The 57,210-nt window shown below is 63.5% G+C and carries 50 protein-coding genes, 2 tRNA genes, 2 pseudogenes and 1 riboswitch (2 of these 55 only partly in view); of the genes and pseudogenes, 18 read left to right on the plus strand and 36 right to left on the minus strand.

The window, feature by feature from the left end:
• Positions 1–703, plus strand: partial view of a ligase-associated DNA damage response endonuclease PdeM gene (pdeM, locus tag JOH52_RS03560; RefSeq protein WP_003530129.1) — the 3' portion only. Its footprint begins 26 nt before the window's first position; 703 of the gene's 729 nt are visible here — the last part of the coding sequence; its start codon lies off the left edge, out of view; its stop codon occupies positions 701–703.
• A 119-nt stretch (positions 704–822) separates the two neighbouring features.
• On the opposite strand, the gene JOH52_RS03565 is transcribed toward pdeM, so the two are convergent.
• From JOH52_RS03565 to JOH52_RS03580, 4 genes are all read right to left on the minus strand, one after another.
• Positions 823–1,059 (minus strand): Lrp/AsnC ligand binding domain-containing protein, encoded by a 237-nt coding sequence (locus JOH52_RS03565; protein WP_003530131.1) that lies wholly within the window; start codon positions 1,057–1,059, stop codon positions 823–825.
• A 98-nt stretch (positions 1,060–1,157) separates the two neighbouring features.
• Positions 1,158–1,961 carry a TIGR02186 family protein gene (locus tag JOH52_RS03570; RefSeq protein WP_010968644.1) on the minus strand — a complete coding sequence of 268 codons (804 nt, stop codon included), beginning with the start codon at positions 1,959–1,961 and terminating at the stop codon, positions 1,158–1,160.
• A complete protein-coding gene (locus JOH52_RS03575) occupies positions 1,961–2,887 on the minus strand; it encodes a sulfite exporter TauE/SafE family protein (RefSeq protein WP_107010431.1) in 927 nt (308 codons plus the stop codon). Before JOH52_RS03575 ends, JOH52_RS03570 begins: the two co-directional genes overlap by 1 nt.
• A 337-nt stretch (positions 2,888–3,224) precedes the next feature.
• Positions 3,225–6,887, minus strand: coding sequence for a peptidoglycan-binding protein (locus JOH52_RS03580; protein WP_014528926.1), 3,663 nt, complete (start codon positions 6,885–6,887; stop codon positions 3,225–3,227).
• Between the two features lie 449 nt (positions 6,888–7,336).
• Here JOH52_RS03580 and JOH52_RS03585 point away from each other — a divergent pair, with 449 nt between their 5' ends.
• From JOH52_RS03585 to JOH52_RS03595, 3 genes are all read left to right on the plus strand, one after another.
• Positions 7,337–9,133: an acyl-CoA dehydrogenase C-terminal domain-containing protein gene (locus JOH52_RS03585; RefSeq protein ID WP_010968641.1), complete on the plus strand. Its 1,797-nt coding sequence runs from the start codon at positions 7,337–7,339 to the stop codon at positions 9,131–9,133.
• Positions 9,134–9,238: 105 nt separating this feature from the next.
• A complete protein-coding gene (locus JOH52_RS03590) occupies positions 9,239–10,447 on the plus strand; it encodes an acetyl-CoA C-acetyltransferase (RefSeq protein WP_003530141.1) in 1,209 nt (402 codons plus the stop codon).
• A gap of 21 nt (positions 10,448–10,468) precedes the next feature.
• Complete coding sequence (locus JOH52_RS03595) at positions 10,469–12,682, plus strand: 3-hydroxyacyl-CoA dehydrogenase NAD-binding domain-containing protein (RefSeq protein WP_014528925.1); 2,214 nt, start codon at positions 10,469–10,471, stop codon at positions 12,680–12,682.
• 90 nt (positions 12,683–12,772) lie between these two features.
• Here JOH52_RS03595 and JOH52_RS03600 read toward each other — a convergent pair whose 3' ends face one another.
• On the minus strand, positions 12,773–13,246 hold the full coding sequence (locus JOH52_RS03600; protein WP_010968639.1) for an SRPBCC family protein: 474 nt from the start codon (positions 13,244–13,246) through the stop codon (positions 12,773–12,775).
• Between the two features lie 124 nt (positions 13,247–13,370).
• Between JOH52_RS03600 and JOH52_RS03605 the strand changes: the two genes are divergently transcribed.
• On the plus strand, positions 13,371–13,898 hold the full coding sequence (locus JOH52_RS03605) for a winged helix-turn-helix transcriptional regulator (RefSeq protein WP_010968638.1): 528 nt from the start codon (positions 13,371–13,373) through the stop codon (positions 13,896–13,898).
• Between the two features lie 101 nt (positions 13,899–13,999).
• Here JOH52_RS03605 and JOH52_RS03610 read toward each other — a convergent pair whose 3' ends face one another.
• Entirely contained in the window at positions 14,000–15,085 is a 1,086-nt protein-coding gene (locus JOH52_RS03610; RefSeq protein ID WP_003530148.1) for a calcium:cation antiporter, read from the minus strand.
• Between the two features lie 225 nt (positions 15,086–15,310).
• Between JOH52_RS03610 and JOH52_RS03615 the strand changes: the two genes are divergently transcribed.
• From JOH52_RS03615 to JOH52_RS03630, 4 genes are all read left to right on the plus strand, one after another.
• Positions 15,311–15,967, plus strand: a complete 657-nt coding sequence (locus JOH52_RS03615) for a S24 family peptidase (protein ID WP_003530150.1) — start codon at positions 15,311–15,313, stop codon at positions 15,965–15,967.
• Between the two features lie 9 nt (positions 15,968–15,976).
• A complete protein-coding gene (locus JOH52_RS03620) occupies positions 15,977–16,783 on the plus strand; it encodes a thermonuclease family protein (protein ID WP_003530152.1) in 807 nt (268 codons plus the stop codon).
• A gap of 112 nt (positions 16,784–16,895) precedes the next feature.
• A complete protein-coding gene (locus tag JOH52_RS03625; RefSeq protein ID WP_003530154.1) occupies positions 16,896–17,306 on the plus strand; it encodes a tellurite resistance TerB family protein in 411 nt (136 codons plus the stop codon).
• Between the two features lie 78 nt (positions 17,307–17,384).
• A complete protein-coding gene (locus tag JOH52_RS03630; RefSeq protein ID WP_003530156.1) occupies positions 17,385–18,197 on the plus strand; it encodes a sterol desaturase family protein in 813 nt (270 codons plus the stop codon).
• 35 nt (positions 18,198–18,232) lie between these two features.
• Here JOH52_RS03630 and JOH52_RS03635 read toward each other — a convergent pair whose 3' ends face one another.
• The 3 genes from JOH52_RS03635 to JOH52_RS03645 all read right to left on the minus strand — a co-directional run bounded on the left by JOH52_RS03635 (position 18,233) and on the right by JOH52_RS03645 (position 20,317).
• On the minus strand, positions 18,233–19,066 hold the full coding sequence (locus JOH52_RS03635; RefSeq protein WP_014528923.1) for a transporter substrate-binding domain-containing protein: 834 nt from the start codon (positions 19,064–19,066) through the stop codon (positions 18,233–18,235).
• 29 nt (positions 19,067–19,095) lie between these two features.
• Positions 19,096–19,170 (minus strand) — tRNA-Gly (locus JOH52_RS03640).
• 49 nt (positions 19,171–19,219) lie between these two features.
• Positions 19,220–20,317, minus strand: coding sequence for a 2'-deoxycytidine 5'-triphosphate deaminase (locus tag JOH52_RS03645; RefSeq protein WP_014528922.1), 1,098 nt, complete (start codon positions 20,315–20,317; stop codon positions 19,220–19,222).
• Between the two features lie 75 nt (positions 20,318–20,392).
• Positions 20,393–20,471: riboswitch (SAM riboswitch) on the plus strand.
• Between the two features lie 43 nt (positions 20,472–20,514).
• Here JOH52_RS03645 and JOH52_RS03650 point away from each other — a divergent pair.
• Positions 20,515–21,699, plus strand: a complete 1,185-nt coding sequence (locus JOH52_RS03650) for an O-succinylhomoserine sulfhydrylase (protein WP_003530162.1) — start codon at positions 20,515–20,517, stop codon at positions 21,697–21,699.
• A 35-nt stretch (positions 21,700–21,734) separates the two neighbouring features.
• Here JOH52_RS03650 and JOH52_RS03655 read toward each other — a convergent pair whose 3' ends face one another.
• The gene (locus JOH52_RS03655) at positions 21,735–22,346 is read right to left on the minus strand and encodes a CDP-alcohol phosphatidyltransferase family protein (protein WP_003530164.1); all 612 of its coding nucleotides are present in this window, start codon (positions 22,344–22,346) and stop codon (positions 21,735–21,737) included.
• Between the two features lie 189 nt (positions 22,347–22,535).
• On the opposite strand from JOH52_RS03655, the gene apaG reads away from it, so the two are divergent.
• Positions 22,536–22,928 carry a Co2+/Mg2+ efflux protein ApaG gene (apaG, locus tag JOH52_RS03660; RefSeq protein ID WP_003530166.1) on the plus strand — a complete coding sequence of 131 codons (393 nt, stop codon included), beginning with the start codon at positions 22,536–22,538 and terminating at the stop codon, positions 22,926–22,928.
• Between the two features lie 16 nt (positions 22,929–22,944).
• On the opposite strand, the gene JOH52_RS03665 is transcribed toward apaG, so the two are convergent.
• The 4 genes from JOH52_RS03665 to JOH52_RS03680 form a co-directional block, all read right to left on the minus strand.
• Positions 22,945–23,937, minus strand: a complete 993-nt coding sequence (locus tag JOH52_RS03665) for an Hsp33 family molecular chaperone (RefSeq protein ID WP_003530168.1) — start codon at positions 23,935–23,937, stop codon at positions 22,945–22,947.
• 366 nt (positions 23,938–24,303) lie between these two features.
• A complete protein-coding gene (gene argF / locus JOH52_RS03670; RefSeq protein WP_010968637.1) occupies positions 24,304–25,215 on the minus strand; it encodes an ornithine carbamoyltransferase in 912 nt (303 codons plus the stop codon).
• A 74-nt stretch (positions 25,216–25,289) separates the two neighbouring features.
• Positions 25,290–26,489 carry an aspartate aminotransferase family protein gene (locus JOH52_RS03675; protein ID WP_010968636.1) on the minus strand — a complete coding sequence of 400 codons (1,200 nt, stop codon included), beginning with the start codon at positions 26,487–26,489 and terminating at the stop codon, positions 25,290–25,292.
• A gap of 13 nt (positions 26,490–26,502) precedes the next feature.
• Positions 26,503–26,748 (minus strand): hypothetical protein, encoded by a 246-nt coding sequence (locus JOH52_RS03680; protein ID WP_127509046.1) that lies wholly within the window; start codon positions 26,746–26,748, stop codon positions 26,503–26,505.
• Positions 26,749–26,899: 151 nt separating this feature from the next.
• Between JOH52_RS03680 and JOH52_RS03685 the strand changes: the two genes are divergently transcribed.
• A complete protein-coding gene (locus JOH52_RS03685) occupies positions 26,900–27,421 on the plus strand; it encodes a GcrA family cell cycle regulator (RefSeq protein ID WP_003530176.1) in 522 nt (173 codons plus the stop codon).
• 95 nt (positions 27,422–27,516) lie between these two features.
• Here JOH52_RS03685 and phoB read toward each other — a convergent pair whose 3' ends face one another.
• The 7 genes from phoB to phoR all read right to left on the minus strand — a co-directional run bounded on the left by phoB (position 27,517) and on the right by phoR (position 35,326).
• The gene (phoB, locus tag JOH52_RS03690) at positions 27,517–28,200 is read right to left on the minus strand and encodes a phosphate regulon transcriptional regulator PhoB (protein WP_003530178.1); all 684 of its coding nucleotides are present in this window, start codon (positions 28,198–28,200) and stop codon (positions 27,517–27,519) included.
• 110 nt (positions 28,201–28,310) lie between these two features.
• A complete protein-coding gene (gene phoU, locus JOH52_RS03695) occupies positions 28,311–29,024 on the minus strand; it encodes a phosphate signaling complex protein PhoU (RefSeq protein WP_003530180.1) in 714 nt (237 codons plus the stop codon).
• 86 nt (positions 29,025–29,110) lie between these two features.
• Positions 29,111–29,926 (minus strand): phosphate ABC transporter ATP-binding protein PstB, encoded by an 816-nt coding sequence (gene pstB, locus JOH52_RS03700; protein ID WP_003530182.1) that lies wholly within the window; start codon positions 29,924–29,926, stop codon positions 29,111–29,113.
• Between the two features lie 13 nt (positions 29,927–29,939).
• Positions 29,940–31,262, minus strand: coding sequence for a phosphate ABC transporter permease PstA (gene pstA, locus JOH52_RS03705; RefSeq protein ID WP_003530184.1), 1,323 nt, complete (start codon positions 31,260–31,262; stop codon positions 29,940–29,942).
• Positions 31,259–32,743 carry a phosphate ABC transporter permease subunit PstC gene (gene pstC / locus JOH52_RS03710; RefSeq protein ID WP_014526588.1) on the minus strand — a complete coding sequence of 495 codons (1,485 nt, stop codon included), beginning with the start codon at positions 32,741–32,743 and terminating at the stop codon, positions 31,259–31,261. The genes pstA and pstC overlap by 4 nt, the downstream gene beginning before the upstream one ends.
• 91 nt (positions 32,744–32,834) lie before the next feature.
• Positions 32,835–33,869, minus strand: coding sequence for a substrate-binding domain-containing protein (locus JOH52_RS03715; RefSeq protein WP_010968633.1), 1,035 nt, complete (start codon positions 33,867–33,869; stop codon positions 32,835–32,837).
• 194 nt (positions 33,870–34,063) lie between these two features.
• Positions 34,064–35,326, minus strand: a complete 1,263-nt coding sequence (gene phoR, locus JOH52_RS03720; RefSeq protein ID WP_010968632.1) for a phosphate regulon sensor histidine kinase PhoR — start codon at positions 35,324–35,326, stop codon at positions 34,064–34,066.
• 213 nt (positions 35,327–35,539) lie between these two features.
• On the opposite strand from phoR, the gene ppk2 reads away from it, so the two are divergent.
• Positions 35,540–36,442: a polyphosphate kinase 2 gene (gene ppk2 / locus JOH52_RS03725; protein ID WP_010968631.1), complete on the plus strand. Its 903-nt coding sequence runs from the start codon at positions 35,540–35,542 to the stop codon at positions 36,440–36,442.
• Between the two features lie 17 nt (positions 36,443–36,459).
• Here the strand turns inward: ppk2 and JOH52_RS03730 are convergent, their stop codons facing one another.
• On the minus strand, positions 36,460–37,620 hold the full coding sequence (locus tag JOH52_RS03730; protein WP_017267156.1) for a hypothetical protein: 1,161 nt from the start codon (positions 37,618–37,620) through the stop codon (positions 36,460–36,462).
• Positions 37,621–38,012: 392 nt separating this feature from the next.
• On the opposite strand from JOH52_RS03730, the gene JOH52_RS03735 reads away from it, so the two are divergent.
• Positions 38,013–39,023 (plus strand): NAD(P)H-dependent flavin oxidoreductase, encoded by a 1,011-nt coding sequence (locus JOH52_RS03735; RefSeq protein WP_010968629.1) that lies wholly within the window; start codon positions 38,013–38,015, stop codon positions 39,021–39,023.
• Between the two features lie 76 nt (positions 39,024–39,099).
• Positions 39,100–39,175 (plus strand) — tRNA-Thr (locus tag JOH52_RS03740).
• A 150-nt stretch (positions 39,176–39,325) separates the two neighbouring features.
• On the opposite strand, the gene JOH52_RS03745 is transcribed toward JOH52_RS03740, so the two are convergent.
• From JOH52_RS03745 to JOH52_RS03770, 6 genes are all read right to left on the minus strand, one after another.
• Positions 39,326–40,123, minus strand: coding sequence for a substrate-binding domain-containing protein (locus tag JOH52_RS03745; RefSeq protein ID WP_010968614.1), 798 nt, complete (start codon positions 40,121–40,123; stop codon positions 39,326–39,328).
• Between the two features lie 150 nt (positions 40,124–40,273).
• Positions 40,274–41,215: a phosphatidate cytidylyltransferase gene (locus tag JOH52_RS03750; RefSeq protein WP_010968613.1), complete on the minus strand. Its 942-nt coding sequence runs from the start codon at positions 41,213–41,215 to the stop codon at positions 40,274–40,276.
• A 7-nt stretch (positions 41,216–41,222) separates the two neighbouring features.
• Positions 41,223–41,834, minus strand: coding sequence for a lysophospholipid acyltransferase family protein (locus JOH52_RS03755; protein ID WP_010968612.1), 612 nt, complete (start codon positions 41,832–41,834; stop codon positions 41,223–41,225).
• A complete protein-coding gene (locus JOH52_RS03760) occupies positions 41,831–42,496 on the minus strand; it encodes a CDP-alcohol phosphatidyltransferase family protein (protein ID WP_010968611.1) in 666 nt (221 codons plus the stop codon). Before JOH52_RS03760 ends, JOH52_RS03755 begins: the two co-directional genes overlap by 4 nt.
• 95 nt (positions 42,497–42,591) lie before the next feature.
• Entirely contained in the window at positions 42,592–43,767 is a 1,176-nt protein-coding gene (locus tag JOH52_RS03765) for an AI-2E family transporter (RefSeq protein ID WP_013843893.1), read from the minus strand.
• A gap of 194 nt (positions 43,768–43,961) precedes the next feature.
• Entirely contained in the window at positions 43,962–45,197 is a 1,236-nt protein-coding gene (locus tag JOH52_RS03770) for an MFS transporter (RefSeq protein WP_010968609.1), read from the minus strand.
• 337 nt (positions 45,198–45,534) lie between these two features.
• On the opposite strand from JOH52_RS03770, the gene JOH52_RS03775 reads away from it, so the two are divergent.
• Both JOH52_RS03775 and pgi read left to right on the plus strand, forming a co-directional pair.
• On the plus strand, positions 45,535–47,235 hold the full coding sequence (locus JOH52_RS03775; RefSeq protein WP_010968608.1) for a long-chain fatty acid--CoA ligase: 1,701 nt from the start codon (positions 45,535–45,537) through the stop codon (positions 47,233–47,235).
• 315 nt (positions 47,236–47,550) lie between these two features.
• Positions 47,551–49,176 carry a glucose-6-phosphate isomerase gene (gene pgi / locus JOH52_RS03780; RefSeq protein ID WP_010968607.1) on the plus strand — a complete coding sequence of 542 codons (1,626 nt, stop codon included), beginning with the start codon at positions 47,551–47,553 and terminating at the stop codon, positions 49,174–49,176.
• A 132-nt stretch (positions 49,177–49,308) separates the two neighbouring features.
• Here pgi and JOH52_RS03785 read toward each other — a convergent pair whose 3' ends face one another.
• The 6 genes and pseudogenes from JOH52_RS03785 to JOH52_RS03810 all read right to left on the minus strand — a co-directional run.
• On the minus strand, positions 49,309–50,235 hold the full coding sequence (locus tag JOH52_RS03785) for a carbohydrate kinase family protein (RefSeq protein WP_107010430.1): 927 nt from the start codon (positions 50,233–50,235) through the stop codon (positions 49,309–49,311).
• Positions 50,236–50,291: 56 nt separating this feature from the next.
• The gene (locus tag JOH52_RS03790; protein ID WP_010968605.1) at positions 50,292–50,990 is read right to left on the minus strand and encodes an orotate phosphoribosyltransferase; all 699 of its coding nucleotides are present in this window, start codon (positions 50,988–50,990) and stop codon (positions 50,292–50,294) included.
• A gap of 17 nt (positions 50,991–51,007) precedes the next feature.
• The gene (pyrC, locus tag JOH52_RS03795) at positions 51,008–52,051 is read right to left on the minus strand and encodes a dihydroorotase (protein WP_014528915.1); all 1,044 of its coding nucleotides are present in this window, start codon (positions 52,049–52,051) and stop codon (positions 51,008–51,010) included.
• Positions 52,052–52,240: 189 nt separating this feature from the next.
• A complete protein-coding gene (locus tag JOH52_RS03800; RefSeq protein WP_010968604.1) occupies positions 52,241–52,861 on the minus strand; it encodes a nucleoside triphosphate hydrolase in 621 nt (206 codons plus the stop codon).
• Positions 52,858–53,640, minus strand: coding sequence for an ATP-binding cassette domain-containing protein (locus JOH52_RS03805; protein WP_003531508.1), 783 nt, complete (start codon positions 53,638–53,640; stop codon positions 52,858–52,860). The genes JOH52_RS03800 and JOH52_RS03805 overlap by 4 nt, the downstream gene beginning before the upstream one ends.
• Positions 53,640–53,879 (minus strand): annotated as a pseudogene (locus JOH52_RS03810) (ABC transporter permease subunit); the annotation flags it as partial. The gene JOH52_RS03805 and the pseudogene JOH52_RS03810, both read right to left, overlap by 1 nt.
• A gap of 115 nt (positions 53,880–53,994) precedes the next feature.
• Here JOH52_RS03810 and JOH52_RS03815 point away from each other — a divergent pair.
• Positions 53,995–55,158, plus strand: coding sequence for an IS4-like element ISRm16 family transposase (locus JOH52_RS03815; RefSeq protein ID WP_014529144.1), 1,164 nt, complete (start codon positions 53,995–53,997; stop codon positions 55,156–55,158).
• A gap of 20 nt (positions 55,159–55,178) precedes the next feature.
• Here JOH52_RS03815 and JOH52_RS03820 read toward each other — a convergent pair.
• Both JOH52_RS03820 and JOH52_RS03825 read right to left on the minus strand, forming a co-directional pair.
• Positions 55,179–56,030: pseudogene (locus tag JOH52_RS03820) on the minus strand (ABC transporter permease); the annotation flags it as partial.
• A 281-nt stretch (positions 56,031–56,311) separates the two neighbouring features.
• Positions 56,312–57,210, minus strand: the 3' portion of a protein-coding gene (locus JOH52_RS03825) for a sugar ABC transporter substrate-binding protein (protein ID WP_003531511.1). Its footprint extends 127 nt past the window's final position; the window shows 899 of its 1,026 coding nt (coding positions 128–1,026); the start codon falls outside the window, past its right edge; it ends in the stop codon at positions 56,312–56,314.

Consider the following 57,210-nt stretch of genomic DNA (forward strand, 5'->3'; position numbering starts at 1 on the left):
GACATCACCTGCCGTCAACCCATCCCTGCACGCGCGCACGTCCATCAATGGAGTCGCCGCGATCTGCGATCCGCTCGGCGGTCTCTACTTTCCCGAAAGCCGGACGCTCGTCGTATCCGACCTCCATCTCGAAAAAGGCTCCGCCTTTGCCCGGCGCGGCATGATGCTGCCTCCCTACGATACGCTTGCGACGCTCCGGATATTGGATGCGGTCATCGCCCGCCACGACCCCGCGACGGTCATCAGCCTCGGCGACAATTTCCACGACCGGAAGGGATCGGCTGCAATGCCGGAAACCTTCCGCCAGATGATCGCGGCCATGGCCTGTGGCCGCGAATGGATATGGATCAACGGCAATCATGATCCGGACGGCGCACAGGGGCTGCCCGGCGCCTCCATGGACGAGCTCCGCCACGCGGGCCTGGTCTTCCGGCACGAACCTTCGAGACGCGACGGGATCGGCGAGATCGCCGGCCACCTGCATCCCTCGGCGACGGTGAGGCGGCGGGAAAGATCGGTGAGGCGCGCCTGCTTCGCGACCGACGGCAAGCGCCTCGTCATGCCTGCTTTCGGGGTCACGACGGGAGGTCTCGACCTCAGGCACCGTGAGATGAGCGGCCTCTTCGACCGGCAGCAGCTCGTCGCCCACATGCTCGGCCGCGACCGGATCTATTCGGTGCGCTTCGCCAACCTTCTCGGGTGAGGTTGGAGCACTTCCAGGAAAAGTGTGTAACGGTTTTCCGTCCGGAAGTGCGTAGTTTCGAAAAGGGTTGGAGCGGGGTGCGGGCGGAAAACCGCCCACACTTTTCCTCACCCCGCTCTCTAGAACGCGTTGAAAGTCAGCGTCGTCAGCGAGCGAGAGATGCCGGGAACCGTGGCGATATTGTCGTTGATGAACTTTCCGATGTCCTGGCCTTCCTCGACGTAGACCTTCAGAAGCAGATCATAGTCACCGCTGGTCGAATACATCTCCGAGACGATCTCCTTGCGGTAAATCTCGTCGGCCACCTCATAGGTCTTGCCGGGGGCGCATTGCAGTTGCACGAAAATCGGTTTCATGGGGTTTCCTCAAGTTTCGCATCGTTCGCCGCCGATGCCCGTGCTTCCTTAAACCGCCATAACGCAAAATGGAACGCCAACTCCATTTGCCGGCTCCCTCACTCCTTGCGGAAGAGCAGGCTGGCACCCCAGCCGGTGACGACGGCGAGGGTTACGGCCAGGAGGCCGTAGATCACCGGCTGGTCGTGGGCGGCGCGGGTAATCGCCTGTTCGAGGCCGGTCTTCACCACCCTGAGCGGAAGAGCCTTGGCGGCGACGAAGACGCCATCGCGGAAGAGATAGGCGCGTACGACATGGATGCCGTTCGGGACGTTGGCCGGCAGCCGCACCGAGGCCTTGAACAGGCTCGAACTGATGAACTGCACCCCGCCCGGATCCCGCTGATAGACGCCGCTCGTCTCGCGAATCCTCCGGAAGGCGTTGCGGAACTCGCCGAGCGTGCTGCCGTCGCCGACGAAGCCGAGCGGCACCAGGCGCATGTGGTCGACGCCGATGCCCATATTGGCGATGTCGCGCCGCGGCGCGATCGTCTCGATGGCGCGGGTACTCGAAAGCGAGTAGGCCTCCGGCACGAGCTCGAAGGTCATCGACTGGGTATTGACCCAGATACCGAATACCCGCTCCTTCTTTCGCACCGTCGCATTGTCCTTCGGCCCTTCCAGCGCGACGATGATATTGTATTTGCCCTGCGCCAGGAGGCTGGGGTCGAAACCATCGATGGCGCCGAAGATCGTCAGGTCGGCGCCGCGGAAATCGGAGGTGATGGCAATCTCTTCCGTCGAGATGCCGATCTCGAGCTTCTCGGTGAAGTCGGTGACCTGGCGCTCCAGAACCTGCGCTGCGGCCGGGGTGGCGACGGCGAGAACCAGGGCGACGAGCGAGTGAAGGAGAAGCGAGCGCATCAGAAGCCTGCCGCCGCGGATACGACCGAGTAAATGTCCTTCGGCGGTATGACGAGCTCGACCGCCAGGCGGATGCCGACGGCGAGAACGAGCAGCGCCAGCAGTGCCCTGAGCTGCTCGCCGCGCAGCCGCTGGCCGACGCGCACGCCAAATTGCGCACCGATGACGCCGGCGATCATCAGCACGAAGGCCAGCACGATGTCGACGGTGTAGTTGGTCGAGGCCTGGACGATCACCGTATAGGCGGAGACGAAGACGATCTGGAAGAGCGAGGTGCCCACGACGACGCTGGTCGGGATGCGCAACAGATAGATCATGGCCGGCACCATGATGAAGCCGCCGCCGACGCCCATCACCGAGGTCAGCACGCCGATGGAAAAGCCGAGCGTCGCCACGGGGATGACACTCAGATAGATCTTCGACTTCTTGAAGCGCATCTTCAGCGGCAGGCCGTGGATCCAATTGTGCTGCCCGGGCCGCCTGAGCTGCGCCGGCTGGTTCTTCGCCGCCTTGCGCATGGCGCCGATGCTCTCCCACAGCATCAGCGCGCCGACCGAGCCGAGAAGTACCACGTAAAGCAGCGAGATCACCAGATCGAGCTGGCCGATGCTCCTGAGCAGCGAGAACAGCCAGACGCCGACGGTCGCGCCCACAAGGCCGCCGCACAGGAGCACCGTGCCGAGCTTGATATCGATGGTGCCGCGGCGGAAATGGGCGATCGCCCCTGATATCGACGAGGCGACCACCTGGTTGGCGCCGGTCGCCACCGCCACGACGGGCGGAATATTGTAGAAGATCAGGAGCGGCGTGATCAGAAACCCGCCGCCGACGCCGAACATGCCGGACAGAAAACCGACGGCCGCGCCCATGCCGAGAATGATGAAGATGTTCACCGACAACTCAGCAATGGGCAGATAGACCGTCACGGCCGCACCTCGATATGCCAGCGGCCCGCAGTGCGGGCGGAAATTGCTCCTCCACAATTCCTAACCGCAAACAATTGAGGAATTGTGCAATGTTTCACTATTCTCAAGCTTCACGCGCCCGAAGAGGCGCACGGCGCTATCCTTCGAAGTGGTACATGATCAACCACGGACGGGGATGTATTGGTGGACCGTTCGCGCCCCTGAGGGAGAAACGGGCGACACTTTCTCTCATGCGCTCCCGGGCCAGAGCTGTCAACCTTTTCAGGGACATGCGCGGCCCCGCAGGCACGCCTGCGGCCTTATGGCACCACGACATGCGCGGAACCGCTGAAACGGTTCAGCTGTTCCGCTTCAAAAGCTCCCGGACCAGCCCATCGGTGATCTCACCGGTCGGCTCCTGGCCGACCGATTTCTGAAAGGCCTTGATGGCGGCAGTCGTCTTCTGGCCTACCTGGCCGTCCGGCTTGCCGGCATCGAAGCCGTTATTGTTGAGGATTGCCTGGATGTTGCGAACGGCTCTGGTCATATCGACGGTGGCCGTCTTGGTCGGTGGACCGACCCAGGCATCCGGAACCTCCACCGTGTTCGCCTCGGCGTCGAGAGGCTGAGCCTTCCAGGCGTCGACTTTTGCCTTGGCACTCGAAAGCTCCTCGGGCTTCAGCGCCTTGGCGATCTCGTCGCGCTTTTCTGCCGCATCCTTGTCACCGTCGCGGGCCGCAATAGCGAACCATTTGTAGGAATCTTCCAGATTTCGGGCCAGACCGTCGCCCCGCGCATAGAGGACGGCGAGGTTGAACTGGCTGTCGCGAACGCCGAGATTGGCGGCTTTCTCGAACCATTTGGCCGCTTCGGCGAGATCCGGCGCGCCGTCCCGGCCGCCGGCGAGCATGACGGCGAGATTGTGGATCGCACTGGCGTTGCCGGCCGCAGCCGCCTTGAGATAGAGCGCCTTGGCCTTTGCTGCGTCGCGCTGAACGCCCGCGCCCTTCTCATAAAGGTTGGCGAGCCGGTACTCGGCCGGTACCACGCCGGCGTCGGCGGCGCGCTGATACCATTTGACGGCTTCCGCCCGATCTTCCCCGACACCCCGCCCTTCCGTGAAGCGGGCGCCTATTTCGTAGAAGGCGAGAGGGTCGCCGCCCTTGGCCGCGGTTACGAGCGCGGGCGGTCCGAAGCCCTCCGGCAGAACGATCTCGCTCATCTTGGCCGGCTCAGCGGCTGAACTTTCTGAAGACGGCTGCAAGGTCGAGATGGGTCCAGGCGCTTGCGCCTCCGCCGGCCGCATCAAGGCCGCCTGGCCGTCGCCAGCGCCACCAATGGCCTCGTCAACCTTGCCGGCTTCGGCAGCGGCTGGCTGCGTTGGCGGTTGTTTTGCCGCTATCGCCGGCGCATCCGTCTTCTCCGCACCGGCAGGAGCCCTAGGCTCTTCCCCAATCTTCGCGGTAGCTGCCGTTTGGACGACGCGGTCGACGGCGGCCTTCGGCTCCGCAACCTCTGCCCTGCGCTCGATCGCTGCAACCGGCGGAGCGCTCGGGGCCTCCTTGCCTTTCAGCACCGTGCTGACGAGCGGATAGGACATGATCGCGAGCAGCACGGCGCCGACCGCAATCAGGATCGGACGACGGTGGCGGGCGAGCGCGCCGCCGACGGCGGATGGCGCCTTGCTTTCCTTGACGCGGTTGAGCGTGTCGGATTCCTCGACGGCCAGCTGCGCCGCGCGCCGCGCGGCAGCGATGAAGTCCGCCTTTTCGCCCTCGTTCGCCTCCTGCGCGCCGCGGGCAATCTGACCGGCACGGACGCGCTCGAGGATCTTCTTGACGTCCGGCACGCCGGAGCCCGGCTCGAGGAGCTGATTGGCGTCCTCGGGAGCGAGCATTTCGGAGGGGTCGATCGAGGGGGCGGGCTCGACCATCTGCCGCGCCTGGATCGGCATTCCCTCGTTCTGCTTCGGCGCGAAGCGCCGGGTCAGACCGGCAAGCAGGCCCGTCTTCGCCGCACGGGCCTCCACCTTGATCTCGCCGTCTTCGACCATTGCGACTTCGGCGGCATCATTCGCCTCAGCCGCGGCCGCCACCGGTGCGTGGATGGAGGTTTCGCTTTCGGCCGCGAGCGCGTGTGCCGCGCGTTCCACGTCCTCGTCGCGTTCCGCCTTCGTCAAAGTGCCCGCAGCTTCGAGGGGCGCAGCCTTGGGCATCGGTGCATGAGAAGCCGGGGGCTCCCGCTCTTCCAGCCGCTCCAGTTTCTCGGCGATATGGACGAGCGTTTCATGCAGCGCCTCGAAGGTGCGCGCGGTCCGTTCGTCGCTCGAACGGCTGAGTTCCTCCAATGTGCGCAGATCCTCCGCGAGCGCCGAGATGGCCGCCATGTCGGTACTCGCCGCCATCTGTGGTGCGGTGTTTCTGGAATATGCCTCCATCACCGCTTCCGCGGCCTGCCGGGCGGCCTCGATAATATATTCGTCGCTGGTCGCGAGATAGTCTTCCAGCGTATTCATGCGGCTCTCGAATTCCGCGGGCACGCCTGCCGTCTCACCGTGGGACTGGCTGATCAGCGTCGAGAGATTTCCGATCTGAGCTTCGAGATTGCGCAGCGCCTGCCGGTCGTCGAAGGGCGCGGCATGCGTCTCCTCCAGGCGCTGGGCGATACCTGCCAAGCGATCCTCGAGGCGATCGAAGCGCGTGTCCGCCGAGGGCTCGACATTGCCCGCAAGCCCATCGATACGGCGGGCGAGATCGTCGAGGCGCTCAGCCAATGCATCGGTGATGCTGTCGCCCGAGAGGGCTTCGATCTTCCGGGAAATGTCGGCAAGACGATCTGTAAGATCCGGCTCCGCGCCTGGCCGGTTGTGCTCCAGCACCGCGGAAAGCTGGTCCAGGCGCTCTTCCAATCGGGCCGCCGCCTTCTCGCCGGCAAGGTCCTCTACGCGAGCTGCCAGCGCCTCGATCCGCGCGCCGAGGCCGGAATCGACAGGATTGGAGAGGGTGTCGATCTGCCGGGACAGATCGCCGAGCCTGTTCTCCAGACGATCAACGAATGAACCGTCGGTGCCGGCCACATTGCGGCTGCCGGCGGCGATCGCCCGGCTGATCTCATCGAGCCGCTTGTCGAGATCGGCGAATTGCGGGGCCAGGCGCCTCTCGTCCGGCTGGATCTGGCGTCCGAGCATCTCGATCGCCTGGGCGACCGCGACCAGCTTGCTCTCGAGGACCTCGACTCCGGCGCCCCTGTCCAGGGAATTGATCTGCGCCTTGATCTCGTCGAGCCGGTAGGCGAGCGCGACCAGCTCATCGTCGCGGTTCTGGTCGAAGGCGTTCAGCCGGTCCTCGACGCCGGTCCAGCGGTTTTCCATGCGGCGCATGCTGTCTTCGCGAGCGAGGCCTTCGAGCATTGACCTCAGGTCATCGAATTCGATCCTGAGCGCATCGGCCTCGGCGGGCGAAGCCTGCCGGCCAAGTTCCTTGATGCCGGCTGAAAGCCGCTCGATATCGTGCCGCACGTCCTCGGCGAAACGGCGATCCTGGGCGGCTTCGGCCTTTATGCCCCGGATTTCCGACCTCAGCGCGTGCATCTCGCGGGACAGGCCGTCATCGAGATCGCGCTTCAGCTCATGCCTCAGACCGACCAGCGCCTCGGCGATATCCGCTGCAGCCGAAGAGCGTCCCGATGGCGCGGCTGCTGCCTGAGGAGGCTGGTAGCGTGCCTCTGCCGCGAGGCGGGTCGGAGCGAGGCGATCGGATTCGCTCGGCGCAGCGCGTTCGCGCAGCGGCGACCGCTCGCGCGCCGCATTGAGCGCCCGCTGGCGGTCGATGATCTCGGAGACCGCTTCGCTTGGGGCCGGACGCGGCCGCTCCGGCTGCCGCGTCTCGCGGCTGACGCTGCTCATGAGCCCCTCGATGCGCGCTTCGAGCCCTTCGATGGTGCGGTTCAGGGCATCGAGCGACGGCCGGTCGCCATAGGACGGGCTGCCCATGCGCTGAGAAGTGGATCGCGATCCGTTCATTGCCTCTTCGCCCCTGTGTCGCTTTGGCCCTATAAATTCGACCGTCACCGAAGCCGCCGAAGGAGCCCGGGCTTCCCCGGCTATCGCCCCAACTTCGGCGGCACCGCCGATGTGGGCAAAGCCGCAACAATGCAAAGACGGGACCGGTTGCAGCTTTGACCATCTCAAAGCGCACAATTCATTAAACGTGGTAAATAAGCCGTTAACCGATCCGATTTTTAACGATTTATTGTCGCCCGGTCCGCCGCCATCTCCTGCCCGATGGTCACTTGGGGCGGCGGGAGGCAGGAGCGAAACTTTCGCTTCGCGAGAAGTTTGACGTTTACGCAAACGTCAAAGTTCGGTAGCATCCGTCCAAGTCGCACACCGCCACCGGTGCGCGCTCGACACAGTGGGAAGCGGGTCTGCCGTGCGGCGCGGCCCGAAAGGACATCAAGGCGAGGAAAAGCATGCCCATCTACAAGGCTCCGGTCGACGACACCCTGTTCATCCTCAACGACGTGCTCGGCATCGAGCGCTACCACAATCTCCCCGGCTTCGCGGATGTGACGCCGGACATGACGGCCGCGATCCTCGGCGAGGCCGCAAAGCTCGCAGAAGAGGTCCTCTTCCCGATCAATCTTTCCGGCGACCAGGAGGGCTGCAAGCGTCACGAGGACGGCTCCGTCACCGTACCCAAGGGCTTCAAGGAAGCCTACGACCTTTATCGCGAAGGCGGCTGGCTTGGCCTTGCCGCCCCGGAAGAATTCGGCGGCCAGGGCCTGCCCTACACGCTCCACACCGCCGTCGGCGAATTCATGTCCGCGGCCAACATGTCGCTTATGATGTATCCGGGCCTGACGCAGGGGGCGATCGCGGCGATCCTGGTGCATGGTTCCGAGGAACAGAAGCGGGCCTATCTGCCCAAAATGGTCGACGGCACCTGGACCGGCACGATGAACCTCACGGAGCCCCATTGCGGCACCGACCTGGGCCTGCTGCGCACCAAGGCCGTGCCGAACGGCGACGGCTCCTACAGGATCTCCGGCCAGAAGATCTTCATCTCCGCCGGCGAGCACGACATGGCGGAGAATGTCGTCCACCTGGTGCTGGCGCGCATCGAGGGCGCGCCTGACGGTGTAAAGGGCATCTCGCTCTTCATCGTGCCGAAATTCAAGCTCGACGCGAGCGGCGAGCCGGGCGAACGCAACGGCGTTTCCTGCGGCGCGATCGAACACAAGATGGGCATCCACGGCAACGCGACCTGCGTCATGAATTATGACGAGGCGACCGGCTACCTGATCGGCACGGAGAACAAGGGCCTCAGCGCCATGTTCGTGATGATGAACGAGGCCAGGCTTGCCGTCGGCATGCAGGGGCTTTCGATCGCCGAAGTCGCCTATCAGAATGCTGCGAGCTACGCGCGCGAACGCATCCAGGGCCGCTCCCTCTCCGGCCCCAAGGCGCCGGACAAGAAGGCCGATCCGATCATCGTCCATCCGGACATCCGCCGCACGCTGATGACGATCAGGGCCTTCAACGAAGGCGGCCGCGCCTTCACGCTCTGGACGGCGCTGAAGTCGGACATCGCCCATCGTTCAGACAGCGAAGAGGAGCGCCAGACGGCGGACGACATCCTCAGTCTGATGACGCCGATCCTCAAGGGCGTGCTGACGGACAAGGGCTTCGATCATGCGGTTATGGCCCAGCAGGTCTTCGGCGGCCACGGCTATATCGAAGAGCACGGCATGAGCCAGTATGTGCGCGACGCCCGCATCGCCATGATCTACGAGGGTGCCAACGGCATCCAGGCGCTCGACCTGGTTGGCCGCAAGCTCGCGATGAACGGCGGCCGCGCCGTCATGGCGCTGTTCAAGGAGATCGGCGACTTCTGCGAGGAGAACCGCGGCGACGAAAAGCTCTCGGGCTACACCAAGGCCTTGAAGAAAGGGCTGAACGACCTGCAGGCCGCGACGATGTGGTTCATGCAGAACGCCATGGCCAAGCCCGACAATGCCGGAGCCGGCTCTACCGACTATATGCATCTCTTCGGCCTCGTCGTCCTCGGCTATATGTGGGCGCGGATGGCGAAGACGGCGGAGGAGAAGCTTGCCGCTGGCGAAACGCAACGCGCGGACTATCTCAAGAACAAGCTGATCACGGCGAGGTTCTTCATGGAGCGCATCCTGCCTGAAACGGAGTTGCGCAAGATCCGTATCGAAACCGGCGCCGACACGATGATGGCGCTGGACGCGGCCGCGTTCTGATTTCAGACTGGAGCCGGATCGAAAGCGAGAGCGGCTTCCGCCCGAATCCCGCTCCGATTGATAATGCGCGGCCCGAGGAAACGCCGCCGAAAGGGAGATCAAGAGATGACGAAAGTCTTCGTTTACGACCACGTGCGCACGCCGCGAGGCCGTGGCAAGAAGGACGGCGCGCTGCACGAGGTGCCCTCCGTGCGGCTCGCGGCCAAGGTGCTCGAGGCCGTGCGCGATCGCAACGGGCTCGACACTTCGACGGTCGACGACGTCATCATGGGTTGCGTCGACCCGGTCATGGATGCGGGTGCGGTCATCCCGAAAGCTGCAGCCTTCGAGGCCGGCTATTCGACGCGTGCGCCCGGCATGCAGATCTCCCGCTTCTGCGCCTCCGGCCTCGACGCGGTCAATTTCGGCGCTGCGAAGATCGCACAAGGAGCGGACGACATCGTGATCGCCGGCGGCGTCGAGTCGATGTCCCGCGTCGGCCTGGGCATGTCGGGCGGCGCCTGGTTCATGGACCCCTCGGTCAACCTGCCCGCCTATTTCATGCCGCAGGGCGTTTCGGCCGACCTGATCGCCACGAAATACGGTTTCTCGCGCGACGACGTCGACGCCTATGCGGTGGAAAGCCAGAAGCGCGCCGCCAATGCCTGGGAGAAGGGTTATTTCAAGAACTCGGTCGTCCCGGTCAAGGACCAGAACGGCCTGGTCATTCTCGACCGCGACGAGCATATGCGCCCCGGCACCGACATGCAGGCGCTGGCCTCGCTCAACCCTTCCTTCCAGATGCCCGGCGAGATGGGCGGCTTCGAGGCCGTCGGCATCCAGGCGCATCCGGAGATCGAGCGCATCAACTATGTCCACCACGCCGGCAATTCCTCCGGCATCGTCGATGGCGCCGCGGCCGTGCTCATCGGCTCCAAGGCCGGCGGCGAAGCCATGGGGCTCAAACCCCGCGCCCGCATCCGCGCCTTCGCCAATATCGGCTCCGACCCGGCCCTGATGCTGACCGGGCCGGTCGACGTCACCGAGAAGCTCCTGAAGCGGGCCGACATGAAGCTCTCCGACATCGACCTGTTCGAGCTCAATGAGGCCTTCGCGGCCGTCGTGCTGCGCTACTGCCAGGCTTTCGACATCCCGCACGATAAGATCAACGTCAATGGCGGCGCGATCGCCATGGGCCATCCGCTCGGCGCGACCGGGGCGATGATCCTCGGCACCGTGCTCGACGAGCTGGAGCGCCGCGACCTCAACACGGCGCTGGTGACGCTCTGCATCGGCGCCGGCATGGGCACCGCCACGATCATCGAACGCGTCTGATCCGATCCCGGGAGAGAGAATATGTCTTACACGAACTTCAAGATCGAAACCGACGCCGACGGCATTGCGCTGGTCACCTGGGACATGCCCGACAAGTCGATGAACGTCTTCACCGAAGAGGTGATGAAGGAACTCGACGCCATTATCGATCAGACGACCGCAGATCCTGCCGTCAAGGGCGTGGTCATCACCTCCGGCAAATCCTCCTTCTCCGGGGGTGCCGACCTTTCGATGATCAAGTCGATGTTCACCTTCCAGGCCGAGGAAAGGAAGAAGGACCCGGACAACGCGGCCCGGAAACTCTTCGACCTCGTGGGCCGGATGACGGGTCTCTTCCGCAAGCTCGAAACCTCGGGCAAGCCCTGGGTGTCGGCCATCAACGGCACCTGCATGGGCGGCGCCTTCGAGATGTCGCTCGCCTGCCACGGCCGTGTCGCCTCCAATGCGAAATCGGTGAAGATCGCGCTTCCCGAGGTCAAGGTCGGCATTTTCCCGGGCGCCGGCGGCACCCAGCGCGTTCCGCGGCTGACCAATACGCAGGACGCGCTGCAGATGATGACGACCGGCTCCTCGCTCACGCCGGCGCGGGCAAAGGCCATGGGGCTCGTCCACGAGGTGGTCGATCCGGACAAGCTGATCGAGGCTGCCAAGGCGATGATCAAGAACGGCCTGAAGCCGGTTCAGCCCTGGGACGAGAAGGGCTTCAAGCTGCCGGGCGGCGGCATCTGGACGCCCGCCTCCGCGCAGCTCTGGCCGGCCGCCTCCGGCATCCTGCGCCGCGAGACCTACGGCAATTACCCCGGCGCGATCGCGATCCTGAAATGCGTCTATGAGGGGCTGCAGGTTCCCTTCGATACGGCTTTGAAGATCGAGCAGCGCTATTTCACCGAAATCCTGCAGACGACCGAAGCCTTCTCGATGATCCGGTCGCTGTTCGTCTCGATGCAGGAACTCGGTAAGGGCGCGCGCCGGCCGGCCGGTGTACCGAAGACCGAGCTCAAGAAAGTCGGCGTCGTCGGCGCCGGTTTCATGGGCGCCTCGATCGCCTATGTAACCGCGGCGGGCGGCATCCCCGTCACCCTCATCGACCGCGACATGGAAGCTGCCGAAAAGGGCAAGACGCATTCGGAAGGCCTGGTCAAGGACGCGATCGGTAAGGGACGCTTGACCAAGGAGGAAGGCGAAGCGCTGCTTTCGCGCATCACACCTTCGGCGGACTATGGCGATCTCAGGGATGCCGGCCTCGTCATCGAGGCGGTCTTCGAGGACCGGCAGGTCAAGAAGGACGTGATCGAGAAGGTCGAAGCGGTGATCGCCGAGGACGCGATCTTCGCCTCCAACACCTCGACGCTGCCGATCACCGGCCTCGCCAGGAATTCCAAACGCCCGGACCGGTTCATCGGCATTCATTTCTTCTCGCCGGTCGAGAAAATGATGCTGACCGAGGTGATCCTCGGCAAGGAGACCGGAGACCGTGCGCTCGCGGCCGCGCTCGACTATGTCGCGGCGATCAGGAAGACGCCGATCGTCGTCAACGACACGCGCGGCTTCTACGTCAATCGCTGCGTCTTCCGCTATATCCACGAAGCCTATGACATGCTGATCGAGGGCGTACCGCCGGCGATGATCGAGAACGCCGCCAAGATGGCCGGCATGCCGGTCGGACCGCTGTCGCTCAACGACGAGGTGGCGATCGACCTCAGCCAGAAGATCCTGAAGGCGGCCGTTGCCGATCTCGGCGACAAGGCCGTCGATCCCAGGCACATGGCGCTGATCGACAAGATGGTCGACGAGCTCGACCGGCGCGGCCGCAAGAACGGCAAGGGTTTCTACGAGTATCCGGCAAAGCCGGCCAGGAAATATCTCTGGCCGGGCCTGAAGGAGCTCTACCCGCAGAAGGATGCCGGCGAGATCGAGGTCGGTGTGCTCAAGCAGCGCCTGCTCGTGACGATCGCACTCGAAGCCGCGCGTACGATCGAGGAGGGCATCGTCACCGACCCGCGCGAAGCCGATGTCGGCTCGATCCTCGGCTTCGGCTTTGCGCCCTACACCGGCGGCACGCTCTCCTACATCGACGGCATGGGTGCGAAAGCCTTCGTCGAGCTTTGCGAAAAGCTCGCCGCGGACCATGGCGACCACTTCCGGCCGACGCCGCTTTTGAAGGAGATGGCGGAAAAGGGCGAAACCTTCTACGGGCGCTTCGACCCGTATGGCGCGGGGCAGAAGGCGGCATAAGCCGCCAGGCCAGCCGCACGCCGCAAACATTGCCTCTTCCGGTCATTCTCGGCAGCCGCGAATGACCGGAAGAGGAACCTGTTCAAGGTTTCAGGCCGGTTCAGCCTTCTCACCGAGCTCGGCCGCCAGAAATCCGATCAGTTGCTCCCATCCCTCGCGGCGATATTCCACCTTGTCGAGCCCATCCAGGAATGCCCCCTGCTCCGTGAAGACGACGCGTGTGCCGGTGCCCTCCGGTATGAGGTCGACGGTCGCGATCGACGCGGAAAGCCGCTGCTCGTCCTTCGCCATGGTATAGGCCGACACGATCCGTTTGTTCTCGACGATGTCGAGATAGACCGTTTCGTTGAAATAGAAAGTCTTCCCGTCCTGGCTGAACCGGCCGCTTTCCCGGCCGCCGATGCGGAAGTCGTGGCTATATTCGGCGACGGGCCAGTTGTCGGCCTTGACGAACCAGCGGTCATGCGCGGCAGGGTCGGCAAAGGCCTCGAAGACCTGTTCCGGGGGTGAACTGAAAACGCGTTCAATGGTGAAGTCCGCATGTTCGACAGAAGCTTTGGTCATGATCTTCTCCTCCTTGTCAGTGCAACTGGTTGCTAAATGAAAGCAGTTGCAGATTAGCTCCACCGATGCAATAATGCAAGCAGTTTTAGAGCGGATGCTCCGCTCCCGTATTTCAGAGACCAGAATGACCGATGACCATCGCTCGGGTTGCCCGATCAATCTCTCGCTCGAAGTGTTCGGCGACAAATGGAGCCTCCTGATCATTCGCGACATGATTTTCGGCGGCAAACGCCACTTCCGCGAGCTCTTGCGCTCGCAGGAAGGGATTTCCACCAACATCCTTGCAGACCGGCTGAAAACGCTTGTCGAGATCGGCATGCTGACGAAAGCGGACGATCCGAGCCACAAGCAGAAGGCGATCTATAGCCTGACGGAAATGGCGATCGCGCTGGTGCCGATCATGGCCCATCTCGGCGCCTGGGGCCGGCGCTACCTGCCGGTCACCGAGGAACTCAGCATTCGCGCGCAACTGATGGAGGAGGGCGGCCCCGAGCTCTGGGAGCGTTTCATGCGCGAATTGCGCGCCGAACACCTCGGCGATCCCATGCCGGAAGGCCCGTCCGTGCGGCAAACGCTGCAAGCCGCCTATGACCGCGTGGTGGCGCGCAAGGCGATGGAAGAGCAGCCGGCCCGAGCATTAGAGCGGGAATGAGGAAAAGTGTGCGCGGTTTTCCGCCCGCATCCCGCGTCTCAACGTCTTGGAATCGATCACGGTCATGTTTTTAGGTCGACCAGACCTAAAAACATCGTGATCTAAAGCCCGAGGGCGGACAGCATGATGAAGGTCGCGAAGAGCACGAAATGCGTCATGCCTTCGATGGCATTGGTCTGGCCGTCATTGAGGTTGATCGCGGCGGCGATGAGCGTCACCGCAACCATCACCGTCTGCACGGGCGACATGGCCATGATGAAGGGCTGGCCCGTATAAAGGGCAATCGCCTCCATGACGGGTACGGTCAGGATCACGGTCGAAAGCGAAGCGCCGAGCGCGATGTTCACCACTGCCTGCATGCGGTTGGCGAGCGCGGCGCGCATTGCCGTCATGACCTCGGGCGAAGCGGAGATCGCCGCGACGACGATCGCGGCCAGGGCCGGCGGCGCCGCCGTACCCTTGATCCCGGCCGACAGCAGCCCGGACATGATTTCGGCTAGAAAGCCGATCACCACCACGCCCAGGATGAGCACGACGACGGAAGGAAGCACCGGCTCGCCTTCCAGCCGGCTTGCCGCGGTTCCCGCTTTGGCGCGCGGATAGCTGTAACTGAAGAAGTAGCTGTGCACGCCAACCTGCATGCGCAGGAACAACGTATAGAGCACGATCATCGCGCCGATGGTGAAGGCGGAATAATAATGCCATTTCGACTGCGGCACGAATTCGGGAACGAGCATGGAAATGCCCATGGCCGTGAGGATCATGACGCTGTAAGTGCGGGCGGAATCGTCGTTATAGGGCTGCTCGCCATGTTTGAGGCCGCCGAGCAGCGCCGCAAGTCCCAGAATCCCGTTGATATCAAGCATCACTGCCGAATAGATCGTATCGCGCACCAGCGTCGGCGAAGTCTCGCCGGTCATCATGATGGCGAGGATGACGACCTCGACCAGCACCGCCGAAAGCGTCAGAATCATCGTGCCGTAGGGATCGCCCACCTTTGCGGCAAGCACCTCGGCATGATGGGCGACCCGCATGGAAGCAAGCACGATCGCCGCCACCATCAGGGCGGCACCGATGAGCGATGCGGCGCGACCGGCCTCGAGCAGATGATGCTCGACCGCGACGCCGGCAAGAGCAGCGAGAAAAGCGGCAACGAGATGCCGTTCCGATCTCAGTTTTGCAAGCAAGCACGCCTCTTGGCCCGGAGTGAAGCTGTTTTATTTAGCACAGCTGCGCAGGAGTTCACCCCTGAAGACCGCTGCGTCTGCCGTATGCCGTACTTTGACCGGATAGGAAGGACTATTTTCCTCGCTGTGCTTTACGGTCGCAAGGCGCTTGGCTAATGTATTCGCAGACGCGGAGCGGCTGGCTGTGCAGCCCGCATTCGCTTCTCCTTCCGAAGATGGGTCGACATGCTCTCACATGACAGCATCTGGCGCGCGATCGACGCATTGGCAGAGCGCCACCGGCTTTCGCCGTCGGGCCTTGCGCGGCGGGCCGGCCTGGACCCCACCTCCTTCAACAAGTCGAAGCGCCAGTCCACCGACGGGCGCGACCGGTGGCCCTCCACTGAGTCGATCGCGAAGATATTGCATGCGACGGGAGCGAGCGTCGATCAGTTCCTGGCGCTGATGGAGCCCAATGCCGCCGGCAGCGAAAGGGAAGATGCATCGGCAGCGCCGGGCATTCCGCTGATCGGTTTCGCGCAGGCCGGCGCCGGTGGTTTTTTCGACGACGGCGGCTTTCCGGTCGGCCAGGGCTGGGACACGATCGAATTCCCCACGCCCGAGCGGCGGCAGGGCGGTACCTACGCTCTGGAGGTTCAGGGCGACAGCATGCTGCCGCTTTATCGCGACGGCGATGTCCTGATCGTCGACCCGAGCGCGCAGGTGCGCCGCAACGACCGCGTCGTGGTCAAGACGCGCGGGGGCGAGGTGATGGCGAAGGTGCTGGCCCGGCAGACGCCCCGCGGCATCGAGCTCGTTTCGCTCAACCCCGACCATCCCAACCGCAATTTCGAGATGAACGACGTGGAATGGATCGCCCGCATCATCTGGGCCAGCCAATAGGATCCTTCGATGCGGCCGAGGCTCTTCACCATCGCCGGCGGGCTTGCCGCCCTCGCCCTCTATGCCGGCATTCTGATGACCGGGGCCGCGGTCATCCGCAACCGCGACAGCGCCGCAGCGCCTGAGTTCGTGCTCGAAACGCCGGAAGCAGCGATCGACGAGCCGGTTTCGGAGGAGCCTCCCGCCGAGACCGAAGCCGCTCCCCCTGCCCCCGAACCGGATACCATGCCGGGCAAAGGCTCGCGCGTGGCGGTCAGGCCCGTCGAGCCGGGCCTCTTTGCCCAGCCGGAGGACGGCATCGCCAAACCGCTGGAACGGATCGCACCGAGGCCGCCGCTTTCGAAGACCGGGGAAAAGGAAAAACCCGCTTCCGCCGTCTTCCCGCGCCCGGTTGCGCTTGCCGCCGGGCTTGTCCGGTCCGGCGAGACGACCCTGCAGCTCAAGGATATCGAACCCGAAAAGGCGGAGAAGGTCTGCGAAGCGAACGGCAAGAGCTGGCCTTGCGGCATGGTCGCGCGTACGGCGTTCCGCAACTTCCTGCGGGGGCGCGCGCTCGTCTGCGACGGGGCGGATGGCTCCTCGCAAACCTTGAACGCGCGGTGCAGCGTCGGCGGCCAGGACGTGGCCGAATGGCTCGTCGGCAACGGCTGGGCGACGCCGCTGCCGGGCACGGCGCTCGAGCCGAAGGCCGAGGCCGCTCGGGGCGCCAGGCTCGGCTTCTTCGGGGACGACCCGCGCGATCTTGCCCGAGCGCCTCTCGCGCTCGACGATCCGGCTGCGAGCATCGCCCCGGAAGACGCCGCGCCGGACTTGTAAGGCTTGGAGCAAGTCCTTAACTGTCACCCACCATTGCAGGTCCGCCGAACCCGTTATGCACCCGTCGTGTATCGCGGCTCCAATGGGAACAACGAAAGGATCGAGAGGCAGGATGTCCGCAAGTCTCAGCCAGCACGAAGCCCTTGTCCACGTCATGGTCATGATGTCCGCCGTCGACCGGAACATGACCGACGACGAGATTGCACGCATCGGCGTGCTCGTGCGGTTCCTCCCGGCCTTCAACGGTTTCGACGAAGATCACCTGATCCATATCGGTCGCGAATGCGCCGCCCAGCTTGCGGCACCGGAGGGCCTCGACGTGGCGCTCGAAATGGTTCGCGAGGCGTTGCCGCAGCGGCTCTATGAGACGGCCTATGCCCTTGCGGTCGAGATCGCTGCCGCGGATCAGCGTATCCGCAACGAGGAAATCCGGTTGTTGCAGCTGCTGCGCGACCGTTTGGGCCTCGACAAGCTCGCCTGCGCAGCAATCGAGCGCGGAGCCATCGCGCGCTTCCGCAAGTAGGCTTCAGAAACAGGTCCTTGCCCGTTCCCGGCACGGAACAATATGCTGGGCCGGATTTGATGCAACGGGGATCGATGCATGCTCTATTTCGGTCTCGCCGAACCGGTCTGGCGGCTCGCGGCCTTTGCCGCCGCCTTCGCCGCACTGGCAGCGCTCGAACTTTTTCATCCGCGGCTGGAGAGGCCGGAGCTGATGCGGGCTCTGAAGGCACGCCGCTGGATCACCAACCTGTCTATTCTCGTCCTATCCTCCCTCCTGCTTCGCGTCGCCTTTCCCGCTGCCGCCACCGGCGTTGCTATCTGGGCTCAGGGACGCGGATACGGCGTGCTCCCGGCTCTCGGCGTCGCCCCGCCGCTTGCCGGCCTGATCGCCTTTATCGCGCTGGACTTCGCCATCTGGCTCGAACACGTCGTGTTTCACAAGATACCTGTCCTGTGGCGCATCCACCGCGTCCACCATGCCGATCCCGGGGTCGACGTCACCACAGCCCTTCGCTTTCATCCCCTCGAAATTCTGCTGTCGATGATCTGGAAGAGCGCGGTCATCATTCTGCTCGGCGCGCCCGCACTCGCCGTTCTCCTGTTCGAGATCGTGCTCAATGCCGGGGCGATGTTCAACCACGCCAATCTGCGGCTGCCGAAAGCCGCCGACGGGCTGTTGCGCCACGTCATCGTCACGCCCGACATGCACCGCATCCACCATTCCGTGGAAAAGCGGGAGACCGATTCAAACTACGGCTTCAATCTTTCGGTCTGGGATCGGTTGTTCTCAACCTACGTCGCCCATCCATCGCGCGGCGACGATGGGATCGAGACCGGGCTGAAAGCCTACGGGCGCATCGAGCCGATAAAGCTCCTGTGGTCGCTCGTGCTGCCGTTCCGGCGTGGGTAGAGCGAAATGACGGGATAGCCGCGAGTGGAGCCGCCTCAATAAATCCCGTCCGGGAAATAGCGAAGATAGATCTCCTCGAGCCTGCCGCTGCGTGAGAGCGCCAGCAAAGCGTGGTCGATCGCCTGGGTCAGGGCCGGCTCGGCCTTGCGGTTCATGATCGTCAGTCCCTCGCCCAGGAAGCGCTGGGAAAAATAGGAGCCCTCCAGCATGGCGCAGCATCCCCCGGCGAGGTTGCCGGAGACCCAGAAGGACAATTGCATGCCATCGGAGAACGCGGCCGCGACGGTGCCCCCGCGAAGCGCGGAGAGCAATGCATCCCGGTCCGGAAAGCCTTTGGCTTCGAGCTTCGGGAAAAATGCCTTCAGCATTGCCTCATGCGTGGTGCCGGAGACGACGCCGACGGGCTTTCCGGCAAGATCGGCAGGACCGGCGATCGCCCCGGCGGCCTTGGTGTTGACGACGAAGCGGGCGGGCAGTTGCATGAAGGCGCGGGAAAAGGCGAAACGCTGCCTCAGCTCCGAAGTCACGGCAATGCCGGCGGCAATCGCTTCCCCTTGCCCCTGCTCGAGGGCCGGCATGAGCTCCGGATAGGTCACTGCCTGGATCTGGCACTTGGCTTCGATCTCCAGCTCACGGCATATCTCGCGGGCGAGGTCGACATGGAAGCCCGACAGCTTGCCCGACTGGTCGATGAAGTTGAAGGGCGGGAAGTCGACGGTCGTCAGGAAACGAAGCCTGGCAAGGCCGCTGAGGTCCGGCTTGGCAATCCGTTCGCGGGCATCGAACAGCCGGGGCAGTTCCTTCGGCTGCGCCAAAGCCAACCCCGGGGCGAGAACGGCCGACAGTACGAATATCCAGAGAATCCGCAGCGCTATGGCGCCTCTATGAAAGGAGGAATTGGAGCGGGTGATCGGGATCGAACCGACGACATCAAGCTTGGGAAGCTGGCGTTCTACCACTGAACTACACCCGCGACAGAACCGGAAATTTCCTCAACAGCCGTGATCTGTCAAGCACAATGCTCACTCGGCGCGAAAATGCTTGGAGAGCTTGAGCCCCTGCGCCTGATAATTGGAGCCGAGATCGAGGCCGTAAAGTCCCTCCGGACGTTCCAGCATGTGCTCGTAGACGAGACGGCCGACGATCTGCCCGTGCTCCAGAATGAACGGCACTTCGTGGCTGCGGACCTCGAGCACCGCCCGGCTGCCGCTGCCGCCGGCGGACGCATGGCCGAAGCCGGGGTCGAAGAAGCCGGCATAGTGGACGCGGAACTCGCCCACGAGCGGGTCGAAGGGCGTCATTTCGGCCGCATAGCGCGGCGGCACATGGACGGCTTCGCGGGACACGAGGATGTAGAACTCGTCCGGATCGAGCACGAGATCGTCGCGGCCGCGGCTGTAGAGCGGCTCCCAGAAGTCGAAAACGGCATGCTGGGCTTTCTTGTCCACATCGACCACCGATGTGTGATGCTTGCCGCGGTAGCCGATCAGGCCGTCCGGCCCGGTGCCCTTGAGGTCGATGGAAAGGGCGATGCCGCCGCCGGAAACGTTCGGCCGGTCGCTGGCGACGAGGACGTCGCTTTCGTGCAGAGCCAGCAGTTCCTGCTCGGAAAGAACCGAGTGGCCGATGCGGAAGCGTATCTGCGAAAGCCGCGAACCACGCCTGACTACGATCGGAAAGGTCCGCGGGCTGATTTCGAGATAGAGCGGTCCGCTGTAGCCCGCCGGAATCTTGTCGAACTCCTGCGCCCTGTCGGTAATCACGCGCGTGAAGATATCCAGTCGGCCGGTGGAGCTCTTCGGATTGGCGGAGGCCGACATGTCTGCCGGCAGCGAGAGGCTTTCCATCAGCGGCACGATGTAGACGCAGCCGGTCTCGAGCACGGCGCCTTCGCTCAGATCGACGACATGCAGCTTGAGCCGGTCGAGCTTGTCGGCGACCAGATGAGACGGGCCGGGCATGAAGCTCGCCCGGACGCGGAACGCCTTGGATCCAAGGCGAAGATCGAGGCTGGCCGGCTGGATCTGGTCATCATCCAGCACCTTTTCGCTCTTCAGCCGTCCCGAGGCATACAGCGCTGCAATTGCGCGGTCGGCCAAAATCCCTGTGTCGCGCGCCATTCCGATCCTCATTTACAGTTGCCAGACAAAACCAAACTCCGGGAATTGACGCAAGTGCGGCCAGGCAGTATTGGAGCTTTATCCCGTGGTGATTTGGCCGGTCGGCTTGCAGCCACGTTAAACAAGTAGCTAAAAAGGCCGGGTGTCAAACCGGTCGTTTCGCGGCCGGTTTTTTTGTTTTTGAAAGTGACGTTCTCATGAGCAAGAATTGGCGCCCGGCAACCCAGCTCGTCCACGGCGGAACGCTCCGCTCCCAGTATGGCGAGACCTCGGAAGCGATCTTCCTGACGCAGGGCTTCGTCTACGACAGCTCCGAAGCGGCGGAGGCCCGCTTCAAGGGCGAGACCGACGGTTTCATCTATGCACGCTACGGCAGCCCGACCAACGACATGTTCGAGAAGCGCATGTGCATGCTCGAAGGGGCGGAAGACGCGCGCGCCACCGCCTCCGGCATGGCGGCGGTTTCTGCGGCAATCCTTTGCCAGGTGAAGGCGGGTGACCACATCGTCGCCGCCCGGGCGCTCTTCGGCTCCTGCCGCTGGGTCGTGGAAACGCTGGCGCCGAAATACGGCGTCGAGTGCACCCTGGTGGACGGTCGCGATCTCAAGAACTGGGAAGACGCGGTGCGCCCGAACACCAAGGTCTTCTTCCTCGAGAGCCCGACGAACCCGACGCTCGAAGTGATCGACATCGCCGGCGTTGCCAGGCTCGCCGATCAGATCGGCGCCAAGGTGGTGGTCGACAACGTCTTCGCCACGCCGCTGTTCCAGAAGCCGCTGGAGCTTGGCGCCCATGTCGTCGTCTATTCCGCGACGAAGCATATCGACGGCCAGGGCCGCTGCCTCGGCGGCGTGGTCCTCTCCGACAAGCAGTGGGTAGACGAGAACCTGCACGACTATTTCCGTCACACCGGCCCGGCCATGTCGCCCTTCAACGCCTGGACGCTGCTGAAGGGCATCGAGACCCTGCCGCTCCGCGTCAAGCAGCAGACCGAAAGCGCCCGCCGCGTAGCCGATTTCCTCGCGGAGCAGCCGCAGGTCGCCCGCGTCATCTATCCGGGCCGCAAGGATCACCCGCAGGCCGACGTCATTGCCAAGCAGATGAGCGGCGGCTCGACGCTGGTCGCCTTCGAGCTCAAGGGTGGCAAGGAAGCAGCCTTCGCCCTGCAGAACGCCCTTGAAATCATCCGGATCTCCAACAATCTCGGCGATTCCAAGAGTCTGATCACCCATCCGGCGACGACCACCCACAAGAACCTCACCGACGAAGCCCGCGCCGAACTCGGCATCTCCGCCGGAACGGTGCGCTTCTCGGCCGGTATCGAGGACAGCGAAGACCTCATCGAGGATTTCGCAAGGGCGCTGAAGGGCGTAAACGCCTGACCGGCACCATGACGAAGCCCGCGTCAGCGGGCTCGTCAGTCTTGCCGAAAAGTCAGTCTTGCGAGAACGATCCGCGACAGCGCGGTATAGAGGCAGACGAGCGCGAAGACCGTTGCGAATAACGGGAACCACCCAGGGAAAAGGCACGAGAGCAGAAAAAAGACGATCGTCTCCGTCGCCTCTGCGAGCCCCGTCGTGAAGTAGAGCGACTTCGCACCGCGCACCGCGGTCGTCAGGGCGCGCTTCTCGGCCATCACGGCATAGGCGAGGAAGCTCGCGCCGTTGACATAGAAGGCGAAGAGCAAAAACCCGCCGGCAAGACCGTTTGCGGCCGGATCTGCGATGATGAAACCAAGTGGAACGGCGCCGTAAAAGGTGAAATCGAGAACGATGTCGAGAAAGCCGCCGAAATCCGTTTTCCGGCTCGCGCGGGCGACGGCTCCGTCAAGGCCGTCGCAGAGCCGGCTCACAAGGATCAGGGCGGCGGCAGGCAGATAAGCGCCGAGACCGATGAGCAGGGCTGCCGCAAGGCCAAGGCAAAGGCCGAGGATCGTGACGGCATCGGCACTGACCCCGCGGCCGGCCAGTGCGGCGCCGAGCCTGTCCAGAACCGGATCGAGCCGCCTGCGAAGCGCGCCGTCAAGCATAGCCGTTGCCTCCTAGATCACGATGTGATCGATTCCAAGAAGTTGGAGCGGGATGCGGGCGAAAACCGCGCACACCTTTCCTCATCCCGCTCCAGGGAATTTGATACCACTCGCACAATCTCGCCGTTATTCTTGACGAAACCATATTGCTGTAGAATACGCGTACGGATTTGAAACAGGGTGTTGCACATGTACCGCGCGCTGACACGCGACATCGAAGTGACGGTCGAGCCGTACTACCTGGAAGAACAGTCGGATCCCGACGACAGCCGCTATGTCTGGGGCTATCGCATCATCATAGCGAACCATTCCGGACTCGCGGTCCGGCTGATGACCCGCTACTGGCACATTACCGACGAGAACGGTCAGGTGGACGAGGTGAGCGGCCCCGGCGTGATCGGCGAGCAGCCGCTGCTCAATCCCGGCGATACCTACGAGTACTCCTCCGGCTGCCCGCTGGATACACCCTCCGGCGTGATGTTCGGCCATTACAGCATGGAGGCGGAAGGCGGGGAGACTTTCGATGTCGCCATCCCCGCCTTCTCGCTCGATTCGCCGGGCCTCGTCCGCACGCTTAATTGATTCAGCGCGGCTGCCGCTATTGCGGACGGACCTCGCTCGCCTCGAAGCGGTAGGTCGTCGAGCAGAACTCGCAGGTGACTTTGATCAGGCCGTCCTCGACGCTGGCTTCGATATCCTCGTTGCCGAGCCCCACCAGGACGTCCCTGATCTTCTCGCGCGAGCAGCTGCATCGATCGTAGACCGCCTGCGGCTCATAGACGCGCACGCCGCGCTCATGGAACAGACGGTACAGCAATCGCTCGGTACCGACCGTCGGATCGGTGAGTTCATCGGTGTCGATCGTCTCGACCATCACCTTGGCTTCCGCCCAGAGGTCGTCCTCGTCGAAGAAATCCTCGTCGCCCTCGTCACCACCGCCGCCCGGCAGATCCGCCTGGCGCATCCGGTCCGGCGCGTCGGGGAGGAACTGCGCGACCATGCCGCCGGCGCGCCAGCGGTGCCGCGGCTTGCCGTTCTCGTCCTTGTCGAGAAGCTCGGCAACGGCGAGGCGCACCCTGGTCGGGATCTGCTCTGACTGGCGGAAATAGGCGCCGGCGATCTCCTCGAGCGTCGCCCCGTCAAGCGCGACGATGCCCTGATAGCGCTGCGTGTGCGCACCCTGGTCGATCGTGAAGGCGAGGACGCCGTTGCCCAACAATTCATGAGGCTGGACGCGCCCGCTCTTTTCGGCGTCGGCGAGCGCCTCCTTATCATAGCGGGCATAGGCGCGGACGCGGTCCGGCGTCGAGAAATCCGCGACCACGAGATCGACCGGCCCATCGCCCTGTGTCTGCACGATCAGCTTGCCTTCGAATTTCAGGGACGTGCCGAGCAGGACCGTCAGCACCACTGTTTCCGCGACGAGCCGCGCGACAGGGAGCGGGTAATTGTGCCGTTCAAGAATGGCATCGAGCATCGGGCCAAGCTGGACGGCGCGGCCGCGCACGTCGAGTCCCTCGACCTGAAAGGGCACAACCTGATCGTCACCGGCAAAATCGAACTCGCCAAGTCCCGGCGCTGTTTCTGTCATCGCTTGCTCCTTGCCTCGACCATGATCACGCGGATCGATTCAATCCGGGACGTGGCCATGACCCATTCCAAAAACTGCATGCGGGATGCGGGCGGAAACCGCTCGCTTCCTCTTCATGTCCGATACGGCTTGCATCGAGTGCACCGGTGCGCACCGGTACAACCGTCCGCCATTCCATTTGATCCCGTCATGGACGAATTTCTCCGCCGGCATTTGCTCTGCGTCGAAGCACCCCTTGGGCGCCAAGCACGTGATAGCCGGCGTGGGGCGACTGGCCGATTTGATGATCGGAGCCCCCGCTCACCGCCCTAGATCGTGTTGCACCGTGCAGATTTCAAGAGAACGCCTCGCGCCCGCCTCCAGCCGTCAGACCGCGCCCATGCACCAGGCGAGGATCGATTTCTGCGCGTGCAGCCGGTTCTCGGCTTCGTCGAACACCACCGACTGCGGGCCGTCGATGACCTCATCGGTCACTTCCTCGCCGCGGTGCGCCGGCAGGCAATGCATGAACAGCGCGTCCGGCGCTGCATGCTTCATCAGCGCGCCGTTGACCTGGTAGGGCTGGAAGACGTTGTGACCGCGGGCGCGATGTTCCTGGTTCATCGAGATCCAGGTGTCGGTGACGACGCAATGGGCACCGGCAACCGCCTGCTCCGCCTCGTGGCTGAGCAGGACCTCGGCCCCGTTGTTGCGCGCCCAGTTCAGGAACTTGTCATGCGGTTCGGAGCCGAGCGGCACGGCCATGTTCATGCGGTAGCCGAAGCGCGCCGAGCCTTCGATCAGCGAGTGAAGCACGTTGTTGCCGTCGCCGGTCCAGGCGATCGTCTTGCCCTTGACCGGTCCCCGGTGCTCCTCGAAGGTCAAGATATCGGCCATGATCTGGCACGGGTGCGTATCGTCGGTGAGCCCGTTGATGACGGGCACGGTCGCATGCTCCGCCATCTCCAGAAGCCGGCGGTGGTCGGTCGTGCGGATCATGATAGCGTCGACGTAGCGCGACAGGACCTTCGCCGTATCGCCGATCGTCTCCGCCCGGCCGAGCTGCATTTCGGTACCCGACAGAAACAGCGTCTCGCCGCCGAGCTGGCGCATGCCGACATCGAAGGAAACACGCGTGCGGGTGGACGGCTTCTCGAAAATCATCGCGAGCATCTTGCCGGCAAGCGGCTTCTCGGCAGTCCCTGCCTTGGTCGCCGACTTGCGGACGCGGGCATCGTCGATGATGGTCCTGAGGTCGGTGGCCGTCATGGCCGAGAGATCGAGGAAGTGTCTGGTCATACTGCCTTGTTTCCTGTCGTAGAATCCGTTTGTCGACCCCGCCCGGGCCGGTTCGATCCGAAACCTTCGGACGCTCAGGCCGCGGCGTTGCCGCTCTTGCCGCTCACCGCCTCCGCGGCGCGTTCGAGCCGTGCCAGTCCTTCGCGCGCCTCGGCCGGGGTGGTGATCAGCGGCGGCAACAGGCGCAGAACGTTTTCGCCGGCCGGGACGACGAGCAGTTTCTCGGCGCGGATCGCCTTCAAAAGGTCCGCGGAGGGCACCTTCGCCTTGATGCCGAGCATCAGCCCGTCGCCGCGGATTTCCTCGATCACGTCCGGAAAACGATCCTTCAACGAAGCGAGCCCCTGACGGAAGACGAGAGCCACCTCGCGCACCTGATCGAGGAAGCCTTCGGCGAGAACGACGTCGAGCACGGCATTTCCGACCGCCATTGCGAGCGGGTTGCCGCCATAGGTCGAGCCGTGCGTGCCCGCCACCATGCCGGCGGCCGCCGCTTCCGTCGCAAGGCAGGCGCCGAGCGGGAAGCCGCCGCCGATGCCTTTGGCGACGGCCATGATATCGGGTTTGATGCCCGCCCATTCATGGGCGAAGAGCTTGCCGGTCCGGCCTACACCGGACTGGACCTCGTCGAGGATCAGAAGCAGGCCGAACTCGTCGCAGAGTTCGCGCAGCCCTTGCATGAACTCCTTCGATGCTGTCCGAATGCCGCCCTCGCCCTGGATCGGCTCGACAAGGATCGCCGCGGTTTCTTCATTGATCGCGTTCTTGACCGCGCCGATATCGCCGAAGGGGACCTGATAGAAGCCCGGCGCTTTCGGCCCGAAGCCCTCGATGTATTTCTGCTGTCCGCCGGCGGCGATCGTCGCGAGCGTGCGGCCGTGGAAAGCACCTTCGAAGGTGATGACGTGGAACTTCTCGACGTGCCCCTTGGCGAAATGATAGCGCCGCGCCGTCTTGATCGCACATTCGAGCGCTTCCGCACCCGAATTGGTGAAGAACACCCGATCGGCGAAGGTCACCTGGGTCAGCCGCCGCGCAAGGCTTTCCTGCCCCGCAATCTCGTAGAGATTGGACAGATGCCAGACCTTGTCGGCCTGCGCCTTCAGCGCCTCGACGAGATGAGGATGGGCATGGCCGAGCGAGTTCACGGCGACACCGGCAGCGAAATCGAGATAGCGCGTGCCGTCTTCGGCGATCAGCCAAACGCCTTCACCTCGCTCGAAACGCAACGGCGCGCGCAGATAGGTGTCGTAAAGCGGCGTGGTTGCGGCCATGTCGAGCTCTCCTTCATTCCGGCGGCATCGGACCGTTCGGCCCGATAAAAATCAAAAATGCCGCCTTGCGGCGGCGACAGGCACTATTCCCATTTCGCACCGCGATGTCAACAAAACCAAGGTTTGCAGGCGCTTTGCGTATACCGATTCCGAAGCGCGAAAAAATCGCACTCTGGGACTTGCAAAAATGCAACGCTCCGACAGCAAGTTGGGGAAAACCGCGAAATCGATTCGGCGCGATTCCGGCGACTCTTGCCACGGAGTCACCCTGCCGGTAGGTTAACATTCAATTACTAGACGCATGCGGCGGACCTAGTCACCAAAAGTATTATCGCGTTGAATCTTCGGGTTTTTCCCGGAGAGCGGTGACGGATTCCGCCATCCCAACGCCGAGAACGGGGAGTGCAGAGATGAACTGGACTGACGAGCGGGTCGAGAAACTGAAGAAGCTGTGGTCGGAGGGCCTGAGCGCCAGCCAGATCGCGGCGCAGTTGGGCGGCGTCAGCCGCAACGCGGTCATCGGCAAGGTTCATCGGCTGAGCCTGCCCGGGCGCGCCAAGGCCGGCGGAAGCACGGCCGCTGCAGCCCGCCCCAAACGGGCGACGTCTGCCCCGCGCGCACCGAACTACGCTGCGCGTTCCGTAACCCGCACCGTGACCCGCACGGCCGGCGCGACCGCGCTCAAGGAAGAGCTCGCAGTCGACCTGACGATCGACCAGGAGCTGCAGATCGACAGGAATATCGTCCTGCCGATGTCGCGGCGGCTGGAGCTCACGGAGCTTACCGAACGCACTTGCAAGTGGCCGATCGGCGACCCGCTCAAGGAAGAGTTCCACTTCTGCGGCAACGACTCCCCGGAAGCCTCTCCCTATTGCACCTTTCATGCCCGGCTGGCCTACCAGCCCTCTGCCGAGCGCCGGCGCATGCGCTGAGGCGCCTTGCTCATTCCGCTCTGGATGCACGACGAAAAATGGGGCCGGAAAGGCCCCTTTTTTCTTTGCCATGCCGTAAGCCGGCACCTTCGGTCTCAGCTCTCCAGCGAATAGCCCGCGCCGCGCACCGTCCGGATGACGTCGGGCATGTTGGAGAAGTTCAGTGCCTTGCGCAGACGTCCGACATGGACGTCCACGGTCCGTTCGTCGACATAGATGTCGTGCCCCCAGACACCGTCCAGGAGCTGTGAACGGGAGAAGACGCGCCCCGGTGAGGACATGAGAAATTCCAGCAGCCGGAACTCCGTCGGGCCGAGGCGCACTTCACGGCTGCGGCGGTGGACGCGGTGCGTCTCCCGGTCGAGCTCGATATCGCCGCAGCGCAGGAGCGTCGACAGAACCTCGGGCTTGGCGCGCCTGAGCATAGCCTTGACCCTCGCCATCAGTTCCGGCGTCGAGAAGGGCTTGACGACGTAATCGTCGGCCCCGGTGGCAAGGCCCCGCACGCGCTCGCTCTCCTCGCCGCGCGCCGTCAGCATGATGATCGGCAGGCGCTCCGTTTCCGGCCGCTGGCGCAGCCTGCGGCAGAGCTCGATGCCGGAAACCCCGGGCAGCATCCAATCGAGGATGAGAAGGTCGGGCAGGCGCTCCTGCAGGCGGATCTCCGCCTCGTCGCCGCGAAGGATCGTATCGACCTCGAAGCCTTCTGCCTCGAGATTGTAGCGCAGGAGAACGCTTAGGGCTTCCTCATCTTCGACTACGGCAATCTTCGGCAACATTCAGTAGGACTCCTTCCTACGCACGACAGCCGTCATGCCGCCGCGCACGGTGGTAGGCCGCGCCAAAGCGGCCGGAACAAATTCTGCATAGGCCCGGATGCCGGGCGATCTCAGTCCGTCACGGAACCCAATGTCGACGTCATGTCGTCCTTCGGCCGTTCGCCCTGCGGCTGGGCGCCTGTCGCCATGTAGTAGATCGTTTCGGCAATGTTGGTCGCGTGATCGCCGATACGCTCGATGTTCTTGGCGCAGAAAAGAAGATGCGTGCAGGGCGTGATGTTGCGCGGATCTTCCATCATGTAGGTCAGCAGTTCCCGGAACAGAGAAGTGTAGATCGCGTCGATCTCTTCATCGCGTTCGCGAATGCTGTTCGCCTTTTCCGGCGAACGGGAGGCGTAGACGTCCAGGACTTCCTTCAACTGAACGAGCGCGAGCTCGGCCAGGTGTTCGAGGCCGCGCGCAAGCTTACGCGGTATGCCCGAACCGGCGACGGCAATCACGCGCTTGGCGGTGTTCTTGCCGAGGTCGCCGACGCGCTCCAGGTCCGCGGCGATACGGATCGAACCCATGATCTCCCGTAGATCCGAGGCCATGGGCTGGCGTTTGGCAATGGTGACGATCGCCTTTTCGCCGATCTGCCGTTCCGCGTCGTCCAGAATGGTGTCGTCGGAGATAACCTTCTGGGCGAGAGCAAGATCGGAATTGACGAGCGCACGGACGGAGTCCGCGACCATCTGCTCGGCAAGACCGCCCATCTCGGAGATGCGGCGCGTGAGATACTTCAACTCTTCGTCGAAGGCGGACATGATGTGTGCGTGAGACATATTCGTTTCCTCGGGAGACGCGCTGTTCTGAATGGCTCGGTCGATCTTAAACCGGGAGGGACGGAAAAGCGCCGCCCCTCTCGCCATCAGCCGAAGCGGCCCATGATGTAGTCCTGGGTGCGCTGATCGTCCGGGTTGGTGAACATTTTGTCGGTATCGTTCTCCTCGACGAGATTGCCGAGATGGAACATGGCCGTGCGCTGCGACACGCGCGCCGCCTGCTGCATCGAGTGGGTGACGATCACGATCGTGAAATTCGCCCGCAATTCGTGGATGAGTTCCTCGACTTTCGCAGTCGCGATGGGATCGAGCGCCGAGCAGGGCTCGTCCATCAGGATGACTTCCGGGCTGACCGCGACGGCGCGGGCGATGCAGAGGCGCTGCTGCTGACCGCCGGATAGGCCGGTGCCCGGCTCCTGCAGCCGATCCTTCACCTCGTTCCAGAGCCCGGCCTTCTGCAGGCTCGTTTCCACGACCTCGTCGAGTTCGGCCTTGGTGCGTGCCAGGCCATGGATGCGCGGCCCGTAGGAGACATTGTCGTAGATCGACTTCGGGAACGGATTGGGTTTTTGGAACACCATGCCGACCCGGGCGCGCAGCTCCACCACGTCGATCGACGGATCATAGATGTCGTCCTCGTCGAGCGTGATCTTGCCGGTCACGCGGCAGTTCTCGATCGTGTCGTTCATGCGGTTCAAAGTGCGCAGAAACGTCGATTTGCCGCACCCTGAGGGACCGATCAGCGCCGTGACCGTGTTCTCGCGGATGTTGAGGTTGACGTCGAAGAGCGCGCGCTTTTCGCCGTAATAGACCGACACATCATTGCCGATCATCTTGTAAGGCACCGTATTCATTTTCTGGTCAAGAGCCTTTTCGACTGCAGCTTCCGACATGATGTTCATAGTCCTTACCCCACTACCAGCGACGCTCAAAGCGACGCCGCAAGAGAATTGCCCCGAGATTCATGAAGATGAGAAAGATCAGGAGAATGATGATCGCTCCGGACGTACGCTCGACGAAGGCACGTTCTGCCTCGTTCGCCCACATGTAGATCTGCACCGGCAGCGCCGTGGACGGCTCCAGCGGCGACCCCGGAAAGTCGACCACGAAGGCGACCATGCCGATCAGAAGCAGCGGCGCCGTTTCGCCCAGCGCATGGGCGAGGCCGATGATCGTGCCGGTCAGGATGCCGGGCATGGCAAGCGGCAGCACGTGATGGAAGATGGTCTGCATCTTCGATGCGCCGAGACCGAGTGCGGCGGAGCGGATCGACGGAGGCACTGCCTTCAGGGCCGCCCTGGTAGCGATGATGATCGTCGGAAGCGTCATCAGCGTCAGCACGAAGGCACCGACGAGTGCTGCCGAGCGCGGCATGCCCGCGAAGTTGACGAAGACGGCAAGCCCGAGGAGGCCGTAGACGATGGACGGTACGGCCGCCAGGTTGTTGATGTTCACCTCGATCAGGTCCGTCAGCCGGTTTTTCGGCGCGAACTCCTCGAGATAGATGGAGGCGGCGACGCCGATCGGCAGCGACAGAACGAGCACGATCAGCATCATGTAGAGCGAGCCGAGAAGGGCGACGCCGACACCCGCCGCTTCAGGCCGGCTCGACGCGCCGAAGGTGAAGATGCCGGTGTTGAAGCTCTTCTTGAGCACGCCGGCCTCGGCAAGTTGGTTCATCCATGCGACCTGCTCATCCTTCACCTTGCGCTTGGTTTCGTCGACCGACAGGTCGATCTGCCCCTTGAACGCGGAATCGATGTTCGCCTCCGCAAGCAGCGTGACGGGGATCGTCCTGCCGATGACCGACGGATCGGCGACGACGATGTCACGCAGCTGCGTCCGGGCGCTGGCGGAGACCATATCGGCCGCCTGCTTCACCAGCGGCCGCTTCGACGGATCGAGGCCGAGCTGCTTTACCAGGGCCTCGCGCACCAGCAGCGGATAGTTGGCGGTATAGAGTTGCTTCGGATCGGTCGCCCGTTCGTTCTTCGGATCGATCACCTTCTCGGAAAACTCGATCGGCAACGTGATCGTCGTCTGCTGGAAGGCGGTATAGCCCTTCGAAACGACGCTCCAGAGGAGAACCGCGAGGAAGAACAGACCGATGGCGATGGCGCTCATTCCGAAGGCACGGAAGCGGCGCTCCGCCGCATAGCGGCGCTTGATGCCGATATCGCGTCGGCTTGCGGCAGGTCGGGTGGAGACCCTTACCGTCGGGGAGGCAAATTCGGTCATTCGTACTGTTCCCGATATTTGCGCACAATGTAGAGCGCGTAGATGTTGAGGCCGAGCGTGATGACGAAGAGCGTGATGCCGAGCGCAAAGGCGACCAGTGTCTGCGGCGAGGTGAATTCGAGGTCGCCCGTCAGCTGATTCACGATCTTGACCGTCACCGTGGTCATCGGCTCTAGGGGGTTCAATTGCATGCGCGCCGCGACACCGGCAGCGAGCACGACGATCATCGTCTCGCCCACCGCGCGCGAGGCCGTCAAAAGCAGCGCGCCGACGATGCCGGGAAGTGCTGCAGGCAGGATCACCTTCTTCACCGTTTCCGAGCGCGTCGCACCGAGGCCGAGCGAGCCGTCACGCAGCGCCCGCGGCACCTGGGTGATGATGTCGTCGGACAATGAAGAAACGAACGGGATGAGCATGATGCCCATGACGATGCCGGCGGTGATGACGCTCTGGGCCTGGATGAAGTTCTGGTAGTTGCCGGTGACGAGACCGTTCAGTTGCGTGGAGATGTCGCGCAGGAAAGGCCCCACGGTGACCAGCGCGAAGAAGCCGTAGACGATCGTCGGGATGCCGGCGAGCACTTCCAGGAGAGGCTTGGCTGTGGAACGCAGCCGCGGGCTCGCATACTCGGCCATGTAGATGGCGGCGAAGAGCCCGATCGGCACCGCGAAAAGCATCGCCACGAAGGCGATATACAGCGTGCCTGCAAGCAGCGGCAGCAGGCCGAACTGGCCGGAGGCGCCACCGCTTCCGGCCGCAGCGAAGCGCGGGTCCCAGACCGTGCCGAAGAAGAACTCGAAGGGCGACACCATGGTGAAGAAGCGGCCCGCCTCCGAGAGCATCGAGGCGACGATGCCGACCGTCGTGAGAATGGCTATGGACGAGGCGACGATGAGCGAGCCGAGCATGACGCGCTCCACCCGATTGCGGGCACGGAAACGGACGTCGATATTGCGGATCGCATAGAGTCCGCCGGCAACGGAAACGAGCAGCACGACGGCGCTCATCAGCCAGCGGCTGTATTGCCGCATCGCATTGAACTGCTGGGCGGACTGGACCATGTAGGGCTCGCCCTCGCCGGCAAGCGCCACGCCCTTGGAGGCCAGGACTTCCCGCATGTTGGTCGAACCGTTCTCGATAGCAGCGAGTTCGTCCGCACTCAGGCGCTCGAAGCCCGCGGCCACGGACTTGACCTGACCGAGCGCGAGTTGAACGGTGGCTGCCCCCTGGTTCTGGACCGGCTCCGGAAGAGACGAACGAACGGTGTAATCGATATAGATCGGAGCGGCGATGAGCCATACCGCAAGCAGAAGAAGAGCCGGCAGCATCGCCCAGATGGCGACGTAGCTGCCGTGATATCCGGGCAGGGAATGCAGGCTGGCGAGCTTGCCTCCGGACCGGGCGAACGAGCGGGCGCGGCCGGCAAGAAACGCAATGAAACCGATCAAAGCGATGATCAGGAGAAGGAGCGAAGTACTCATCGGCACGTCTCCGCGACAGGCTTGTCGTAAGCCCCGGCAAATTCGAAAAGAATGCGGCTCCGGCGCTGCGAAGCGCCGGAGCCTGTCATGATCAGAGCAGGTTGCCTGCCTCGAAGGACGTGCGGATTTCCTCGCGCTCGGCGTCCGGAGCGGCGACGAGGCCGTATTCGGCGAGCGGGCTGTCGGGGCCGATCATCTGATCGTCAACGAAGAATTCGACATATTCCTTGAGACCCGGAATTACGCCGATGTGAGCCTTCTTAACGTAGAAGAACAGCGGGCGGGAAACCGGATACTCGCCGGAAGCGATCGTCTCGGTCGAGGGGACGATGCCGTTGACGGTCGCGACCTTCAGCTTGTCGGCGTTGTTTTCGTAGAAAGAGAGGCCGAAGACGCCGATGCCGTTCTTGTTCGAAGCGATGCGCGCCAGCGTTTCGGTGTAGTCGCCGTCGATGTCGACGGCCATGCCGTCCTTGCGTACGGCCACGCACTTGCTGAACTGCTGTTTTTCATCGCTGACGGCGGCCTTGATGACGTCCTGAGCGCCGGAGTCCTTGCAGCCGGCAGCAAGGATCTTCTCTTCGAAGACTTCGCGCGTGCCGTGCTTCTCGCCCGGAATATAGGCGGCGATTTCGGCGTCCGGAAGCGAAGCGTCGACTTCCGACCACTTCTTGTAAGGATTGGCGACGAGCTTGCCGTCGACGACGATTTCGGCGGCGAGCGCCTTGTAGAGGTGCTCCGGCTTCAGGGCGAGGTCGGCATTGCCGGCGTCGGTGGCGAAGACGATGCCGTCGTAGCCGATCTTCACTTCCTGGATCTCGGTCACGCCGGCAGCCTTGCAGGCCTCGACTTCGCTGTCCTTGATCTTGCGGGAAGAGTTGGCGATATCGATCGTGTCTTCACCGACGCCCTTGCAGAATTCCTTCAGGCCGGCAGAGGAGCCGCCGGACTCGACAACCGGCGTCTTGAAGTCGGGGAACGTCTCGCCGAAGTTCTCGGCAACGATCTTGGCATAGGGAAGAACGGTCGAGGAGCCGGCGACCTGGATCTGGTCGCGAGCCGCTGCAACGCCCGCGAAGGCGGCGGATGCAACCAGCGCCGCTACTGTGAGTTTAAGAGATTTCATGAATGTTCTCCCGGGATGGGCTTGTGTTGGTGCGCCAGGGTTCAGCGCTCTCTTCGCCGTTTCATCGGCCGCCCCTAGTTAGCCGCCGATGGCTACAGCTTTTATGTCAGTTCGGTGAAACATTTATGACAGTCTAACATGCTGAAAATGCGGCATGATTTTCTCGGCGCAACATTTCAGCGCGGCGTCGTGTGTCAGAAGCGGACCTTGAAGACCGTGCCCTTCCCCACCTCCGAATGGATGAGCAGGCGGGCGCGGTGACGCGTGAGGATATGCTTGACGATCGCAAGGCCCAGGCCGGTGCCTTTCTTCGACCGGCTCGCCTCGACATTGACCCGGTAGAAACGCTCGGTGATGCGCGGGACATGCTCGGCAGGTATTCCCGGACCGTGGTCGGTAACCGTCACCTCCGCCTGGTGACCATTCCCGCCGGTCAGCCGCACATCCACCTGCTTGCCTTCCTGCCCGTATTTGCAGGCGTTTTCGATCAGGTTTTCGAAGACCTCCACCAATTCGTCCCGATCCCCCTGGACGAAAACCGGAGTCTCCGGAACCTCCAGCGCGATCGTCACGTCGAGTTCGCCCGCAAGCGGCGCCAGGCTGTCGCGCACGTGTCCGAGCAGCGGCCCGAGATCGACGGCATCGTCCGGCGCGATGTGCGACTTCAACTCGAGGCGCGACAGCGACAGGAGGTCGTCCACGAGCCGGCTCATGCGCGTGACCTGCTCGTGCATGATGCCGAAGAATTTCTCCTGGGCCTTCCGGTCGTCGCGGGCAGGGCCTTGCAGCGTCTCGATGAACCCGCGCAGCGATGCGAGCGGCGTGCGCAGCTCATGGCTGGCATTGGCGACGAAATCGGAGCGCATCCGGTCGATGCGGCGAGCCTGCGAGATATCGCGATAGGTCAGCAGAAAGATGCGCCGGCCGGAAACGTCGGAGCCGATGTCCACGGGCGCGACGCGAACCACGTAGACCGCCTCCGAAGGCAGCCTTTCCGCATGCTCGATCTGGTTGACCTTGCCTGTCGCGATCGTCTCGCGCACCATGTCGAGAATGCCGGGCGAACGGACGCGGGCGGAAAGGTAGCTGTCCTGGGGGATAGTTCCGAAGGCCTTCTCTGCGGCGGCGTTCTGGAAGACGACGGTCTCGTCGGCCGCCACGACGAGCACCGGCATGTCGAGCGCGTCGAGCAGGGGAGCAAGCGGGTCGGCCTTGGTTTCCACAGCAGCGCCGACGCTCGCCGGCGCTGTCTGGACGGGCGGCGCTCCCCGGTTGAGGATGGCCGCGACGAGCACGATCCAGAAAGGCAGGACGGCCAGCGGATGGATGCCCGCGAGTGCGGCGAGGAAGGCGAGCACGACGGACAGGCCGAGAAGCCCGCGCTCCGCCTTCAACCTCGGCAGCAGGGTGCGCCAGAACACCTTCGCGCCATCCAACACGATATCCTCGTTCCTCAATTCGCTGCCTCCTGCACCTCGACGACTGCTGCTGATCCAGCCAGCGGCTCGGATGTCGCAGAAGTGAGGACAACCGCCTCAAAGCCTCCTTCCGAATCCGGCCATAAGGGCGCAGAGATAGCGTTGCTTCATGACATGATTTTCACGACATGCTTGAATCCGCAATGTAATTATGGCCTCCTCCGGAGAAATCGAGCGAGCGGGAGGAAGCAGATGGCACTCGACGAAGCACCGGCCGAAGCAAGGCCGGGGAGCCGGGCGGTCGAACTGGAGATCGACGGCAGAAGCCGCATCTTCGACATCGACGATCCGGACCTGCCGAAATGGATCGACGAGGAGGCCTTCCGCTCCGACGATTACCCCTACAAGAAAAAACTCGATCGGGAGGAATACGAAGAAACGCTGACGAAGCTGCAGATCGAACTGGTCAAGGTCCAGTTCTGGATGCAGGCGACCGGCAAGCGCGTGATGGCGGTCTTCGAGGGACGCGACGCTGCCGGCAAGGGTGGTGCGATCCACGCGACGACGGCCAATATGAACCCCCGCTCCGCGCGCGTCGTCGCACTGACGAAACCGACGGAGACCGAACGGGGCCAGTGGTACTTCCAGCGCTATGTCGCAACCTTCCCGACCGCCGGCGAGTTCGTCCTTTTCGACCGCTCCTGGTACAACCGCGCCGGTGTCGAACCGGTCATGGGCTTTTGCACCCCCGACCAGTACGAGCAATTCCTTAAAGAGGCGCCCCGCTTCGAGGAGATGATCGCGAACGAGGGCATCCATCTCTTCAAGTTTTGGATCAATATCGGCCGGGAAATGCAACTGAAGCGCTTCCATGACCGGCGCCACGATCCGTTGAAGATCTGGAAGCTTTCGCCGATGGACATCGCGGCGCTGAGCAAGTGGGACGACTACACCGGAAAACGCGACCGTATGCTGAAGGAAACGCACACGGAGCACGGGCCATGGGCGGTCATCCGCGGCAACGACAAGCGCCGCTCGCGGATCAACGTGATCCGCCACATGCTGACGAAGCTCGACTATGACGGCAAGGACGAGGCGGCGATCGGAGAGGTCGACGAAAAGATCCTCGGCTCCGGCCCCGGTTTTCTCAGGTGATTCCGACGCGCTGACGATCAGCCGCCCGGCTGCACCCGGATCGCAAAGAGATCGAGGCTGTTGCCGCCGCCGCTGAGATCGCTGTTGATCACCAGTTTTCCAGGGCTGCTGGGTGCCGAGCCGCGCTCGAAATTGACCTTCAACAGCATGTCGACCCGCTCGTCGTGCACGGTGAAGCGGTGCCGGCCGCAGTCGCCGAGCGTTGAGAAATCGCATTCGACCGAGAATTCGGTCGCCTTGCCGGGGGCCGCCTGAACCGTCAGGGCGAGTGTCGACGACTTGCCCGACAGCTGGGCAAGGACATCCGTGGGAATTTCGATCGCGACATCGCCCTCCTTGGCGGCCGCTGCCGAGATCAACCGCAGGCGCTCGCCTGCATCACCGTCGAATGGTTCCGCGCTGGCGCGCGGCCCCGGCGTTACCGCCGCAGTTTCTCCGGGAGCAAAGACCTCTATCCAATCGCCGGAGAAACCTTCCTGGGCGCCGAGGGTCTGCAGGCCGGCCACGCCGTCGAAATCCTCCGCATTCACCGTCGCGGGCGGATTGGCGACGCCGGTGTCCGTCGGCGGCCGGAGCAGGTCGTTCGTCTGAACCCACCAGACGGCGACCCCGGCCGCCGCGGCAAGCGTCGCGACGATCATCGCATAGGAGAAGAACCGGCTGCGCCTGCGCTTGCGCGGACGCTGGCCGGCGACGCCCACTTCGGGGGCAGACGGGGCAGGCTTGCGCACGGTTTCTATTCTTCCCTCGTCCGCCGCCGCTCTGAAAGCCGCCGGCGGACCGTCGCGTTCGGGACGCAAAGCGCCGAGCCCGCCATCCGCCTGTGCAGGCGGGCTTCCCTCCGGCTTCGGCGCCGGCTCGCTCCGTGGCGCGGCGGGTGCTGGCGCTTCGGGAGCGCGCTCTACCCTATCGCCCCTTGCCTTCACCTCGCCAAGGCTCACCACCGGAGTCTGAGCGCGCTCCTTCAGGGCGGCGCGCTCTTCCATCTCGATCGCGCGGATGACCGCTTCGAGCCGCTGACGTTGCACGGAGATGACCTCCGGATCTTCGATCTGCTGCTTCTGCAGACCGTTTTCCAGCGCCTGGCGCGCCGACTGATAGATGCGCGCCCGGATCTCCGCATTGCTTCGATCCGATCTTTCCAGCGCATTCCTGATCGCTGTCTCAAGTCCGCTCACGTCAAATCCTTCTGCGCGAAGTCTTCCGGTTGCCGCAATGCGTGGCCGGATGTGCCTTTCTCGCGACGAGCCCCGCCTCTTCCCGTCACACGCCGTTGGTTTTATTAAGGATTGGGTAACCGCTGCATTGCGAATCTGCAAGTGCAGCCGCGACTTCGGCCGGTGTTCCCCAGGGAAAACATAGGCGAGCGTGGCCGAATTGCCGGAGCACGCACCGCTTTGCGGTATCGCGGCGTCTTATCGGAGGCGCAAAGGTCGCCGTTGTCTTCGGGTTGCTGCGTGTCTTTCCGAACCGATGGACTTCAGGAAGCATGCAGTAGGCAAGCGCGTCCGTTGCTGCTATCAGTTTTGACGTTTACGAGAACGTCAAAGTTGGGATGGAGATTTTTTCGATGTCGTTGCCGCCAATCCTTTCCGGGAAAACGAGGCTGCCGGTCATAGGGGCGCCGCTTTTCATCGTCTCGCATCCTCGGCTGACGATCGCACAATGCAAGGCCGGCATCATCGGCGCCTTTCCGGCGCTCAACGCCCGCCCGCAATCGCAGCTCGACGAATGGCTGGCGGAAATCACCGAGACGCTGGCCGATCACGATGCCGGACACCCTGAGCGCCCGGCGGCACCCTTCGCGGTGAACCAGATCGTACACAAATCGAACGCCCGGCTCGAACAGGACCTGATGCTTTGCGTCAAGTACAAGGTTCCGATCGTCATCTCCTCGCTCGGGGCCGTGCCGGAGGTGAATGCCGCCATCCATTCCTATGGCGGTGTCGTTCTCCACGACGTCATCAACAACCGCCATGCGAATTCCGCGATCCGCAAGGGAGCAGACGGGCTGATCGCAGTCGCGGCAGGCGCAGGCGGCCATGCGGGAACCCTCTCGCCCTTCGCGCTCGTCCAGGAAATACGCGCCTGGTTCGACGGGCCGCTTCTGCTCTCGGGCGCGATCGCCACCGGCGACGCAATCCTCGCGGCGCAAGCAATGGGCGCCGACATGGCCTATATCGGTTCCCCCTTCATCGCCACGGAAGAGGCCCGCGCGAGCGCCGCCTACAAGCAGATGATCGTCGACAGCGACGCCGCCGATATCGTCTATTCCAATTACTTCACCGGCATTCACGGCAATTACCTTAGAGCGTCGATCCTTGCCGCCGGAATGGACCCGGCCAACCTGCCGGAAGCCGACCCCTCCAAGATGGACTTCGGCACGGCAACGGAAGGCGCCAAGGCATGGAAGGACATCTGGGGCTGCGGCCAGGGGATAGGCGCCGTGCGCGAAGTCGGCACCGTCGCCCGCCTTGTCGACCGGCTGGACCAGGAATACGACGCCGCACGGGCACGCCTCGGCTTCGCTTCCAGTGCCGAAGGGCGGCCGGCCCAGGAATTTTCAAGTTCTCGAAACTGATGGCTTGAAATCTCGCCGCTTTGCGTTTATCAGCGCCTCACATTCGTTCCGCGGCTTTCGCGGAACCGCCCCAAGGGCCGCTTTAGCTCAGTCGGTAGAGCACATCATTCGTAATGATGGGGTCACGTGTTCGAGTCACGTAAGCGGCACCATTTTTCTGGAACTCGCAGCCCGAGGAATCGGAAGACTCGGCAATTCGCCGATGTTGGCTGGGCAGTAATCCCGACGGCGCGTGCCGCCGGGCGTTTTCGGAAGCTCGATCACTTCGCTGTTTCGATGATCGTATTCCCCCAGATATAGGGTCAGCGTACCCAACCTTCACGGGACATGATCTTCTGCGCCTCATCGGAGATCAGATAATCCAGAAACGCCTTTGCATCGGGATCGGCGTCGGGGGCCAGGGCCACGCTGAGGTCGCGCCATATTGCGCGATCGCTCGACAGCGGCACCGCCTCCAGGGTGTCGGGGTTCGAAAGCGGCCAATTCGGCCAGGTGATCCAGGCGTCTGCATCCAATGCTTTGAACGCCTTGAAGCTTGCGCCGGAGCCCTGTTCGAAAGCGACGATGTTGCTGCGGAAGGCCGCGACATCCTCCAGCCGGCCAAGACGCCCCGCGATATCCTCCCACACACCCGTCCCCGACGTGTTGGCGACGCCGGCTCCTTCGGTTACGACGATTTTCGTCCCTTCCGCCAGAAGGTCCTCGAATTTCATGATCCCCTTGGGATTGCCCGCTTTCACCGCAATGACTGCCGGACGAAGGTATATCGGCTCGACCTGATCCGATGAGAAGCCCTTATAGGTTTCGAGAAAAGCGGTCATCGCCTGTTCGGACGTGCCCCAGATGACATCCGCATCGCCCTGCGCCTTTTTCGACCATGTCTTCTCCGGTCCGGCGGTGATTTCGACCTTGCGGCCCGTCTCCTTCGTCCAGACATCCGCGACTTTCCGGATGGCGGTGTCCGGACCGCCCGCACCGTAAAGACGGATCACCCCGTCCTGTGCATCGCGGCTGATCGAAGGGTCATGGAGTGCGGTATCCTGCGCCGAAGCAGGCATGGCAAGGACAGTCGTCAGAACAATCAGAACTGCAATTCGCACGGGCTTCTCCTTGTTGTCCGTAGTTGACCGCCACATCATTCAATGGGCTGAAGCGGCAGGAGAAACGACTGTTCGAAGGGCGCAATTCTTCCCTCAAGGAGGAACACGAAACCGTGATCCGCCGTCACACCAGAGCGGCATTTCACCGTCTCAGGTATAAAAATACCGCGTCAGGTGGAAAAAAACCGGGGCCGCGAAGCTCAGCGAATCCATGCGGTCGAGCACGCCGCCATGACCGCTGATCATCGAGCCCCAGTCCTTCACGCCCATCGAGCGCTTCACCGCCGAGAGCGCCAGGCCGCCGAGGAAGCCCATGGCGACGATGGCGAAGGCCATCGCGGCCGCCTCCAGCGGCGTGAAGGGCGTTATCCACCACAAGGCCGCGCCGGCAGCCACGGCCGAAAGCCCGCCTCCGGCAAGTCCCTCGACCGTTTTCGAGGGGCTGACGACCGGTGCGACCTTCGTCCGGCCGAAAAGCTTGCCGAAGACATACTGCATGACATCGCTGAACTGCGCGATTGTGATGAGGAAGAAGAGCAGCAGGAAGCCTTCGCCCGCCCGGCCGGGGATGTCGAGCGTCAGCAGGGCCGGTGCGTGGCTGATGCAATAGACGGTCAGCATAAGGCCCCACTGGATTCGCGAGACGCGCAGCAGGAACTGCTCCGTGTCGCCCTTGAGCGCGGAAAGGCTCGGCAGGAGGAGGAAGCCGTAGACCGGTATCAGAATGGTGAAAAGCGCATACCAGTCGATCGAGATCAGCCAGTATTGCAGCGGCAGCAGAACGTAAAAGGAAGCAACGAGCGGCAGGTGATCGGCGGCACGCGTCGGCGTCAGCGAGACGAACTCGCGCAGCGTGTAGAAGGAGGTGAGAGCAAAAAGCACGAGCGTGACGCCGCGACCGAGAGTGAAACTCACCGCGAAGATGGCGATCATCACCCACCATGCCCTGATACGGGCATTGAGATTGTCGATTGTCGCCCGCCCCGTTTCGGACGTCGCGCGGCGCGCCAGCACGAAGCCGATCAGCGATGCCGCTCCGAGAAGAGCGGCTATGCCGGCAAAGAGGATAAAGAGTTTGTCGTTCAAGGACATGGCGGCCTCATCCGATGGGCTCCGGCGCAAGTGCGGCGACCGCTGCGCGGGCGCGTTCCAGAAAAGCCTCCTTCTCTTCGCCGGCGTGGTGCGCGACCGGCGGTCCGAAACGCACCGTGCAGCTGATCGGTACGGGCAGAAAGGTTCCCTTGGGAAAGGCGCGCGAGGGATTGTCGAGATAGGTCGGGATCAGTTCCACGTCGGGAAATTCCTGCGACAGCCAATAGAGCCCGCTCTTGAACGGCCCCGGCAATCGCTCGCTGCGGCGCGTGCCCTCCGGGAAAAGAATGAGCGACTCGCCCTCGCAGAGCACGTTGCGCAAGGGTGCCAGAGCGGCTCCGGGCGGCCCCTGCGTCGAGCGCTCGACGAGCACGCCATTCAGCACCTTTAGCCCGATATGACGCCTCACGGCGCCCCTGCCCCAATAGTCCGCCGCGGCGATCGGATGCGTCGATGCGCGCAACGCACGCGGCAGCGCCGACCAGATCAGCAGCGTGTCGAGATGGCTCGAGTGATTGGCGAAATAGATGCGCTGGCGCATTTCCGCCCGCGAGCCCATCCAGTGCGCCTGTCCGCCGACGATGAACCGCGTGAGGCCGATCAATGCCAGGTCGATCACGGATTCGCGCCTTCCCGAATGCGCGAGACGATGGCCTTGGTGCGGGTCGCGCATGTGAGAAGCGCGCCGGCAAGGATGATCCACGCCGTGGCGTAAAGCACGAGGCGCTCTGTCATCAGAAATGCTTCCCCGAATGCCAGCACGCAGGCGAGACTCATCAACGCCATGCGATGCTGCTTCGCCATGGGACCGCGGAAGTCCTGAGCCTGGCGGAGCGATCCGCCGAAGACGCGCACATAGGCCGTCAAGGCGGCCGCAAGCGCCCCCGCCCAGCCGAGCCATCCCGCGCCGGCGGCATAGCCGAGTGCAACGATGAGCAGGGTGTCGGCGACCCGGTCGGGAAACTCGTTGTAGAGCGCTCCGACCGGCGAACCGCGCCCGCCCTCGACCGCCACCATGCCGTCGAGAAGATTGCACAGGAGGCGCAACTGGATGGCGGCGAGCGCCACGGGATAAAGGAACGGCCAGCGGGCTGCAGAAAGGAGGGCCGCCGCCCCCAATGCGGCAAACACGACGCTTGCGAGCGAGATCTGGTTGGGCGTGACCGAAGTCTTCAGAAGCAACGCCGTCAGGCGCCGCGCGAAGCCGCTGTCGCGCGCTGCGATAGGGCGCCGATCCGCGACCGGCCCATCTGCGTCTTCGCCGTCAGGTGCGACACTCATGTTCGAGAGGTACGGCCTACAAATTAAGGATTGCAGTCTGTCTTAAAACAACTTCCATGCAAATGCCATACGGCCGCGTTGCTCCCGGTTCCGTCTCACTTGGCGGAAATATCCACCCTGGATATCCCGTTGACGGGCGGCTCCGGCTGGCTCGTCACCTCGCGCAGCCATTCGCGCCAGATGGCGACGAGCAGCGCCATCAGTACCGGACCGACGAAGAGACCGAGAAATCCCATCGTCTTGACGCCGCCGATCAGGCCGAAAAACGTCGGCAGGAAGGGCAGCTTGATCGGGCCGCCGACGAGCCTCGGCCGCAATGTCTTGTCTACGATGAAGAGCTCCGTCGTACCCCAGGTGAAGAGCGCGATGCCATGGACGGGCGAGCCGCTTGCGACGAGATAGACCGAGACCAGGGTGAAACAGAGTGGGGCACCGCCCGGAATGAGCGCCATGATGCCGGTGAGGATGCCGAGCGTGACCGGCGACGGCACGCCAGCGAGCCAATAGGCGACACCGAGCACGATGCCTTCGCCGATCGCGATGATACCCATGCCGGTGACGGTCGAGCTGATCGTAAGGGGCACCACGCGCGACAGCCTCTCCCAGCGCATCGGGAAGATCCGTTCGCCGAGATGGTCGAGCTGCTTCGAAAAGGACTGGCCGTCGCGATAGACGAAGAAGAGCGTGATCAGCATGAAAAGGAGCGTCAGGAAGGACTGGAAGGCGGAGGCGCCGACCACGAGCACGCCGCGATAGATATTGCCGATATTGGAGCCGCTGACGAGCTGCACCAATTCCCCGAGAGCGCCGGGGTGACCGACATATTTGACCCATTGTTCGCCGAGCCAGGCGCCCACCGCCGGGATCGTCGCCAGCCAGGCAGGCGCCGGCGCGCCGTTCGCATTGGTCGCAACCGCCCATACGAGCCAATCGCGCACCTCTTCCACGGCATAGATCGCGGCGAGCGAGATCGGCACGACGATAAAGGCGACGACCGAAATGATGGCGATCGTCGCGGCAAGAGTGCGGTTTCCGTTCAGGCCCTGAAGCAGCCGCCAATAGATGGGCCAGCTCGCAAAGCCGATGACCACCGCCGCAAGCACCGGCACGAGGAAACCATGAAAGAAATAGACGCCGCAAAGCAGAATGAGAACGAGCAGCCACCGGGCCGCCGAAATCGGCACGACGAGGGCGGAGCGTGAATGGGCCGGCTGCCCGAAGAGCCGCGGCTCCACGGGAAGGTTCTCTCGATCGCGATTGCCCAATTGCACCAATTCTCCTCCGTCTCTTCGAACCTTACAACAAACCCGCAACCTTGCCAGCCCGTTCCGCTCCGCTGGACGCGGTTTCCGGCGCAATGATGGCGGCCGGCTCCGAATCGGCGCTTTACGCGAGAACACGCGCATTTTCACCTAGCAAGCGCACGTGACAGGAGATTGGAGCGGATGAGGAAAATCGCGAGCCGTCAGGCTACGCGCCCCGTCCGCCGGCGATCCACGATCACCGAAGCGAGGAAGATGGCGAAACCGCCTATGCCGAGCACGGCGCCGACGAGCCCCGGCGAAGTCCAGCCGTAACCGGCGGCGATGGCAATGCCGCCGAGCCAGGCGCCGAGGGCATTGGCGAAATTGAAGGCGGAATGACTGAGGGCTGCCGCGAGCGTCTGCGCCTTTCCGGCGACGTCCATCAGGCGGGTCTGGACGCCCGGAACGACGGCGAAGCCGCCGCCGATGAAAAGCACGTTGACGATCGCCATCCAGGGGCTTGTCATGGTGAAATAGAAGAGGATGTAGGCGAAGACGTTGAAGACGAGCGCGATGCCGATGGCGCGCGTGAGCGACCAATCGGCGAGCCGCGAACCCACGATATTGCCGAGGATCATGCCGGCGCCGAAGACCGACAGCATGACGGGCACATTGGCGACGGAAACGCCCGCGACCTGGGTCAGCGCCGGTGCGATATAGGTGAAGACGGCGAACATTCCGCCGCAACCGATCGCACAGATACCGAGCAGCAACCAGACCTGGAGGCTCCCCAGCGCGCTCAGTTCCCGCAGCGGCGTCGCCTGCGGATCGCCCCTGTCCCGCGGCACGTGGAGCCAGATCAGGACCATCGTCATGAGGCTGATGCCGCCGACGATCGCGAAGGCGCTGCGCCATCCGAGCGCCTGGCCGAACCAGGCGACGAGCGGCGTGCCGAAAAGAGTGGCGATCGTCAGGCCCATCATGACCCGACCGACTGCGCGCGCCCGCTGGTTTGGTGCCGCAAGTCCTGCCGCGACCAGTGCCGCCACGCCGAAATAGGCGCCGTGCGGCAGGCCCGCGAAGAAGCGCGCGGCGACGAGCGGGTGGAAACTTGGCGCAACGGCGGACGCGAAATTGCCCAATGCAAAGACGGCCATCAATACCAGCAGCACATGAAAGCGGGCGAACCGCGCCGCAAGTACCGCGATCAACGGCGCGCCGACGACCACGCCGAGCGCGTAGGCGCTGATGACGGCGCCCGCCGCCGGCACCGAGACGGCGACGTCGTCTGCGACCTGAGGCAACAGGCCCATGATGGCGAATTCGCCGGTACCGATACCGAAACCACCGACTGCCAGCGCGATTTCCGTCGCGGAAACCCTGTTACGGGATTTGCCCACGTTCGCGGGGCCAATATTCGTGGGGCCGATATCGGCGGAAAGGACATCTTCGGACATGCGTGGCCTTGGCTCGCGGCCCGTCGGCCGCCGCTTGGGAGGAATTTGGTGAATATCTTTGGGGACCTCGGCGCAGCCGATGTCGTGGCAGGTTTATACTGCAGTGCAGTATAGGCGAGCCGGCTGCACCTGCAAGAACTGTGCTGCAGCGCACATCAAAATTTCACAAGCCGGTGCATAGCTGCCGATTGTTGACGTTTACGTCAAAGTTATATAATTCGGATTACGGCTTGAAGAGGCGAGCTAAAAGCAGCATCTTCGACGGAGAGGAAGATCGGGAGGGATTTTTCTTCGCCGTGATGACGGCCGTTCATTGGCGACCAGAGGGAGGAAGGTCATGGCGGAAGCAAGCACGCAACAGGCGGGCTCCAGCACGGCGAAGATTTGGCTTGGATCCTACCCGCCGGGCGTGCCGGCCGAAATCGGCCCGCTCACCTATCGATCCATCGGCGAATTCTTCGATCACGCGGTTGCGCAATATTCCTGGCGCCCCGCATTCACCTGCATGGGCAAGGCACTGACCTTCTCCGATCTCAATACGCATTCGGCGAAAATCGGCGCCTGGCTGCAGTCGCTGGGGCTCGCGAAGGGCGATCGGGTTGCGGTGATGATGCCCAACATCCTTCAAAATCCGGTCATCGTCTATGGGATCCTGCGAGCCGGCTTCACCGTCGTCAACGTCAATCCGCTCTATACGCCGCGCGAACTGGAGCACCAGTTGGTGGATGCCGGCGCCAAGGCGATCTTCGTGCTTGAGAATTTCGCTCATACGGTCGAGCAGGTGCTGGCCCGCACGGAGGTCAAGCATGTCGTGGTCGCCAGCATGGGCGACATGCTTGGTGCGAAGGGGGCAATCGTCAATCTGGTGGTGCGCCGCGTCAAGAAGCTCGTCCCCGCCTGGTCGATTCCAGGTCACCTTTCGTTCAAGACGGTTCTTGCCAAGGGCGCGACGCTCGGCTTCAAGCGCCCGAACGTAGCGCCGGGAGATGTCGCCTTCCTGCAATATACGGGCGGCACCACCGGTGTTTCCAAGGGCGCAACGCTGACGCACGCCAATCTCCTGTCCAACATGGCCCAGATGGAGCTGTGGCTGAACACGGCCTTCCTGCGCAAGCCGCGCCCGGAGAGCCTCACCTTCATGTGCGCGCTTCCGCTCTACCATATCTTCGCGCTCACGGTGAATTCGCTGATGGGACTGGCAACCGGCGGCAACAACATCCTGATACCGAACCCGCGCGACATCCCCGCCTTCGTCAAGGAGCTCGGCAGGTACAGGACGAACATCTTTCCGGGGCTGAACACGCTCTTCAACGCGTTGATGAACAATTCCGAATTCCGCAAACTCGACTTCTCTTCCCTGATCCTGACCTTCGGCGGCGGCATGGCGGTGCAGCGGCCGGTCGCCGAGCGCTGGCTGGAGCTGACCGGCTGCCCGATCCATGAGGGCTACGGACTTTCCGAGACGTCGCCGGTCGCCACCGCCAACCGCCTCGACACCGACGATTTCACCGGCACGATCGGCATACCGCTGCCCTCGACGGAGGTCGAGATCCGCGACGAGGACGGGCGCACGCTTCCCGTCGGCGAAATCGGTGAGATCTGCATTCGCGGGCCGCAGGTGATGGCGGGTTACTGGCAGCGCCCCGAGGAAACGGCCAGGGCCATTTCGCCGGACGGCTTCTTCCGCACCGGGGATGTCGGCTTCATGAACGCCGAGGGACTGACGAAGATCGTCGATCGGAAGAAGGACATGATCCTCGTCTCGGGATTCAACGTGTTCCCCAACGAGATCGAGGAAGTGGCGGCGACCCATCCCGGCATCCTCGAATGCGCCGCAATCGGCGTTGCCGACCCGCATTCCGGCGAGGCGGTCAAGCTCTTCGTCGTGCGCAAGGACCCGAACCTCACCGAAGAAGAGGTCAAGCGCCACTGTGCCGCCAGCCTCACCAACTACAAGCGGCCGCGATACGTGGAATTCCGCACCGAACTGCCCAAGTCGAACGTCGGCAAGATCCTGCGCAAGGACCTGCGCGGATAGCGGTTTGGGCGCGGAAATGCCCCTCATCCGGCCTGCCGGCCACCTTCTCCCCGCAGGCGGGGAGAAGGGACTCGCGGCACCGGCTCGCTCCATTTTGCCGCAGAGTGCGCGTCCGAGTCCCCTCTCCCCGCCTGCGGGGAGAGGGCTAGGGTGAGGGGCAGTCTTCGCCGCCCTACCGATGGAGAAAAGCGCCCGCCTTTTTTCGCTGCAGCGCACACCCGCCCTTGATTTGCCGCGGTTAAACCGACTAGCTATCGCAGCCAAATTCCGATGCCCCCATTCCCATGCCCTAGTTGCGATGCAAGGAGCCCTGCGATGAAAGCGCTTGTCGAAAACCTGAAAGCCACTGCACGCGAGACCGATGCGACCGATATCCGCGCCGCCTTCGCGGCCGATCCGAACCGTTTCTCGCGCTTCAGCACGGCGTTCGACGACCTCCTCTTCGACTATTCCAAATGCGCGGTGAACGACAGGATCATCGACGGGCTCGAAGCGCTCGCCAAGGCGGCGAAGGTCGAGGAAAAGCGCGATGCCATGTTCCGCGGCGATATCATCAACATCACCGAGGAGCGCGCGGTTCTGCATACGGCGCTGCGGAACAGGTCGAACCGGCCGGTCCTCGTGGACGGGAAGGACGTCATGCCGGACGTCAATGCCGTGCTCGAGGCAATGGGCAAGTTCGCTGACGATATCCGCTCCGGTGCCTTGAAAGGAGCCACGGGCAAGAAGATCACCGATGTCGTCAATATCGGTATCGGCGGTTCGGATCTCGGCCCGGTCATGGCGACGCTGGCGCTTGCCCCCTTCCACGACGGGCCGCGGCTGCACTTCGTTTCCAACGTCGACGGCGCCCACATCGCCGACACGCTGACGCTGCTCGATCCCGAGACCTCTCTCTTCATCGTCGCCTCCAAGACCTTCACCACGATCGAGACGATGACCAATGCGGCGACCGCCCGCGCCTTCATCGCCGGCAAGCTCGGCGAGGCGGCGGTAGGCCATCACTTCGCAGCCGTCTCCACCGCCCTCGACAAGGTCGGCGCCTTCGGCATCGATGCCGCCCGCGTCTTCGGCTTCTGGGACTGGGTCGGCGGACGCTATTCCATCTGGTCGGCGATCGGACTGCCGTTGATGATCGCGATCGGCAAGGAGAATTTCGGCCGCTTCCTAGACGGCGGCCATGCGATCGACGAGCATTTCCGCAGCGCGCCGCTTCGTCAGAACATCCCCATGCTGCTTGGGCTCATCGGCTTCTACAATCGCAACGTTCTCGGCTATCCGTCGCGGGCGATCCTGCCCTACGACCAGCGGCTGACGCGCTTTCCGGCCTATCTGCAGCAGCTCGACATGGAATCGAACGGCAAGGGCGTGACGCTCGACAGCCAGCCGGTCGAATTCTCGACCGGTCCCGTCGTCTGGGGCGAGCCCGGCACCAACGGCCAGCATGCCTTCTATCAGCTCATCCACCAGGGAACCGATGTCATTCCCGCCGAGTTCATGATCGCGGCGAATGGCCATGAAAAAGACCTGCGCCACCAGCACCAGCTCCTGATGGCGAACTGCCTGGCGCAGTCGGAAGCGCTGATGAAGGGGCGTACGCTGGCGGAGGCCAAGGCGCAGCTGACCTCCAAGGGCATGGACGATGCTAAGGCCGACAAGATCGCACCGCACCGCGTCTTCACCGGAAACCGGCCGTCGCTGACCATCGTCTACGACCAGCTCGACCCCTTCGCGCTCGGCCGTCTGATCGCGCTTTACGAACATCGCGTCTTTGTCGAAGGCGCGCTCTTCAACATCAATTCCTTCGACCAGTGGGGCGTCGAGCTCGGCAAGGAACTGGCGACCGGCCTGCTGCCCGTCATCGAAGGCAAGGAAAGCGCCGAGGGCCACGATTCCTCGACCGCCGGCCTCGTTGCCGCGCTGCTGAAGGCGGCACGCTGATCGACAGCCGATCGGAGTGATCGGTCAGCCGCGCGGATTCTCCCCCCTTGTGGGGGAGATGGCGGCAGCCGGAGGGGCATCACGGCCGCGCGTGCTGCGTGGACCCGCCGATACGGCGTAGTCGCACCAACGTCAGAGCCCGAGTTCGTGTCGCCAGGGCGGATTGGCGCCTGCGCGCGAAACAGTGACGGCCGCAGCCTTCGCTGCGAGCGTCAGGGCCTGGCGGATCGCCTCGTCGGTCAGGCTTGCCACCCTCTCCTTGGTCAGGAGGTTGTTGAACTTCAGCGAGGCCAGCACCCCGGCGTCGAAAGTGTCGCCCGCGCCGACCGTATCGACGACCTCGACCCGTTCGCTCGCGACCTCGACCTTGTGGCCGTTCGTATAACCGACGGCGCCGTCCGCGCCGCGGGTGATCAGCACCAGTTTCGGGCCGCGTTTCAGCCATTCGGCTGCGAGTGCGTCGTGGCTGCCCTCCATGCCGAACCAGGCGAGGTCCTCGTCGGAGAACTTGACGATATCCGACATGGCCGCCATTCGGTTCATGCGTCCGACATGCGCCTCCCGGTCTTTGATGAAGCCGGGGCGGATATTCGGATCGAAGGAGATCACCCGTTTTTCGTGCTCCCGCGCCATCAGCGCCTCATAGGTGGAGCCGCAGGGCTCGGGAATGAGGCTGATCGCGCCGAAATGCAGCGCCTCGCAGAAATCTCCGAGCGCCGGAAGGTGCTCCGCAGTGATCATCCGCCCGGCCGTGCTCTCGTCGAAGAAGGCGTAACTCGCATGCCCGTCGACGAGCTTCACGAAGGCAAGCGTCGTGTGCAGCGGCAGCGTGGCGCAGGGAGCGAAATCGACATTCGCGGCCTTGAGCGTCGCGCGCAGGATGTCTCCGAACATATCGTCCGAAAGGCCGGTGAAAAAGCCTGTGGGGACGCCGAGCCGGCCGAGCGCGACGGCCGTGTTGAAGATCGCGCCGCCCGCATAGGGCGCAAAGGCGCTCTCGCCCGCCGTCGTCTCCCGCGGCAGCATGTCGATCAGGGCCTCTCCGCAGCAAACGATCATGTCCATTCCTCCCCAAACATATTCAATCGATCCGGCAAATCGCGCCAAGCCCTTCGTTACTGGACCGCGAGCGCCCTGACGCCCCCGTTTCGGCCCGACCAGTCGAGCGGAGCATTGAGGAAGGCTTCGACCTCGTTCAGTGTCTTCTCGTCGAACAGCGCCAGTTCGCGCGCGACGGCAAGCACGTTGCGCCAGGTGGCGATGTAGTGCAGGTCGACGCCCTTCGACTTCATGTTGCCGCGCGCCTCCGGGAAGATGTCATAGTAGAAGAGGGCGATGCCGTGCTCGACCACGCCGCCGGCCGCGCGGATCGCATCGATGAACTTGAACATCGAGCCGCCGGCGGTCGTCAGATCCTCGATGACAAGGACACGCGCACCCTCAGGCATATAGCCCTCTATCTGGGCGTTGCGGCCGTGCCCCTTCGGCGCCTTGCGTACATAGATCATCGGCAGGCCAAGACGCTCGGCAAGCATTGCCGCGAAGGGAATACCGGCGGTCTCGCCGCCGGCCACCACGTCGAACTGCTCGAAACCGGCTTCGCGGAGGATCGTGGCGGCAGCGAAATCCATGACCGCCGAGCGGATGCGCGGATAGGAGACCAGCTTGCGGCAGTCGATATAGACCGGGCTCGCCATGCCGGAGGCGAGCCTGTAGGGCTCGTCGGCGCGAAAATGCACGGCCTTGATTTCCCAGAGCATCTTCGCGACCAGCTCGGCCATCACGGCCTTGTCGGTGAATGCGTTCGAAAACATGGACTCTCCTTCGGCTATCAGGCCTGTGTCACGGCCCAGTGGAGCGGGAACATCGGGTCGAAAACCGTGACCGGACCGGCTTCGGTCTCGATCCTGGCAGGGTAGCTGACCGGCTCCTCCTGCTTGCGCAGCGTGATCGTCTCCTCGTTTGCCGGCAGGCCGTACCAGGCGGGGCCGTTCAGCGAGGTGAAGGCTTCCAGCCGGTCGAGCGCACCCTCTTCCTCGAAGACGTGAGCGAGGCAGCTCAAGGTGTTGATCGATGTGTAGATGCCGGCACAGCCGCAGGCGCACTCCTTAAGCGGGTCGACATGCGGGGCAGAGTCCGTGCCCAGGAAGAAGCGGACGTCGCCCGAGATCGCCGCCTGGCGAAGCGCCAGCCGATGCGCCTCGCGCTTCGCCACCGGCAGACAGTAGTAATGCGGCTTGATGCCGCCGACGAGGATGGCGTTGCGGTTGATGATCAGGTGATGGGTGGTGATGGAGCCGGCAAGATTGGCCGCATGCTCGCGGATGTAGTCGACGCCGTCCTTCGTCGTCACATGCTCCATGGTGATCCTGAGATCGGGCAGGCGCCGGCGGAGCGGGTCGAGAACGGTTTCGATGAAGACCGCCTCGCGGTCGAAAATGTCGACCTCGGCCGTCGTCACCTCGCCATGGACGCAGAGCGGCAGGCCGATCTCGGCCATGCGCTCGAGCACCGGCATGGCCTTGTCGATATCGCGGACGCCGCTCGACGAATTGGTTGTGGCGCCGGCCGGATAGAGCTTGACGGCCTTGACGAGGCCGCTCCTGAACCCGGCTTCCACATCTCCCGGATCGGTGCCCTCGGTAAGATACAGCGTCATCAGCGGCTCGAACCGGTCCCCTGCGGGAATGGCGGCGAGGATGCGCTCGCGATAGGCGGCCGCATCGGCGGAGGTCACCACGGGCGGCACCAGATTGGGCATGATGATGGCGCGCGCGAAATGGCGGCTCGTATCGGCAATCACGCCGCGCAGGATGCCGCCGTCGCGAAGGTGAAGATGCCAATCATCAGGGCGGCGTATAACGAGGTCTTGCATATCAGCGTTCTCCCGATGCTCGCGCCCGATCCGCGCGGCCGGCATCAGGGCGTACCGGTGCGCTCGAAGGGCGGCAACTCATGTGGTGAAACCGCGCCTCGATAACACCATTGCGCCGCCGAAGACAATGGCCATTCGAAAGCTCACCGCAGTCCGCGGCCGGAAACTGCGGGACGAATGCCGAGCACTCTAAAAGTCCCTGATCACGACATCCGCCGGCCTGCGGCTGTCGACGACCCGGCGGGCATTGGGTATGTCGTTGCCATAGGCCTTGCTGCGCGCCGCGTCTTCGTCATAGCCGTGGTCGTACCAGCGCTGCAGGAGCCGCCGCTCGAGCACCTCCAGACCCGGATCGATGAAGATCGAATAATCGAAAGCGCCGTCGAGGCCGTTCCAGGGCGCTTCGTCGAGCAGCAGGTAGTTGCCCTCGGCAAGCACGATACGCGTCTCGGGCGCGATGATCCTCGCCGAGGCAATCGCCAGTTCCCGGGAGCGGTCGAAGACCGGGACGAGAACCTCGCCGTCATCGGCGCGGACGGCGGCAAGCGTTGCGAGAAAGGATCGGACGTCGAAGGTCTCGGGTGCCCCCTTGCGGGCAAGCAGCCCTTTTTCCTCGAGAACGGCATTGTCCATGTGAAACCCGTCCATGGGCAACACCGCCGCCTTTTCGCCCGCCTGCGTGATCGCCTCCGCAAGCGTTTCGGAAAGCGTGGACTTACCGGCGCCGGGCGGACCGGCGATGGCGACGATGAAGCGGCCGGAATTGACCGTCCGCTTCAGGATTTCATCCGCAAGGGATTTGACGCTCATGCCGCGATCGCCTCGCGCGGCGGCTCCTTCGCACCGGTCATGAAGGCCACCGCATCGGACATGGTGTAATCCTTGGGATTGATGACGCAGAGGCGGCGGCCGAGACGATGGATGTGGATCCGGTCCGCGACTTCGAAGACATGCGGCATGTTGTGCGAGATCAGCACGATCGGCAAGCCGCGGCGACGAACGTCGAGGATCAGCTCCAGCACGCGCCGGCTTTCCTTCACCCCGAGCGCCGCCGTCGGCTCGTCCATGATGACGACCTTGGAACCGAAGGCGGCGGCGCGCGCCACCGCAACGCCCTGGCGTTGTCCGCCGGAGAGCGTCTCGACCGCCTGGTTGATGTTCTGGATGGTCATCAGACCGAGCTCGGAGAGCTTCGCCCGCGCCTGCTTTTCCATGGCGGCGCGGTCGAGCGAGCGGAACCACTTGCCCATGATGCCCGGCTTGCGGATCTCCCGGCCGAGGAACATGTTGTCGGCGATCGAGAGTGCCGGCGACAGGGCGAGGTTCTGATAGACCGTTTCGATGCCGGCTTGCCTCGCCTCCATCGGCGAGCGGAACTGGATGGGCTTGCCTTCCAGCCGGATCTCGCCTTCGTCCGGCGTGACGGCGCCCGATATCGCCTTGATCATCGAGGACTTGCCGGCGCCGTTGTCGCCGATCACGGCCAGGATCTCGCCGGGATAGAGGTCGAAATCGGCGCGGTCGAGGGCGGTCACGCGGCCATAGCGCTTGACGAGGCCGCGAGCGGTGAGAATGGGTTCCTGTGCCATCAGGCTGCTACCTTTCTGATCCACTGGTCGATTGCAACGGCGATGATGATCAGCAAGCCGATCAGGAGATAGGTCCATTGCGGGTCGGTGCCCATGAGGCGCAGGCCGAGCGAGAAGACGCCGACGATCAGCGCGCCGAAGAGCATGCCCATGATGGAGCCGCGGCCGCCGAAGAGCGAGATGCCGCCGATCACCACGGCAGTGATCGATTCGATATTCGCAAACTGGCCCGCTGTCGGCAGGGCTGTCCGGGGAAAGTTCCGGGTGAATCGAAATGTCGCAGGCGCATGCCCCGTCAGACGGCGTTTTTCCGTCTATTTTCTGGTTGTCGAGACTCAGAAAAGGAGACGGAGCATGCGGTTCACCCCTAGCATTTTCGCCCAGCTGCTGAAAGCGATTGATCGCCGCAGCTTTCAGGCGATTGTGGGTCGTCATGCCGGGGATGCCTACGACAAGTGCTTTACCAGCTGGGATCATCTGGTGGCACTGATCTATGCCCAGTTGAGCGCCACGACCAGCCTGCGCGGGTTGGAGGCGAGCTTCAACGCCAACAGTCAGCATCATTACCATCTCGGCAGTGGCCGGCTGATGCGCTCGACGCTGTCGGACGCCAACCGCCGCCGCCCGGTCGCCGTCTTCGCCGAGACCTTCGCGCTTCTGGCCGGTCAGCTCGACCGGCAGACGCGCCGGGAGGGCACCAAGATGCTGCGGCTGATCGATTCGACCCCGATACCGCTGGGTAAGCTGTACGATTGGGCCAAGTCGAACGGCCGCATCCGCGGCATGAAGCTGCATGTCGTCTATGATCCCAAGGCCGATTGTCCAGGCATCCTCGACATCACCGACGCCAACGTCAACGACGCCCAGATCGGCCGCACGATCACCATCGAAAAGGGCGCAACCTATGTCTTCGACAAGGGCTACTGCCATTACGGCTGGTGGACGGCGATCGCCGAAGCCGGCGCCAGTTTCGTCACCCGGCCGAAGACCAACATGGGACTGGCTTTGGTCGCTGAACGCCCCGTTGAGCAACCTCAAGGCGATGGCTTCCTGGTCCTCGAAGACAGCCAGGTCAGCCTCGCCAGCAAGGGCGATTCCAAGCTGCCGATCGGCTTGCGCCGGGTAATCGTCAAGCGCCAGGACGGCGATACGATCACGCTTCTGACCAACGACCTCGAGCGCTCCGCCGTCGAGATCGGCCAGCTCTATAAGGATCGCTGGCAGATCGAGCTTCTGTTCCGCTGGATCAAACAGCACCTCAAGATCCGCAAGTTCCTCGGCAACAACGACAACGCCATCCGCCTGCAGATCTTCGCGGCGATGATCGCCTATGCACTGTTGCGCATCGCCGCCCGCCTCGCCCGCGTCCCTCTACCGATCCTGCGCTTCACCGACCTCGTCACCCAGTGCCTGTTCCAGCGCAAAAGCATCGCCGAAATCCACAAGCCGCCGCAGGTCAATCCAAGCCGACCAAAACCCCGGACCATCCCAAACCAAATGGTCTTCCGCTATGCATGAATTTTCCCCGGACAGCCCTGCGCTGTCGGGGAGACTGAGCCGATGCGGCCGATGAGGGCCCAGCCGGCAAGGGCGCAGATGAGGCCGGAGAGCGTATAGATGGAGATGAGCATGCGCGTGACGTTGACGCCGGCGAGCTTGGCAGCCTCGGGGTCGTCGCCGACGGCATAGACATAGCGCCCCCAGGCGGTGCGGTTCAGGACATACCAAAGAAGGCAGACGAGGAGCACCATCACCACGACGCCGTAGGTGAAGACGGCATTGCCGATGCGGAAGTTCTGGCCGAAGAACTGCAGGATCGAGGCATTCGCGGAAATGTCCTGAGCCCGGATCGTCTCATTGGCGGAATAGAGGAAGTTCGAGGCGAGCACGATCTGCCACATGCCGAGCGTGACGATAAAGGGCGGCAGCTTCATGCGCGCGACGAGCGTTCCGTTGATGTAGCCGCAAAGCGCCCCCACCCCAAGGCCGCAGATGACGGAGAGCGCCGGCGGGAAGCCGTAGCGGAAGGTGAACTGCCCCATGATGACGGACGAGAGCACCATGATGGCGCCGACCGAAAGATCGATACCGGCGGTCAGGATCACGAGCGTCTGAGCGGCACCGACGATACCGACGATCGCCACCTGCTGCAGGATCAGCGTCATGGTGAAGGCGGAAAAGAACTTGCCGCCGAGAATGACCCCGAAGGCGATCAGCGACAGGACCAGCACGATCAGCGGCACCGCGGCCGGGCTCGAATGCAGGAAGTGCTGCAGCTTCTGAAGCAGCGTCTTATCATGCGCGTCGAATGACGCTACGTCCGTCGAACTGTCGGCCAGGACCTTTTCGAATTCCTGGGATGGCTGTGCGGCTGTGTTTGTTTCGCCCATGGGGACTCCTCCCGTGAACCCCGCTCAAGAAGGGGGTGCATTGCTGCAGGATGCGCGGCCCACCGGTCGAAGCGGCGAGCCTCAGAACGCTCCACGAAATCCGGCCTGCGCCGCGATCGGTTCTGAGAAGCCAGAGCGGAACGCGGGCAAGAAGCACCTCGCGCCTTCCTCGCCCCGCCCTGAAAATTGCGCAGGTTTTCGATGCCTTGTCAAAGACCTCGGCACTTGCGGGAAGGGCGGCCGGGGCCGCCCTTCCCTTCAACGCCTGTGTGCGTGGCCGATCAGCCCCAGCACTTCTCCATGCCGGTCTTGGTATCGATCGACTCGACGCCGGATACCGGCTTGTCGGTGACGAGCGAAACGCCGGTGTCGACGAAGTCCTTGCCTTCGGTCGGCGTAGGCTTCTCGCCCGTATCGGCGAACTTCTTGATCGCCTCGATGCCGAGCGCCGCCATCATCAGCGGATACTGCTGCGACGTCGCGCCGATCACGCCCTCGGCGACATTCTTGACGCCCGGGCAGCCGCCGTCGACGGACACGATCAGCACGTCCTTCTCGCGGCCGACGGACTTCAGCGCCTCATAGGCGCCGGCGGCGGCCGGCTCGTTGATCGTGTGGACGACGTTGATGGTCGGGTCCTTCTGGAGGAGGTTCTCCATCGCGGTCCGGCCGCCCTCTTCGTTGCCGTTGGTGATGTCATGGCCGACGATGCGAGGATCATCCTCGTCGCCGATCTTGTTCGGGTCCTTGGGGTCGATGCCGAAACCGATCATGAAGCCCTGGTCGCGCAGCACATCGACGGAGGGCTGCGACGGCGTCAGGTCGAGGAAGGCCACCTTGGCTTCCTTGGCGGCATCGCCGAGTGTTGCGGCCGCCCACTGGCCGATGAGTTTGCCGGCAAGCAGGTTGTCCGTCGCAAAAGTGGCGTCGGCGGCATCGAGGGGTTCGAGCGGCGTGTCGAGCGCGATGACCAGAAGACCCGCATCCCGCGCCTTCTGGACCTGCGGCACGATACCCTGGGTATCGGAGGCGGCAATCAGGATACCCTTGGCGCCATCGGCGATGCAGGTCTCGATCGCAGCGACCTGGCTCTCGGAATCCCCGTCGATCTTGCCGGCATAGGACTTCAGGGTGACGCCCAGTTCCTTGGCCTTGGCGGCCGCGCCTTCCTTCATTTTCA

Origin of the sequence: Sinorhizobium meliloti, from assembly GCF_017876815.1 — a bacterium.
Taxonomy (GTDB): Bacteria; Pseudomonadota; Alphaproteobacteria; order Rhizobiales; family Rhizobiaceae; genus Sinorhizobium; species Sinorhizobium meliloti.

Coding starts and splice junctions, on each gene's coding strand:
- JOH52_RS03580 (WP_014528926.1), bottom strand. CDS start 6,887: ATGAACGGATCGCGATCCACTTCTCAGCGCATGGGCAGCCCGTCCTAT.
- JOH52_RS03625 (WP_003530154.1), top strand. CDS start 16,896: ATGTCCGCAAGTCTCAGCCAGCACGAAGCCCTTGTCCACGTCATGGTC.
- JOH52_RS03645 (WP_014528922.1), bottom strand. CDS start 20,317: ATGGCGCGCGACACAGGGATTTTGGCCGACCGCGCAATTGCAGCGCTG.
- JOH52_RS03630 (WP_003530156.1), top strand. CDS start 17,385: ATGCTCTATTTCGGTCTCGCCGAACCGGTCTGGCGGCTCGCGGCCTTT.
- JOH52_RS03655 (WP_003530164.1), bottom strand. CDS start 22,346: ATGCTTGACGGCGCGCTTCGCAGGCGGCTCGATCCGGTTCTGGACAGG.
- JOH52_RS03805 (WP_003531508.1), bottom strand. CDS start 53,640: ATGGCACAGGAACCCATTCTCACCGCTCGCGGCCTCGTCAAGCGCTAT.
- JOH52_RS03760 (WP_010968611.1), bottom strand. CDS start 42,496: ATGAGTGTCGCACCTGACGGCGAAGACGCAGATGGGCCGGTCGCGGAT.
- phoU (WP_003530180.1), bottom strand. CDS start 29,024: ATGTCTCACGCACACATCATGTCCGCCTTCGACGAAGAGTTGAAGTAT.
- phoB (WP_003530178.1), bottom strand. CDS start 28,200: ATGTTGCCGAAGATTGCCGTAGTCGAAGATGAGGAAGCCCTAAGCGTT.
- JOH52_RS03785 (WP_107010430.1), bottom strand. CDS start 50,235: ATGATCGTTTGCTGCGGAGAGGCCCTGATCGACATGCTGCCGCGGGAG.
- JOH52_RS03800 (WP_010968604.1), bottom strand. CDS start 52,861: ATGAGCGTCAAATCCCTTGCGGATGAAATCCTGAAGCGGACGGTCAAT.
- JOH52_RS03600 (WP_010968639.1), bottom strand. CDS start 13,246: ATGACCAAAGCTTCTGTCGAACATGCGGACTTCACCATTGAACGCGTT.
- JOH52_RS03650 (WP_003530162.1), top strand. CDS start 20,515: ATGAGCAAGAATTGGCGCCCGGCAACCCAGCTCGTCCACGGCGGAACG.
- argF (WP_010968637.1), bottom strand. CDS start 25,215: ATGACCAGACACTTCCTCGATCTCTCGGCCATGACGGCCACCGACCTC.
- JOH52_RS03585 (WP_010968641.1), top strand. CDS start 7,337: ATGCCCATCTACAAGGCTCCGGTCGACGACACCCTGTTCATCCTCAAC.
- JOH52_RS03790 (WP_010968605.1), bottom strand. CDS start 50,990: ATGTTTTCGAACGCATTCACCGACAAGGCCGTGATGGCCGAGCTGGTC.
- JOH52_RS03715 (WP_010968633.1), bottom strand. CDS start 33,869: ATGAAATCTCTTAAACTCACAGTAGCGGCGCTGGTTGCATCCGCCGCC.
- JOH52_RS03605 (WP_010968638.1), top strand. CDS start 13,371: ATGACCGATGACCATCGCTCGGGTTGCCCGATCAATCTCTCGCTCGAA.
- JOH52_RS03815 (WP_014529144.1), top strand. CDS start 53,995: ATGCGGTTCACCCCTAGCATTTTCGCCCAGCTGCTGAAAGCGATTGAT.
- apaG (WP_003530166.1), top strand. CDS start 22,536: ATGTACCGCGCGCTGACACGCGACATCGAAGTGACGGTCGAGCCGTAC.
- JOH52_RS03775 (WP_010968608.1), top strand. CDS start 45,535: ATGGCGGAAGCAAGCACGCAACAGGCGGGCTCCAGCACGGCGAAGATT.
- JOH52_RS03665 (WP_003530168.1), bottom strand. CDS start 23,937: ATGACAGAAACAGCGCCGGGACTTGGCGAGTTCGATTTTGCCGGTGAC.
- JOH52_RS03620 (WP_003530152.1), top strand. CDS start 15,977: ATGCGGCCGAGGCTCTTCACCATCGCCGGCGGGCTTGCCGCCCTCGCC.
- pgi (WP_010968607.1), top strand. CDS start 47,551: ATGAAAGCGCTTGTCGAAAACCTGAAAGCCACTGCACGCGAGACCGAT.
- JOH52_RS03675 (WP_010968636.1), bottom strand. CDS start 26,489: ATGGCCGCAACCACGCCGCTTTACGACACCTATCTGCGCGCGCCGTTG.
- JOH52_RS03565 (WP_003530131.1), bottom strand. CDS start 1,059: ATGAAACCGATTTTCGTGCAACTGCAATGCGCCCCCGGCAAGACCTAT.
- ppk2 (WP_010968631.1), top strand. CDS start 35,540: ATGGCACTCGACGAAGCACCGGCCGAAGCAAGGCCGGGGAGCCGGGCG.
- JOH52_RS03615 (WP_003530150.1), top strand. CDS start 15,311: ATGCTCTCACATGACAGCATCTGGCGCGCGATCGACGCATTGGCAGAG.
- JOH52_RS03770 (WP_010968609.1), bottom strand. CDS start 45,197: ATGTCCGAAGATGTCCTTTCCGCCGATATCGGCCCCACGAATATTGGC.
- JOH52_RS03685 (WP_003530176.1), top strand. CDS start 26,900: ATGAACTGGACTGACGAGCGGGTCGAGAAACTGAAGAAGCTGTGGTCG.
- pstB (WP_003530182.1), bottom strand. CDS start 29,926: ATGAACATCATGTCGGAAGCTGCAGTCGAAAAGGCTCTTGACCAGAAA.
- pstA (WP_003530184.1), bottom strand. CDS start 31,262: ATGACCGAATTTGCCTCCCCGACGGTAAGGGTCTCCACCCGACCTGCC.
- JOH52_RS03750 (WP_010968613.1), bottom strand. CDS start 41,215: ATGTCCTTGAACGACAAACTCTTTATCCTCTTTGCCGGCATAGCCGCT.
- pstC (WP_014526588.1), bottom strand. CDS start 32,743: ATGAGTACTTCGCTCCTTCTCCTGATCATCGCTTTGATCGGTTTCATT.
- JOH52_RS03735 (WP_010968629.1), top strand. CDS start 38,013: ATGTCGTTGCCGCCAATCCTTTCCGGGAAAACGAGGCTGCCGGTCATA.
- JOH52_RS03595 (WP_014528925.1), top strand. CDS start 10,469: ATGTCTTACACGAACTTCAAGATCGAAACCGACGCCGACGGCATTGCG.
- JOH52_RS03590 (WP_003530141.1), top strand. CDS start 9,239: ATGACGAAAGTCTTCGTTTACGACCACGTGCGCACGCCGCGAGGCCGT.
- pyrC (WP_014528915.1), bottom strand. CDS start 52,051: ATGCAAGACCTCGTTATACGCCGCCCTGATGATTGGCATCTTCACCTT.
- JOH52_RS03570 (WP_010968644.1), bottom strand. CDS start 1,961: ATGCGCTCGCTTCTCCTTCACTCGCTCGTCGCCCTGGTTCTCGCCGTC.